Here is a 55,758-nt window from a genome sequence, read left to right as displayed (position 1 = left end):
TCGGTGACGATCGCGACCCTCACGCGGCCAGGCTGGGCGCGCCGCCGGTCCGGTGGGCCACCCGCGGGTGACCAGCGGCCGACGCCGGGATGACCATCCTGCGCCGGTCCTATGATCAAGCACCGCCCCAGCGCGCCCATGACGAGAACGGTTGTCATCATGGTCGCGCCCCCGCCCCGCAGAACCACGATCTGGAGGCCCCCGTGGTCGCTGTCGTCGCTCCCCTCGGTCGGCTCCTGCTGACCGCCGCCGCCTCGGCCGGCATCGTCAAGGCGCTCTCCGACGGCCGCGGCGGCACGGCCCTGCGCCGCAGCGCCGTCGGCACCGCCAAGCTGGGCATCCGCGCCTCGCGCGCCGCCGAGGTGGGCGTCGAGAAGCTGCGGCTGGCCACGGGCGACGTCGTCGCGCAGGCCCACGCCGAGCTCGGCGAGCCCGCACCCGTGCCGCGCACCCCCTCGGCCGGGCACAGCCACGACCACGACCACTGAGCACGCCGTGACGGCCGAGACCGCAGCCACCGGCGGGGCGGGCGGGGCGGGCGACCGCCCCCGGGTCAGGGTGGCCGCCGACGCCGGCGGCCGGGTGCGCCTGCAGGCCGACTGGCTGCGCGGGCACCCGGCCCGCGCGGTGGCCGCCGAGGACGCCCTCGACTCCCTCGACGGCGTGCACCTCGTGCGGGCCCACCCGGTGACCGGCGCCGTCGTCGTCCACTGCGACCGCGACCGGACCACCCTGGAGCAGCTCTGCGACGCCGCGGCCTCCGCGGCCGGGGTCGCCGCCGGGGCGGTCGCCTCCCGCACGCCCCGCTCGGCGGACGTCGGCAACGGCGAGGTGGCGCGCATCATCGTGGGCGGCGTCGCCCTGGCCCTGCTGGGCCTGCGCCGGTACGCCTTCGGCAGGCCCCCGCTGCTCGGGCCGACCTCGCGCACCGTCGCCACCGGCGTCACGATCTTCTCCGGCTACCCCTTCCTCAAGGGCGCGCTGCGCTCCATCGGCTCCGGCCGGGGCCTGGGCACCGACGTCCTCGTCACCGCGGCCACCATCGCCAGCCTGCTGCTGCGCGAGAACGTGGTGGCCCTGACCGTGCTGTGGCTGCTCAACATCGGCGAGTACCTGCAGGACCTCACCCTGCGCCGCACGCGGCGCGCCATCGCCGACCTGCTCACCGGCGCCCAGACCGAGGCGTGGGTGCAGCGCGAGGTCGCGGAGGTCGTGGAGGGGGAGGTGCTGCGCAGCACCGTCGAGGTCAGGGTGCCCCTGGAGGAGCTCCGCGTCGGCGACCTCGTCGTCGCCCACGACCAGTCCACCCTCGCCGTGGACGGCGAGGTGGTCGAGGGCGAGGCCGTGGTCGACCAGGCCGCCCTCACCGGCGAGAACCTGCCCGTGCAGCGCGCGGTCGGGGACGCCGTCCTGGCCGGCAGCGTGGTGCTGCGCGGCCGCCTCGTGGTGCGCGCCACCGCCACCGGCTCCGACACCGCCGTGGGGCGCATCGTCGCCCGCGTCGAGCACGCCCAGGCCGACCGGGCACCCGTGCAGACCGTCGGCGACGCGTTCAGCCGCCGCTTCGTGCCCGCGTCCTTCGCGCTCGCGCTCGGCGTGCTCGTAGTCACCCGCGACGTGCGCCGCGCCATGACCATGCTGCTCATCGCCTGCCCCTGCGCCGTCGGCCTGGCCACGCCGACGGCGATCAGCGCCGCCATCGGCAACGGTGCCCGCCGCGGCATCCTCATGAAGGGCGGCTCCCACCTGGAGGCCGCGGGCCGCGTCGACGCGTTCGTCTTCGACAAGACCGGCACCCTCACCCTCGGCCGCCCCGTGGTCACCAACGTCCTGTCCTTCCGCGAGGACTGGACCCCGGAGCAGGTGCTCACCGAGGCCGCCAACTCCGAGGTGCACTCCAAGCACCCGCTCGCCCAGGCGGTCATCAGGGCGGGCGAGGAGCGCCACCTCGTCATCCCCACCCACGACGAGTGCGAGGCGATCCTCGGCCTCGGCATGCGCGTGCTCGCCAGCGGACGCGTGCTGCTCGTTGGCAGCCCCGGGCTCATGGACCGCGAGGGCGTCGAGGTGGACGAGCGCGCCCGGGACTGGGTGGAGCGGCTGCAGGCCCAGGCCGAGACGCCGCTGCTGCTCGCCGTGGACGGCGTCCTGACCGGCCTGGTGAGCCTGCGCGACCAGGTGCGCCCGGAGGCGCGCGAGGTGCTCGACGCGCTGCGGGCCTCCGGCGTGCGGCGCGTCGTCATGCTCACCGGCGACAACCCCGCCACGGCCGCCGCGGTGGCCGCCGAGCTGGGCATCACCGAGTTCCGCTCCCAGGTCATGCCCGAGGACAAGCAGGACGTCGTGCGCGAGCTGCAGGCGGAGGGGCACGTGGTCGCCGTCGTCGGGGACGGCACCAACGACGCCCCCGCGCTGGCCCTGGCCGACCTCGGCATCGCCATGGGCCTGTCGGGCACCGACGTGGCCGTGGAGACGGCCGACGTCGCGCTGGTCGGTGACGACCTGCGCCGACTGCTGCACCTGCGCGACCTCGGCGACCGCACCCTGCGCCTCATCCGCCAGAACTACGGCGCCTCGATCGCCGTCAACGGCGTCGGGCTGGCGCTCGGCGCCGCGGGCGCGCTGTCACCAGTGCTGGCCGCCGTGGCGCACAACGCCTCGTCGGTGTTCGTGGCGGTGAACTCCGCCCGCCTGGTGCGCTACCGGCTCCCGTCGCCGGCTCAGCGGGACGCGGCGCCCGCGGAGGCGCCCGCGCCCTGACCCGGGGCTGCGGCGTCCCGCTGGTCCTCCGCCAGCTCCACGTGGCGCTGGCGGGGGATCAGCGCGGCCGGGGCGACCGCCGGCACCGCGCCGGTGGTGTGCACCTCCCCGGTGCGCAGCCGGGACGTGCCCAGCAGGCGGGCCACCTCGGCGGGGTCCGTGCCCGCGTCGAGCAGGCGCTGGGCGCGGGTCGCGCGCAGCGCGTGCGAGGTGACCCCCGGCAGGCCCGCAGCGTCGAACAGCGCCCGCAGCCGGCGGGTCGTGGCGGCGGGGTCGGCGGCGGTGCCGCGCGAGGTCGGGAAGACCAGCGCCTGCTCGCCGACGTCGGCGCTGGGCCGCTGGCGGCGCGCGCGCAGCAGCGCGGCGAGGGAGTCGGTGATCGGCACGAACCGCTCGTCGGTGGTGCGGCGCACCTCGGTGGCGCGGCCCGACGCCCGGTCCAGGCGCGCCGCGACCCGCACGCCGGCGGCGCCGGGCGTCACGTCGACGTCGGCCCAGCGCAGCGCCAGCGCCTCCCCGAGGCGGGCGCCGGTGCCCAGCAGCAGGGCCACGAGGTCGGTCAGGCCGTGGCGGACCGCGTCGGCGTCCGCCGCGGCGACCACCAGCAGGTGCGCGGCCTCGGCCACGGTGAGCACGGGAGCGGCGGCCGGGGCCGCGGTGACGGGCAGCTCGACGCCGTGCAGGGGGTCGGCCTCCAGCACGCCCTTGGCCAGCGCCACGTCCACCACGCCCCGCAGGCAGTTGCGGGCGGTCCGGGCCGCGGCGGGGCCCGACCTGTCCGCCACCTCGGCCAGCCAGCGCTCGGCGACGGACGCGGACAGGTGCCGCACCTTGAGCATGCCCAGGCGCGGCACGAGGTGCGCCACCACCGAGCGGCGGTAGAGGTCGCGGGTGCCGGGGCGGGCGCCGGTGGCGGCCAGCACGTCGAGCCAGGTGGCGGCGGTGTCGGCCACGGTGGTCACGCGGTCGTCGGCGGCAGCTGCCGCCGCGGCCTCCGAGCGGGCCCGGCGCGCCAGGTTCTCGGCCAGCGCGGCCTCGGCCTCCCGCTGCGTCGCGCCCGTGGCGCGCACCTGGCGGGCCTCGCCGTCTGCGCCCCGCAGGCGGCAGCGGGCCACCCAGCGGCTGCGCCCCATGCCGTGCGCGATCGCAGCGCGCACCCACCGCCCGGTGAGCGGGTCGAGGGTCTCGACGTGCGTGCTCACCAGGCCTGCGGCCCCTGTCGCCAGGGCGGGTCGTCCCACGTCGCTGACGCTAGACCGCGACCGTCCGCGACGTGCCGGTTTCGCCGAAGCGGGGTTGTGGGCGCGGGCCGCCCGGACCTCGGGCCGCGGCGCGGACCCCGGCGACCTCAGACCTCGACGACGACGCCGAACGGCAGCTCCGCGACCACCGCGTCATTGACGGACAGCACGAGCGCGTGGGCGCCCGCGCTGCTCAGCGGCGCCACCACCGCCACGGCGAAGCACGCGGACACCCGGCCGGAGGCCTCCGACTGCTCCAGCCCCGGACGCACCTCCCAGGCCGAGATGGTGCCGACGTCGCCCTCGGGGGTGCGGGCCGACAGCTCGAGCCACGCGGCGGGCTCGCGGCGGCCCATCCACAGCCGTCCCGCGGCGGCCAGCACCTGCTGCGCCGGCAGCTGCGGGACGGCGATGACGGTGCGGTGCGCGCCGACCGCCGTCAGGGTGCCGTCGGCGTCGACGCGCGCGTAGTCCGCCAGCAGGGCGTAGTCCAGCTCGGCCACCCGCCCATCCTGCCCGGGCGACCAGGGCTGGGCGTGCTCAGGCGCGGGCCACCTCAGACGTGGCGGCGCGAGGAGCCCAGGTTCCCCGGGTCGGCGTCCGGGTCGTCGTCGTCCTCCGGGTCCTCCTGGACGGGCGCGGTGTCGGAGACGTCCTTCGGCGCGGCGCCGGAGGTGTCCGGCGGCGAGGGCAGGTTGGCCGGGTCGCCGTCGGGGTCGAGCTGGGTGTCGTCGGCGTTCTCGCTCATCACCCGAACGTGCCACCGCACCCGGGCAGGGGCATGTGGATCTCCACCGCCTCCGGGGTGGTCCGCGCGCCGCCGTCCGGGCGAGGCGATCTCCTCGCGGTGGCCGACGGCCGCCGGTGCGGCCATCATCGGGCCCGTGGACAACGACCGGCGCTCCTCCCTGCCCCTCGTGCTCTTCGCCGGCCTGGCCGGCGTGTCCGCGTGGCTGCTGCTGCGCGCCCGCCGGTCGTCCGGCGGCACGAGGAGCGCCGAGCGCCCGACCACCCCGATCGGGCGCGTGGGCGAGCCGGGGCCGGAGTGGACCGTCGTCCAGACGGTGGCCATCGCCCGTCCCGCGGGCGAGGTGGCCCAGCACCTGCACGACCACGGCGGCCTGCCCGGGCTGACCGGGGGGCGCGACGGCGCCGTCATGGACCGCCTCGAGTGGGACGTCGAGGGCACCGGCCACTTCGAGGCCGAGGTCCACAGCCTCCCCGGGGCCCACCACACCGAGGTGACCCTGCGGATCGCGCCCGAGTCCGGGGGCGCGCGCAGCACCGCCGAGCACGCCGCGTCGCACCTGCCGCTGGTGGGCGGCCCGTCGCTGCGCTCCCAGGCGTCGCGCTCGCTGGCGCACCTGCAGCGCCTGCTGGAGTCCACCCAGCCGGGCAGCCCCGAGCGCGCGGCCGCGGTGGCCGAGGTCTCGCAGGGCAGCTGACCCCGTCGTCGTCCCCAGGGGACGACGACAGCGCTCAGCTGCGGCGGGAGCCGCGCAGCAGCAGCGCCACGATCGCGCCCAGAGCGGCAGCGACGACGAACTCCTGCGGCAGGCGCCGCGGGCTCTCGCGCTGGATGCGCCCGTGGAACGCGTCGAAGCGCGCGGGGAACGGCGAGCGGCCGAAGAACAGCGTGCTGGGCTTGTCGAGGTCGGGGAACGCGCCACCGGCCATGCCCGCCAGGGCGGACAGCAGCACCGCGGGCCGCTGGCGGTTGCTGGCGCGCGCCACCAGCGCGATGGCCGCCAGTCCCGCGAGCCCGTCGCACACCGCCGTCACGAGGAAGACGGAACGGCGCTCGTCGCCCCAGTGCGGCACGCGGTCGAGCACGAAGTGCGACACCACCCCGGTGGCGAAGGCCCGCGCGGGCCGCTGCGCGAGCGGTCCGGCTCCGAGCACGGCTCCGGCCAGGACGTGGTTGGTGACCAGCACGGGGCACAGCATGCCGCGCGCCGCCCGGGGTGCGTGCGGCCGCTGCGCCGAGCGTGGCGGGTGGGCGCCGCGGAGGTGCGGGCCGGCGCCGCCCGACGGACCATCGGCGGGTGACGAAGCGCGCCGACGGACTCGACGAGGTCTGGGACGACTGGAAGAGCGCCGTGAACATGACGGCGAAGGAGCTGGAGGACTGGCTCGAGACCGACGAGTCGCAGGAGGTCGGGCAGAAGTCGGGTGGTTCCGGGGAGTCCACCGGGCACGCCTCGGGACGGCGGATCGTCGAGATCCTCCGCACCAAGAAGGACGACCTCACCGACGACGACGTCCAGCACATGCGCAAGGTGGTCGGCTACGTCGACCGCCACGCGGCGCAGGGCGGACCCGAGGACGACGTCGAGCACTCGCGCTGGCGCTACTCCCTCATGAACTGGGGCAACGACCCCCTCAAGAAGTGACGTCGCCGTGAGCGCCGCCGTCGCCGTGGAGGTCGAGGAGCTGGAGCTGCTCACCGTCTCCCCGCACGCGCCGGGCTGGACCCGGCGCCGCTCCGGGAAGGGCTTCACGTACCTGGACGGCTCCGGCAAGCGCCTGCCCGCGGCGGACAGCGAGCGCTGCAGGGCGCTCGTCATCCCGCCGGCGTGGAAGGAGGTGTGGATCTGCCCCCAGGCCGAGGGCCACATCCAGGCGGTCGGCACGGACGAGGCCGGCCGGCGCCAGTACCTGTACCACCCGCAGTGGCGGCTCCAGCGCGACCGCGCGAAGTTCGAGCGGGTGCTGCAGGTGGCCGAGCGGCTGCCCGAGGCCCGTGCGCGGGCCGCCGAGGACCTGGCGCTGCCGGGGATGCCGCGCGAGCGGTCGCTGGGGTGCGCGTTCCGGCTGCTGGACCTGGGGTTCTTCCGGATCGGCGGCGAGGGCTACGTGGAGAGCGGCCAGTCCTACGGCCTGGCGACCATCGAGAAGCAGCACGTGCGGCTGGACGGGTCCGCGGTGGTCTTCGACTACACCGCCAAGCACGGCAAGCGGCGCACGCTGCGGCTGGTGGACGCCGAGGTGCACGACGCCGTCGGGGTGATGAAGCGGCGGCGCGGCGGAGGTGACGACCTCCTGGCGTGGAAGGACGCCGCCGGGTGGCACGACGTCACCAGCTCCGACATCAACGAGTACGTCAAGGCGGCCTTCGGCGGGGAGGACGTCTCCGCGAAGGACTTCCGCACCTGGCACGCCACGGTGCTGGCGGCTGTGGCGCTGGCGGTGTCGACGCACGCCGCGGAGTCGCCGACGGCGCGCAAGCGCGCGGTGGCGCGGGCCATGCGGGAGGTCTCGGAGTACCTCGGCAACACCCCGGCAGTGGCACGCGCCTCCTACGTGGACCCGCGCGTGGTGGACCTCTTCGAGGACGGGACGACGATCGAGCCCGCGCTGACCGACCTCGGCGAGGGCGCGGCCTTCGGGGAGCCCGGCACGCACGGGGCCGTCGAGCGGGCCGTGCTCGACCTGCTGCGCAACCCCGGCCAGGCCGCGCGCCGCGCGAAGCGCCGCTGACCCGCTCCTCGGGGTGCCCGGCGGCGCCGGTCCCGCCCGCTGACCGGCACGGGGTGGCCCTGTGCCAGTAGGACTGGCACGGGGCCACCCCGTGCCAGTCACGCAGTGGCGCGGATCCACCCAGCGGCGCCGCTGGTGCGGGCGTCAGGCCCAGCCGAGCTCGTGGAGGCGCTCGTCGCTGATGCCGAAGTGGTGGCCGACCTCGTGCACCACGGTGACGGCGACCTCGTCGACCACCTCCTCGCGCGTCTCGCACGCGCGCAGGGTCGGGCCGCGGAACACGAGGATCCGGTCCGGCAGCGCCCCGGCGTCCCACCCGGAGTCGCGCTCGGTGAGGGGGATGCCCTCGTAGAGGCCGAGGATCTCGTCCTCCCCCTCGGGCGGCTCGTCCTCGACGAGCACCACGACGTTGCTCATCATCCGCGTGAGCTCCTCCGGCAGGGCGTCGAGGCCGTCGGCGACGGCGTCCTCGAACTCCTCCTCGCTCATCTCCACGGGCACCGGCCCACCCTCGCACGCCCCGCCCGGGGCACTCCTGCGAGTCCGTCGTCACGGGACCGTCCCGCCGAGCATGCAGAANNTTCTGCATGCTCGGCGGGACACCGGATCAGCCGAAGGTGCGGTCGTACTCGCTCTGCAGCGCGGAGTCCGCCGGCCCCGACGCCCCGCACACCGCGACGCGACCGGCGGTGGCGGCCACGAGGTAATCCCCGCCCACCTCGAAGGGGAATCCGCCGACCAGCGCCGCCGACGTCCCGTCCTGCTGCGGGGCGTCCACCACCACCCGGTCTCCCGGCTCCCCGCGGTAGGCGCGCTCCACCTCGAGCACCACCCGGTCCCCGTCCACCGACGTCACGCGCCCGGCGAACGCCGTGTCGACCCCGGGCAGGAGGTCCGGGACGGGGAGGCACGAGGCCGTCGCGGGGTCGAAGGGCTCGGCGGTCAGCGCGGTGGTCTCCAGGCCTGGGGCTCGCGAGAGCACCACCGGGACGGCGACGACGGCCGCCGCGGCGACGCCTACCGCCACGGCCATCCCCACCAGCCAGGGACGGCGGCGCCGCGCGGCCCGGCGCCGGCCGTCGGCGTCCCAGGCCTGCGCGGCGGGGGTGGGGCGGGTGCTCGTCACGGCGTCCTCCAGGTGGTCGGTGACCCACGCCCGGTCCGCGGGCGGGAGGGAGGTCGCGGGGTCGGCGCCGCGCAGCGCCGCGCGCAGCTCGTCGTCGTTCACCCCGTCCGCCCTCCTGCCCCCACCTGTCCGGCAACACCGCCGGTCTTTCGGAGCTCGACGGCGAGCTCCTTCTTGGCGCGGTGCAGCCGGATGCTCACGGCGTTGGGGGTGACGCCGAGCACCACGGCCATCTGCGCCGGCGCCAGCTCCTCCCACGCCCACAGCCGCAGCACCTCGGCCGACGCCGGTCTGCTCACCGCGAGCGCCGCGAGCGCCTCGCGGACCGGGCCCGGGTCGGGGCGCCCGTCGTCGTCCTCGTCGCCGCGCAGGCCCACCACGCCGGGCGGGTCGACGACGGCGACGCGCGCCGCCAGCAGCCGCTGCCGCCGGGCCGAGCGCTCGGTGTTGGCCAGGCACCCGCGCGCCACGCCGTACGCCCAGGGCAGGGCCTCCGGGGGTCCTGGCACGTCGTCAAGACGGCGCCACAGCACGAGCAGCACGTCGGACAGGGCGTCGTCGGCCACCGCCGCGCCCGCGCGGCGCGCGAGGTAGCGCCGGACGGGCTCGAGCACCTCGGCCGCGAGCGCCTCGAAGCGAGCGCGCCGGGCCGCCTCGTCCTCGTCAACCCCACCGGCCACGGTGCTCACCCTGGCCCATGTCCGGCACCCCCACCGTCCTTTCACCACCGCGGTCACGGGCAGGAGGGGGATCAGGCGTTCGCGCGCTCCGCGATCTGCGCCAGCTCGGCCTCGGTGGCGGGGAAGCCGGGGAAGCGGGCCATGCGCACCAGGGGGATGGCGCGGAACATCGCCCCGTGCTCGGGGTCGTCGACCATCCCGGCGAACCCGCCGCCCGACCGCTCCAGCACCGACCGCAGCGCGGGCCCGGCCACCGGGTGGTCGAGCCAGGTGCTGATCTCGGCGTCCACGGCCACCGGCGGGGTGAGGTCCTCGCCGGTCACCTGCACCGTCTCGCGCAGCCGGACGTCGCGCGAGGACGCGCCCACCCGCACCTCGAACGCACCGCCCTCGACCACCCAGCGGCGCTGGACGGGGCTCCAGTACGACAGCGCCCGCGCGTCCAGCTCGAACGACACCGCCCGAGACTGCCCCGGCTCCAGCTCGACGCGGGCGAAGGCCTTGAGCTCGGAGTCCGGACGCGCCACCTCGGCGACCGGGTCGGCCACGTAGACCTGCACCACCTCGGCCGCGGCGCGCGATCCGGTGTTGGTCACCGTCAGCGCCACCCGGAGCCCCGCGTCGGCCCCGGAACCCGTGACCTCCACGGACAGGGCGTCGTACGCGGAGGTCGTGTAGGTCAGCCCGTGCCCGAACGGGAACGAGACCGCGGCCCTGCGGGTGTCGTACCAGCGGTAGCCGATGAAGACGCCCTCGCCGTAGCGGACCACGCCGCCCTCGCCGGGGAACCCGGCGCCGAACGCCGGGGTGTCCTCCAGGCGCAGCGGCAGGGTCTCCGCCAGCCGCCCGCTCGGGCTGACGCGCCCCACCAGCAGGTCGGCCACGGCCGAGCCGCCGGCCTGCCCCAGCAGCCACCCCTCCAGCAGCGCGGGCACCCGGTCGGCCCAGGGGTGCAGCCGCACCGCGGAGCCGTTGGACAGCACGACGACGACGCGCTCGGTCACCTCCAGCACGGCGTCGAGCAGCGCGAGCTGCGACGCCGGCAGGTCGAGGTGGGTCCTGTCGAAGCCCTCCGACTCGTAGGAGCCGGGCAGCCCGAGGAAGAGCAGGACGACGTCGGCGCCGCGCGCCGCGGCGACCGCCTCGTCGGCGAGCGCGCCGTCGTCGTCCTGCTCGCCGTCGTCGAGGGAGTACCCGGCGGCGAAGCGCACCTCGCCGGTCCCCTCGAGGTCGTCGCGCAGGGCGGTGAGGGCGTCGTCGAGCTGCGTGGGCACCACCTGGGAGCTGCCCGCGCCCTGGTAGCGCGGCGTGCGCGCCATCTCCCCGACGACGGCGACGACGCCCGCGGCGGCGGCGTCCAGCGGCAGCAGGGGCGCCGCACCGGCCGAGGTGCCGACGGGGTCGTTCTTCAGCAGCACCGCGCTGCGCTGCGCGGCCTCGCGGGCCAGGGCGTGGTGGGCGGCTGCGTCGTAGGGGCGGGGCTCCGCCAGGCCGGGCTGCGCCCTGGCCACCAGCTGCAGCACGCGGCGGGCGGCGGTGCGGACGTCGGCCTCGGACAGGCGGCCCTCGCGCACGGCGGCGAGCACCTTGGCGGTGGACGCCCCGGAGGACGACGGCATCTCCAAGTCGAGCCCGGCGGCCACGCCGAGCGGGCGGTCGTCGACAGCGCCCCAGTCAGAGACCACGAGCCCCTCGAAGCCCCATTCGTTGCGCAGCACGCGGGTGAGCAGCCACGGGTCCTGGCTGGCGTAGACGCCGTTGATGCGGTTGTAGGAGCACATCACGGTCCAGGGCTGGGCGGTGCGGACCACGCGCTCGAAGGCCGTGAGGTACACCTCCCGCAGGGTCCGCTCGTCCACCTCCGCGGAGACGCTCATGCGGTGCGTCTCCTGGTTGTTGGCGGCGAAGTGCTTGAGCGAGGTGCCGACGCCCTGGGACTGCACACCGCGCACGAGGGCGGCGGCGAGGTCTCCGGCGAGCACCGGGTCCTCCGAGAAGTACTCGAAGTTGCGCCCGCACAGCGGGGTGCGCTTCATGTTGACGCCGGGGCCGAGCAGGACGGCGACGCCCTCGGCCCGGCACTCCTCGCCCAGGGCGGTGCCCACGCGCTGCAGCAGGTCGACGTCCCAGGAGGAGGCCAGCCCGGCGGCGGGCGGGAAGCAGGTGGCGGGCACGGAGCCGCCCAGGCCCAGGTGGTCGCCGTCGGTGGGCTGCTTGCGCAGGCCGTGGGGGCCGTCGGTGACCATGACGGCGGGCACGCCGTGCTCGTCCAGGGGCTGCGTGTGCCAGAAGTCGGACCCGTCGAGCAGACGGGCCTGCTCCTCCAGGGAGAGCGCCGCGAGGACCGCCTCGGGGTCCAGGGGGGCCCGCTGGGCGCGGTCGGTGGGTGATCCAGCTCCGTCGGTGGTCATGGGCGGCAGCGTACGGTGAACTCCAACCACCCGGTAGGCATGGATCACCCCGGAGATCACCTGTCACCATGGTGGACGTGACCAGCACCTCCACCGCCGGCCAGGAGCCCCTGCGCGGCTACGCGAAGGGGCGCCTGCGGCGCGAGGAGATCCTCGACACCGCCCGCGCGCTCTTCGGCGAGGTCGGCTACCGCTCGGCCTCCCTGCGCGAGATCGCGGCGCGCTGCGGCATCTCCCACCCCGGCCTGCTGCACCACTTCCCCACCAAGGAGGCGCTGCTGGAGGCGGTGCTGCAGCGGCGCGACGCCGTCTCCGAGGAGCGCTTCGGCGTCATCCGGGCTCGCGGCACGGCGGCCCTGAGGGCGCTGGTGGAGATCGTGGCCGCCAACGCCGCCGAGCCCGGCGAGGTCGAGCTCTACTGCGTGCTCTCGGCGGAGTCCACCGCTCCGGACCACCCCGGGCACCGGTACTTCGCCGACAGGTACACCACCACGCGCGCGAACCTCGAGAGGTCCCTGCGGGAGGCCGCTGAGGACGGCGACCTGCGCGCCGGGGTCGACCCGGCGGTGCACGCGCCCGTCGTCGTCGCCGTGATGGACGGCCTGCAGGTGCAGTGGCTGCTGGACCGCGACAGCTCCGCGCCGACCGACATGCCCGCGGCCCTGCGGGCCCACCTCGACACCCTGCTCACGCACCCGCTCTGACCCGTCCCCGACCGTGATCATGGGCGGTCGGCCACCCGAGGGGCGGTCGACCGGCCATGATCACGGGAGGTGCCTCAGGCGGCGGAGAGGCGGTTCACCTCGTCGGCGGTGAGCACCAGCTCCGAGGCCTCGGCCGACGCGCGCGCCGTCTCCGGACGGCTGGACCCCGGGATCGGGATGACGACGTCGCCGAGGGACAGCTCCCAGGAGAGGGCCACCTGCTGGGGGCTGACCCCGCGCTCCTCGGCGACCTCCTTGAACGCCGCGTGCGAGCCGCCCAGCTCCGCGGCGCCGGAGATGCCGCCGAGCGGGCTCCAGGGCAGGAAGGCGACACCCAGCTCGTTGCACAGCTCCAGCTCCGGCAGCGAGGACCGGAACGCCGGCGAGAACTGGTTCTGCACGCTCACCAGCCGGCCGCCCAGCACGTCGTTGGCCTCCCGGATCTGCGCCGGGTCGGCGTTCGAGATGCCGGCCATCTGGATGACGCCCTCGTCCAGCAGCTCCACCAGGGCGCCCACCGAGTCGGCGTAGGGCACGGACGGGTCCGGGCGGTGGAACTGGTACAGGCCGATCGCGTCCACGCCGAGGCGCTTCGCCGACGCCTTCGCGGCCTCCTTGAGGTGCTCGGGGCGGCCGTCCTGGGTCCAGGAGCCGTCACCGGGGCGCAGGTGGCCTCCCTTGGTGGCCACGAGCACACCGCTGGTGTCGCCGCCCCAGGAGCGCAGGGCCTCGGCGATGAGCTCCTCGTTGTGCCCCACCTCGTTCCCGTGCAGGTGGTAGGCGTCGGCGGTGTCGATGAGCGTGACGCCCGCCTCGAGGGAGGCGTGGATGGTGGCGATCGACCGCTCGCGGTCCGGCCGACCCTCGATGGACATGGGCATGCCGCCGAGGCCGATCTCCGAGACGGTGCGGTCGCCGATCGCGCGGGTCTTCACAGGTGCAGTCCTCCTGGTCAGCAGCGCGCCGGGGTGGCGCGCCCACCCGAGTGCCGTACCCACTCCAGACACCCGCTATGCTCATCCACGTCCTCGACGGTCAACGTCCGCGTGAGACCTAGGACGCTCGACTCGAGGGCTCGCCCTCATCGTCTAGTGGCCTAGGACACCGCCCTTTCACGGCGGCAGCACGGGTTCGAATCCCGTTGGGGGTACAGCAAGACCAGTGTCACCGGGGTGAGAGCCCCGATGGCCCCGTAGCGCAGTTGGTTAGCGCGCCGCCCTGTCACGGCGGAGGTCGCGGGTTCAAGTCCCGTCGGGGTCGCCAGCAAGACCCGAGCAGACGCCAGAGATGGCCTGCCCGGCCAGGTAGCTCAGTTGGTAGAGCGTCCGACTGAAAATCGGAAGGTCAGCGGTTCGACCCCGCTCCTGGCCACCATCTTGCAAGGCCCTGACCAGCAAAAACGCCGGTCGGGGCCGTCCTTGCTTCTCGCATCAGTCACGATGAGCAGACTCAGTGGCACAGGACTGTCACAAGGCCGCAGCAGCGGCGCGCATCGCATCAACGCCCACGTGGGTGTAGGTCGAGCGCATCACCGCTTCGGAGTGCCCGTGCCACGCCGCGGTCGTGGCATCCGGCACTCCCTTGGCACGCATCAGCGTCACCGACGTGTGCCGGGCATCGTGCAGGCGGATGACTGGGACGCCGGCCTCTCTCGCCAGACGAGCGAAGGCGTCGGAGTACCACTCGAGTCGGACCGGTGCGCCCACCTCGTTCTCCGCCACGTACTCCCCGACATGGCCGGGCAGCCCTGCAGCGGCACGCTCGTGGGCTTGCCGCGACCTGGTGTAGCGCAAGGCCTCCAACGCCCACGCCGGCAGCGGGACCGTCCTGACTCCTCGTCGAGTCTTCGGCTTGCTGGAGATCTCCTCTCCCGCCACGTAGACCCGCGTCGAGTCGACGTGGACAAGCCCCGCGTCGAGGTCGACGCGGTCCCACCTCAAGCCGCAGACCTCCCCGCGACGGAGGCCGAGCAGGGACAACGCCCATGCCCCCGCGAGGCGGTCGTCGAGCGCAACGGCGCGGAAGGCTTCGACCTGCTCCGCCGACCAGGCCGCCCCCGCCTTCGCGTCACCTGTGGGGCGCTCGACGTAGGTTGCGACGTTCTTCACCACGATGTCGTCGCGGACCGCCATGTCGAGCGCCTGCTGCACGAGGCCGAGCCCCATGCACACACTGCGGGGGGACATCGGCTTGCCGCCGACACGGGCAGAACCGTTCCGGATGCCGACCTTCCGCAGCTCGCCCGAGAGGAGCCGGTCGCGGACGTCCTCAAGGTGCCGACGATTCAGGTTCCGGACGGGCACCCCGCCGAGCTGCTCGACGTAAGGCGCGAGTGCGAGCCGGTAGCCCGACCGCGTCGAGGGCCGGAGGTTCTGCCGGCCAGCGAGCCACTGGTCGAGGTACTCCCCGACGGTGGTGTCGGTCCGCTCGACGTAGGTACCCCGAGCCGCCTCGACGCGGCGCTCGGCGAGCCATGCGCGGGCCTCGCGCATCGTCTTGTGCGAGCTGCGGCGCTGCCGGCGCTTGCCGGTGGCCGGGTCGAGCCCGACGTCGATGCGGCACCAGTAGCTCACGGTGCCGTCCTTCGCGGTCTTCTTCGTGATCGGTTCGGCGCTCACGAGCGCGGCTCCCCGGTCGCGGGGTCCAGCCACTCGTCGTTGATCTCCTCCGGGGACGGGTCGGGGTACGCCTTGACCAAGAAGGGCGACCCCTGCACCCGGCCGACGTCGGCCAGGATGCCGGCGCCGGTGTCGCGGTCCCACTCCCGCGCGCGGTCGATGCGCTTGCGGTACGTCGACTCACTCGCGCCGGGCTCAAGGTCGCGAAGCGCCTGGATCATCGGCTGACGCTCGCGCCAGGCTGCTGCCATCGTCTCCGCGCGCCGTCGCCACACGGTGTCATCGCGGACGGGTCCGCGACGCTTCCCACGGCTGGCGGCCGGCAGCTCAGCCGGGGCGGCGGTGGGGCGCCCCCAGGCGCCTGCCAGCTCCTCGTCGGTTCCGAACATCGACGGCGACGCTGCCGGCGGCAACGAGGTTCCTGCGTCCAGCGCTTGCCGCACGTCGGAGAGCTGACTCTCCAACTGGCTCAGCAGCGTTGCGGTCAACCGTCCCAGGCCTCCGCTCTCCAGCCGGAGGTCGGTCACCTCACAGCGCCCGCCATGCCCGCGCCCGGTTGCCGTCATCCGCCACACGGTTCCGCTGCGGTCCCTGCGGTAGCCCATGACTCCCCGGTCAAAGCCTGTCGCTTCGTCTCCCATGACCCACAGCCTACGGGCGCCCGCCGACGAGTGAGCCCGCCCGAGACGAAACCTGTCGTTGTGCACCATGATGGTCACCGGTTGTGGTGTAGCTTCATCTCATGACGCCCAACAGTTCCGTCTCGGACTGGCGAGACACCCCCGCGCTCAAGGTCGCCGAGGCTGCCACCGTGCTCCGCATCAGTCGCGCCACGGCCTACCGGCTCGTGCACTCCGGCGAGCTGCCGTCGATCACCGTCGGCAGCAGCACCCGCGTTCTGACCGCCGAGCTGCGCCGCATGCTCGGCGAGACCCCCGAGCTGAGCGCCGCATCGTGAAGCCGCAGCCCCTGCCCCAGGTCGCCCGGGGGCGCTGGGTTGAGCAGGTCCGCGAAGTCGACAAGGCCGCGGTCCGCGCCGAGATCGCTGACCTCGTCGAGCGCACCGGGCGCACGCCCACCGCTGCGCTGGTCCACGTGTTCCAGGCCTCCCGCGGTGCCGTCATCGACCAGATCCTCCGCAACGGCAACGCGGGCAACCGCGACTCCGCCCGTCTCCGCGCCTCCGGTGCTCTGCTGCGCGAGCTGCGCGCATCGGTGCGGGCCGGCTGACGATGTCTCCCCACGCTGACGGCGAGCGTCAGCCCACCCCCTTCGCTGACGGCGCCGAGGACGTCTACCAGTCGGGCCTCGGTAGCCCGTTCCCCCTCCCCCCGCGGTGCAAGGCCGAGCCTCCCCGGGGCATCACGGGCGCAGCCGGCGTCGACCTGTCCTGGCCGGACATCCTGGCGACCATCGAGGACAACCCCACGGCCAACCTCGGCATGCGCGTCGCCGACGACGTCGTCGGCATCGATGTCGATGGCTACGCCGGCAAGCAGGGCGCGCAGACCGTCAGGCGAGCAGAGGGCGTGCTGGAGCCGCTGCCCCGGACGTTCACGTCCACCTCTCGCAACGATGGCGTCTCCGGCATCCGGTGGTTCCGGGTGCCGCCCGGCACCGTGCTCGTCGGGCAGCTCTCCACCGCCGGGTTCGGTTCCCACGTCGAGGTAATCCAGCACGGTCACCGCTACGCCGTCGTGGCGCCGTCGATCCACCCCGAGGGCCGGACCTACTACTGGACCGGTCCCGACGGCGTCAGCCTGCCGCCCGGGGTCGTGCCCAGCCGTGACGACCTCCCGGGGCTGCCTGTCGCGTGGGTCGAGGCACTGAGCGTCGATGCGAACCGCGCTGACCTCAGCTCGGAGGTGCTGGCAGCGCCGGACGGCTGGCCCACGGCCGCCCACACCCACCCCTACGTCACCAAGCTGCTGGCCGGCATCGCGGAGGACCCGCCTCGCGGTGAGTGGCACTCTTGGACGTTCTCGCGTGAGTGCAAGCTCGCCGCCGCCAAGCGCCTCGGGCTCATCACCGACGTCGACCTGGCCGCCGGACAGCGCGAGGTCGTGGCCCGGCTCTTCGAGGCACTGCCCACCCGTGGCAGCAGCGAGAACCCGGAGCGCGAAGCGGGCCGCTGCTGGCGCGACGCCGTCGAGCGCACCGCCCGCATGACCGAGGACCAGGCCCGTGACTCCCTGGGGCTCCGACCGATGCCTGACGAGCCGGCGTGGGAAGACTCCGGCGTCCCCCTCGACGAGCGGGACACCCCCCACGACCCCGCGTCCATCAGGAACGCGGACACGCTGACCGAGCAGCAGGACGACACGACGGAGTCGCCGTCGTGGGGCCGCATCGACCTCACGGCCTACCTCGACGGCACCCACAAGCCGCAGGAACCCGAGCTGCTGCGCCGCACTGACGGCCGGGCACTGCTGTACGCCGGCCGGGTCCACTCCTTCCACGGCGAGTCTGAGAGCGGCAAGTCCTGGGCCGCACTCGTGGGTGCCCGCGACGTCCTCGCTGATGGCCGGCGAGTCGTGATGCTCGACTACGAGTCCGACGCGGGGACGGTCGTGGGCCGCCTGCTGGGCCTCGGCGTCAAGCGCGCCGATATCGCTGAGCGCTTCGACTACCGCCGCCCCGAGGTGGGGCCGAACACCAGCCGCGCCGAGCAGGAAGCCTGGTTCGAGCTGCTCCGCCAGCCCGCCGATCTGGTGATCCTCGACGGGGTCACCGAGGCGCTGGCCACCATCGCAGCCACCAGCACCGACAACGACGAGGTGACCCGCTGGGTCCGCGAGGTCGCCCGCCGCCTCGCCCAGCGCACCGGCGGCGCCGTCGTGATGGTCGACCACGTCACCAAGAACGCCGACACCCGCGGACGGTTCGCCATCGGCGGGCAGGCCAAGATGTCCGCCCTCGACGGCGCGGCCTACGTGGTGGAGGTCGTCAGCCCCCTCGGCGTCGGCATGCGCGGCTCACTCGCGCTGCGCGTCGCGAAGGACCGCGGCGGACGTGTTCGGCCCTACTCAGGCACCTGGCGCAAGAGTGACCGCACCCAGGAGACCGCGGTGCTCACCATCGACTCCACCAACCCCGGCCGCATCGTCGCCACGCTCGACCCGCCGCGCACCGACCTCGCGCAGCCGGCTGAGAGCGGCGGCGACACCTTCCGCCCGACGACGCTGATGCAGCGCGTCTCCCAGGCAGCCCAGAACAGCCCCGAGCCGCTCAGCCGCAACTCGCTGGCGAACCGCGCGGGGGGCAACAGGAGCGCTGCGCTCAAGGCGGTCGAGCTGCTGGAGGCCGAGGGCTACCTCGTCGCGGACGGGCCGGCGCGCAACGGGGGCGGCAACACCCTGCGCTCAGCCAAGCCCTACGCGGGCGACGCGGCAGCGAAGACGTTCTCCGTCGACCAGAACGGGTCGACCTCCACCCACCCCCAGGACCCAACCCGTACCAGTTCCCGGTCTAGGGACCGGGGACCGGGAACGGGTACGGAGAACGGGTCCAACCCGTACTCCGGAACAGGTGAGAACGGGTCGGGAACGGGTCCTACCCCCTCCGCGTCGAGGGCTGCTCTCCTCCCCGCGCTGTCTGGTGTCGACCTGACCGACGCCCTCGGCGAGCCGTGCTCGTCCTGCTCCCAAGGCAGCAGCCATCGCGCTGACTGCTCGACCGCCGCGTCCGCGGCCTGACCCAGAGGAAGAGCCCATGACCGCACCCCGCCGTCGCTTCACCCCGGCAGCCGCCGCACTGCTGGACGGCGCCGTCGTGCAGTGGGAGGACGTCGTCGGGAACCCCGACGGCACCGTGGCTAGCCGCGTGCCCCGGCAGGGCCGGATGACGCTGCCGCCGTCGCTGGTGAGCGGGGGCTGCCCCGGCTGCGGCTCGACCGCCCCGGGCACCGAGGCCCCGGACTTCGACCACGTCAACGGCTGCACGATCGCCGAGGAGCTGGCCGGCGAGACGGTGACCGACCTCGCCGCGCTGCACCGCCTCCGCGACGCCGGGCTGCCCGCCCGCACCGAGCGCGCCACCACCGGCGCGGAAGCCGACTGCTGGCAGGCCCGCGGCGTCACGGCCACCACCGACCGCGTCGTGGTCGAGCTGGCCCTCGACGGCACCCGGACCCGCTGGTGGCCGCGGGTGCAGCGCTGACGCCCGATGGTGCCCCACCGCCGCCGCGATCTTCGGGAGGCTGGTGCGTGAGGCACCCGGCCGGTGCCCAGATCAACGAACGGACGGAACACGATGCTCACCCACCCCCTGACCGGCGACCCGGTCACCCTTCTGACCCGTGACGGCGCTGCCCGCTGCGACGAGTGCTCCGGCGGCAGCTACGCCGGGGCGCCCCCGGCCCGCGCGTCGCTGCTGCCGCTTGACCACGAGGTCGGCACCTGCCTCGCCCTCGACGAGGAGCTGGCTCTGCTCGACTCCGACCTCGCCACCGCGGCCACCGCTGTCGCGGAGCTGCACCAGCGCGACCCCCGCCCGGCCGGCACCTCGTGGGTTGTCATCGACCAGCGCCCAGTCGCCAGCGTCGAGGCCGCCCAGCTCGTAGCCCTGGGGCACATCGTCGACCTGGACGGGCTGGTCACGATCCGCGTCGCCGACGGCGCCCGGACCCGGACGTTCCTCACCGCGACCGGCGTGGCGGTGGCCTGGTGAGCGTCGACACGACCGCCGCGGAGCCCCAGGCACCCGACGTCGAGGACGCCCCCGGCGCTGAGGAGACCCCCGACGAGCCCACTGGGCGGCGTGCGCAGCGCCTCCGTGCCCAGGAGGCCGTGGCCCGCGCCGAGGCCGCTGAGTCCCGCCTCGCCGCAGCCCAGACCCGCGAGGTCCACCGGCTTGCCGCCACCGCCCTCGCTGCCCCCGGCGACGTCCTGACCCCCGAGCTGGGCGGCGTGACCCTCGACGAGCTGCTCGACCAGGACGGCGTCGTCGACCCTGACCTCGTCGCTGAGGCCGCGGCCGCCGTCGCTGCACAGCGCCCTGGCCTCGCCGTGGCCCGCCCCGCGAAGACCGGGGCGGACTTCGACGGCGGGGCCAGAGCCCCCTTGCCCCGAGTGGGCGGCTGGGCCTCGCTGTTCAGGGGCGACCGGTGACTGCCCCGACGTGCCCACGGTGCCAGGGGGCGGTGTGGGTGGCCCCCCGGCAGGGGCTCCTCTCGCGTCACGCGCCGTCGTGTCTCGTCGGTCGCGACGAGGACGTGATGACGATCGTCGATCGCGATCGCGCTGCGATCAGGTCGAACCTCGACGGCGGACAGCACGACGGCTACAGCGAGACGTGGTCGTTCTCGCGCGCTGTGTCGTTCGGCGAGCGAGAGCTTCTGCTCGCGGCTGGCGCGTCGGAGCAGCAGGTGCGCGACTCGACCACCGACGTCGTCTTCCTCAGCCCGAGCGTTCGAGCGAGACGGTTCTCCCAGGTCCGCGCCTCGACGCTGCCTGGCATGCCGACCTCTGACCCGGGCGCCGTCTCATGAACACCCTGGCCAGTGCCCCCTCGACCCGTCCAAGGAGAGACCTACGGAGCGAGCCGCCCGATGCGCGAACACCTGAGTAGAAGTCGACACAGGGCCCCCTACGGCCCAGAGAGGCCGCGATGACCGACACCGCCCCCACGCCCGCGCCCGCGCCGGCCACCCTCGGCGAGCACGGCGCCGCCCTGTGGGACCGGCTGCTGACCCACCTGACGTTCGACGTGCACGAGCTGGTCATCCTCGCCACCGCCTGCGCCATGGCCGACAAGATCGCCGCGCTCGACGCCGCGGTCGCTGAGGACGGCTACATGGTCACCAGCGCCCGCGGTGCCCGCCGCGTGCACCCCGCCATCGCCGAGTCTCGGCAGCTCGCGCTCGCGCAGGCCCGCATCTTCGTGGCGCTCAGGGTCCCCCAGGGCTACTCCACCAGCCAGACCCCCTCTGGCCCGCTGCGGCAGGCGCAGCGTCGAGGCATGCGCGGCGTCCAGCAGCTTCCTCGGAGCGCGTGATGCCGTCCCTGCGCCCCCCTGCCGCTGCCCCGGTCACCGAGCCACCCCGGTGCCTGCGCGTCCGCGACGCGGCCGTGTGGTCCCTGGTGTCGGGCGACGAGCTGGCCGCCCACCGCTACCGAGCCGCTGCGACCCTCTGGCGCGCCGCCGCCCACGACACGGGGCTGACGAACGCCGAGGTCTGGGCGGCTCTCCCCGCCGGTCGCTTCCTCGCGCGGCCCGACCGCCGGGGGCTGGAGTACATGCTCTGGGGCATCGGCTGCACCCTCGACGACGTGCCCACCCTGGCCGCTGAGGCCCGCACCGAGTTCCCGCACCTGTTCGACCCGGTGTGGTCGCCGACCGGTGCGACGGACGGCGGCGACTGGCACCTGCGCGACCTGCGCGCCCGCCGCGGGGAGCTGGGCCCGGCGTAGTCGGTGCTGGCTGGTGGATCAGCAGCGCTCGGCAGTCAAGTGCCGGGGGTAGCCGCTGGAGTGATCCGCTTGCCCTTCGCATCGCGAGGGACCTCGGCACCGCTCTCGGCTGCGCCGAACGCGAAGAACGCCATCAAGAGGGCAGCGATGACCCCCAGGGTTGTCCGCCACCACGAGGGATCGCTGAACAACCACCAGACAGCACCGGCCAGCAGCGCAGTCATGACAAGTGCCCCGACCATCGGGCCGGTGTCCCGACTTGGCGCGTAGACGCTGTCTTCCAGCTCAAGCTTCCGGATGATGCGCGCCTGCATGAGCTCGTGCGCGCGCCCGGCGGGCAACTTCTCCAGTAGCTCGACGTCCTCCCGGAACCGGGCTCGCCGCGCGTTCGGCGCGTTCAGGAAGCGTTGGAACGCCAGCAGCAGCGGTGCAGCCGTCGCAAGCCACTTCGTGAGATCCACCAGCCACTCGGGCATGGGCGGACTCTAGCCGGAGGACTGCGATCAGCCGGTCAGCCACGCCGGTGCCGAGGACGACGTAGTCCCACCGCTGGACGGCCCATGCCAAGCAACATCGACATCAGCAGCACCGCCTCGCCGCGTGGGCCGTCAGGGAGCCCGGGGGATGTGCTGCACCTGGCCCCGGGAGGGGTACCCGCGTGGCCCGTGACGGAGGGCGCGGAGGACACCGATCCTTCGCACCCTTTGGAGACCCACCGTGGCCCTGAACCGCACCTCCGGCGCACCGCTGCTCGCCCCCGAGCAGGTCGCCGAGCTCGTCGTCCGACCTCTCGTCGCCGAGTCCGTCGCCCTTCGCACCGCGACCTTTCGCCAGACCGACCGCTCCGAGTACCGCATCCCGGTGATGAGCGCGCTGCCCGGCGGCGGCTGGGTCGATGAGGCCTCGCCCATCGACCTCACCGACGCGTCCTTCACGTCCGTCGTCGTGCGGCCGACCAAGGTCGCCGCGATCTCCGTCGTGTCCTCCGAGGAGGTCGACGACGCCGAGATCGACCCGCTCAACGCCCTGGGCGACGGGCTCGTGGCGAAGCTGGCCCAGAACCTCGACGGTGCCTGGTTCGGCGACCTCCCGGCCCCGGCGCAAGCTGGTCTGCAGGCCCTGGCCGCCGCGAACGGCTCCGAGGTGCAGACCGTCTCGGCCGGTAGCAACTTCACCAGCCTCGACCCGTTCGCTGAGGCCGCGTCGAAGATCGAGCAGGCGGGCGGGCAGGTCACGAGCTTCGTGGCTGGTCCGACTACGGCGCTGTCACTGGCGAAGATCAAGGCGGCGACCGGCTCGCAGGTGCCGCTGCTCGCGCCCAACTCCGACGCCGCTCAGCCGACCCGGCGCACCATCGAGGGCAGGCCGCTGTACGTCTCCGCCGCGGTGCCGGCAGGCGTCGTGTGGGCACTGGATGGCTCGACCAGCTTCGTGGTGCTCCGCAAGGGCGCCACCCTGGACGTGGACCGCTCCGCGTTCTTCAGCACCGACCAGGTGGCCCTGCGGCTCACCTGCCGCGTCGGGTTTGGGTACGCGGCTCCGTCGCGGATCGTGCGGATCGCCACCTCCTGAGACCCCGTGCAGCGTGTCCGCGGCCCGTCCTCCGCCCGATCCGCGCTGCACGGTCGGTTGCCCTCGCCAGGCGACCACCCGATGCCCCTTCGGTCACCTCCCGGAGGGGCATCGGCGTCTTCACGGCCCCTGATGACGATCCGGTGGCGGAGGAGCCGGCCGCCGTCATCCCGGGCTGTCAGAGGTCGTCCCTACTCTCCGCGACGTGGACTTCACCGAGGGCTACCCCCTGTCCGAGTCGTGGCTCCAGCGTTTGACCATCCTCGACTGGCTGTACGACCAGGCGGAAGGCAAGCCGATGGTCGATGTCCGCTACGGCCAGCTCGCCGAGCAGGAGCCGAGCTACGGCGTCGAGACGCTGGCCGGCTACCTCACTGACTTCGAGAACCGCGGCTGGGTGAGACCTCTTCGAGTACTCGGCTTCTCGGGCACGTCCTGTTCCCTCACCCAGCGCGGCATCGACTTCATCGACGAGCTACGCAGCCGGCGTGGTGACATCGTCGGCCGGCGCCGCGCGGCTCGCGACGCGGTGCTGCGGTGGCTGTACGACAGCAACGCTCGGGGGGACAGCCACCCGATCATCAGCTGGATTCACCAGACCGGCTACGGCTACTACTACGGCCTGGGCTTCTCGCAGCAGGAGATCGAGGATGCGACTCGCTGGCTGGCGGAGAAGGGCTTCCTCCGTGGCCAGGGCTCTTGGGGCGGGGGGATCCCGCGTCCCAGCATCACCGCCGCTGGTGAGGACGTGGTGGAGTCCAAGCGTTCGGTCAACGACGTCTCCCCGAGCCTCCCCGGCGATGACGTGCCCTCGCCGAGCACGGTGACCAACTACAACATCACCGGCGGCAACATCAACATCGCGGACCACAGTCCCGGGGCTCAGCAGTCCATCTCCATCAGCACGGAGACGCGCCAGCAGGTCCTGGGCGTCGCGCAGGCGCTCGACGACGCGCGGGGCATCCTCGGGCTTGACTCGGCGCAGACGCAGGTCGCCGCGCAGGTCTCTGCGGACCTCCGCGCCGAGGCCTCCGCACCGCAGCCGGATCGCGGGCGGCTGCGCGAGCTGCTCGCCAAGGTCTCCGAGGTCGCCGTGTCGGGGACCGGTACGGCCATCGGTTCAGCCGTGGTCGCCCTGGCGGAGCAGGCGATCGCCGCCATCGGGTGAAGGCGTGACAGTGGCACGCGAGTGTCACGTCTCGTCCCGTCTCTACCCGTCTCGCGACGGCGCACAACCACCTCTGCAAGCCACCCGAGCAGCAGGAACAGAGGCAGGGAGAGCCGTCATGAGACGGGTAGAGACGCCTGACGTCTTTCTGAAAATCGGAAGGTCAGCGGTTCGACCCCGCTCCTGGCCACCAGCACCTCGAGGCCCTGACCCGGCGGAAGCCGCCGGTCAGGGCCTTCTCCGTCACCGGCCCCCTCCGGCGCGCGGCCGCCGGTGATCGGTGCGAGCGTGGGCCAGCCGGCAGCCGGGGAGCCCTCCGCCCGGCGCCGACGAGAGGACGCGCGAGGCCACGTGGGGAACCTGCTCGACCCCCAGCAGCTGCTGGGCTCCTTCGGGGCGGTGGGCCTGTTCGCGGTGCTCTTCGCCGAGACCGGGCTGCTCGTCGGGTTCTTCCTCCCGGGCGACTCGCTGCTCTTCAGCGCGGGCATCCTCGCCGCCACGCCGGTCACCAGCGCCACCCACCTCCCCCTGACGACGGCGCTGGTGGCCGCGGCCGCGGGGGCCCTGCTGGGCGCCCAGACCGGGTACCTCATCGGCCGCCGCGCGGGACCGCCGCTGCTGCACCGGCCCGACCGGCCCCGGCTCCACGCCGGCGTGCTGCGCGCCCAGGGGGTGCTCGACCGCTACGGGCACCGCAAGGCCATCGTGCTGGCCCGCTTCATCCCGGTCGTCCGGACGCTCATGAACCCGCTGGCCGGCGCGGTCGGCGTGCCCGCGGCCCGCTTCACCACCTGGCAGGTGGTCGGCGGGCTGGTCTGGTCGCTCGGCGTGACCCTGCTCGGGTACCTGCTCGGCACGCGCATCCCCGGGATCGAGCGCTACGTGCTGCCGATCATCGTCGTCGTCGTGGTGGTCTCCCTGGTCCCGGTGGCGCTGGAGCTGCTGAAGGCCCGCAGGGGGCCGTCCCAGCGGTAGGCGCCGCGGCGCTCCCCGCTGTCGGCGGGCGGCGGCAGGATGTGCGGCATGAGCGCAGCGCCGCCCCCTCGTGCGGACAGCCACGACCTCATCCGCGTGGTGGGGGCCCGGGAGAACAACCTCCGGGACGTCACCGTCGAGCTGCCCAAGCGGCGCCTCACGGTGTTCACGGGCGTCTCGGGCTCGGGCAAGAGCTCGCTGGTGTTCGCGACCATCGCCGCGGAGAGCCAGCGGCTCATCAACGAGACCTACCCGGCGTTCCTGCAGGGGTTCATGCCGAGCCAGGCCCGGCCCGACGTCGACGTCCTCGAGGGCCTGACGACGGCGATCATCGTCGACCAGGAGCGCATGGGCACCAACCCGCGCTCCACCCTCGGCACCGCCACGGACGTCAACGCGCTGCTGCGCATCCTCTTCAGCCGGCTGGGGACGCCGCACATCGGCTCCCCGCAGGCGTTCTCCTTCAACACGGCCACGGCGAGCGGCAGGGGTGCCGTGACGGTGGAGAAGGCCGACGGCAAGAGCGTCGAGCGCAAGAGCTTCCACGTGCAGGGCGGCATGTGCGTGCGCTGCGAGGGGCGCGGCACCGTCAGCGGCTTCGACCTGGACGCGCTGTTCGACAGGGACAAGACCATCGACGAGGGCGCGCTGACCATCCCGGGCTACACGATGGACGGCTGGTACGGCCGCATCTTCCGGGCCGTCGGCCTCTTCCCCACGGACGCACCCGTCCGCGACTTCACCCCCGAGCAGCTGCACGCGCTGCTGCACTCCGAGCCGACCAAGGTGAAGGTCGAGGGGATCAACCTGACCTTCACCGGGCTCATCCCCTCCATCCAGAAGTCGTTCCTGTCCAAGGACGTCGAGGGCATGCAGCCGCACGTGCGCGCCTTCGTGGAGCGCGCGGTCACGTTCACCCCCTGCCCGGACTGCGGCGGCACCCGCCTCAACGAGCTGGCCCGCTCCTCGAAGGTGGCCGGCCTGTCCATCGCCGACGTCTGCGCGATGCAGGTCAGCGACGTCGCCGCCTGGGTGCGCGAGCTGCGCACCCACCCGGCCTCCCGGACCGTGGCGCCGCTGCTGGACGGCCTGCAGGACACCCTGGACGCGTTCACGCGCATCGGGCTGGGCTACCTCAGCCTCGACAGGTCCTCCGGGACGCTGTCGGGCGGCGAGGCGCAGCGCGTCAAGCTCATCCGGCACCTGGGCTCGGCGCTCACCGACGTGACGTACGTCTTCGACGAGCCGACGGTGGGGCTGCACCCGCACGACGTCGGGCGCATGAACGAGCTGCTGCTGCAGCTGCGCGACAAGGGCAACACGGTGCTCGTGGTGGAGCACAAGCCCGAGGTGATCGCCGTGGCCGACCACGTGGTCGACCTCGGCCCCCGGGCCGGCAGCGCCGGCGGCCAGGTGGTCTTCGAGGGCACCGTGGAGCAGCTGCGGGCCAGCGGGACCCTCACCGGCCGCCACCTCGACGACCGCGCCACCCTCAAGGCGACCACGAGGACGCCGACGGGCGCCGTCGAGGTCCGCGGTGCGAGCACCCACAACCTGCGCGGGGTCGACGTCGACGTCCCCCTCGGCGTGCTGTGCGTGGTCACGGGCGTGGCGGGCTCGGGCAAGAGCTCGCTCGTGCACGGGTCGCTGTCCTCGCACGAGGGCGTCGTCACCGTCGACCAGGGCGCCATCCGCGGCTCGCGGCGCTCCAACCCCGCCACGTACACCGGCCTGCTGGAGCCCGTGCGCAAGGCCTTCGCCAAGGCCAACGGCGTCAAGCCCGCCCTGTTCAGCCCCAACTCCGAGGGCGCCTGCCCCGCCTGCAGCGGCGCCGGGGTGATCTTCACCGACCTCCCGACGTCGGGCACGGTCTCGACGCCGTGCGAGGAGTGCGAGGGACGGCGCTTCCAGGCCCCCGTGCTGGAGATGCTGCTGGGGGGACCCCGACAGGACGGCGGGCGCGACATCGCTGAGGTGCTGTCCATGCCGGTGGCCGACGCGCTGGCGTTCTTCTCCGCGGGGGCCTCGCGGGTGCCCGCGGCCGCGGCCGTGCTGGAGCGCCTGGTGGACGTGGGCCTGGGCTACCTCACGCTCGGCCAGCCGCTGACCACGCTGTCCGGCGGCGAGCGCCAGCGCCTCAAGCTGGCGGTGCACATGGGCGAGAAGGGCAGCACGTACGTCCTCGACGAGCCCACCACCGGCCTGCACCTGGCCGACGTCGCCCAGCTGCTGGGGCTGCTCGACAGGCTCGTCGACTCCGGCCGCTCCGTGGTGGTCATCGAGCACCACCAGGCCGTCATGGCCCACGCCGACTGGATCATCGACCTGGGCCCGGGCGCCGGGCACGACGGCGGGCGCGTGGTGTTCGAGGGGACGCCGGCGCAGCTGGTGGCCGCCCGGTCCACGCTGACCGGGCAGCACCTGGCTGACTACGTGGGCGCCTGAGCGCCCGGTCAGGCGGTGGCGTCGTCCTCGGAGGCCCGCGGGGAGGGCAGGGAGGCCTCGGCCGGGGCGACCTGCTCCAGCAGCGCCATGACCTCGGCGGAGCGGTAGCGGCGGTGCCCGCCGAGGGTGCGGATCGAGGTGAGCTTGCCGGCCTTGGCCCAGCGCGTCACGGTCTTGGGGTCCACCCGGAACAGGGCGGCGACCTCGGACGGCGTGAGCAGCGCCTGCGCTGCGGGGGCTGCCGCCACCGTGGCGGGAGCGGCGGTCGCGGCGGCGTCGGTGGCGAGACCCTCGGGGGAAGAGGTCTGGATCGTCGTCATGGCGTCTCCTGTCGCCGACCGGCACCGCTGCAGGGGGTGCACCGCGGACGGCGTAGGAGGATCGTCCGACATGTCCGGCCCGTACCGCCATAGCCCGTTAGGGCCATCGCGGGGTGGGCGGGGGGCTACCGCGGGATGACCGGCGCAGACCCGCCCGAACCAGTCACCGGTGGCCCCCAGAAACCCCCGGGAGGACCCGCAGGGGACGCCCAGGGACTGTTCGGGCAGGTCGGGACAGGTCCGGCACGCCCCGGGAGCGGCGCGACGGGGTCGCGCACGAGGTCGGGGATGAGCCGTCCGGGGGTCCGGCGTGCCGCGCTGGCGCCGTCGGATGCGGCCTGACCCGTTCGAACCTGTATCGTGGCCACATCGAGAGCCGGTAGCTCCGGGGCCGCCCCATGGGCCTGCCCCGGCACGACGCATAAGGGGGTCGACGCCATGGGGCGCGGCCGTCAGAAGGCCAAGCAGACGAAGGTCGCTCGGGAGCTGAAGTACTCCAGCCCGAACACCGACCTCTCCGCTCTGCAGCGAGAGCTCGGGGGCGCCGCACCGCCCGTCTGGGCGAACCGGGAGCCGTCGTCCGACAACGACGACGGTGACGAGTACGACCCGTACGACGACTGGGCTCCCCGCCCGCGCTGAGGACCCTCCTCAGGTCCGCCTGAGGACAGGCCCGCAGCGCGGTGCCAGACCCCTCCGCTCACGCGGGGTGGTCTCCGACCAGACGCGCACCGCCACCGTCCACTCCCTTGGAGCCCCGGACGGTGGCGGTCGCTTCTGCGTCCGCACCTGAGACCGCGCCGGCCACCCACGCCCGGACGCCGGCGGTCCGCAGCACCTCCACCGCCTGGTCAGCAGCCTCAGGGGCCAGCAGCGCGAGCATGCCGACGCCCTGGTTCCAGGTCACCTCGGCGTCCTCGCGGCTGACGCCTCCGAGGTCCGCCAGCACCCGGAAGACCGGTTGCGGGGTCCACGTCGACCTGTCCACCTCCGCGTCGAGGTGGGTGGGGAGCACGCGCGCGAGGTTGGCCGCGAGGCCCCCGCCGGTCACGTGCGAGAACGCGTGGAGCTGCTCGCTCAGGGCGTCCGCCAGGGCCAGGCACGGCCTCGTGTAGAGGGCGGTCGGCTCCAGCAGCTCCTCGCCGACGGTGCGCCCCAGCTCCTCCACGTGGCGCTCGTAGCCCCACCCGGCGTCGGCCAGCAGGCGGCGCACCAGGGAGTAGCCGTTGGAGTGGAGCCCGGAGCTGGCCATGGCCAGCACCACGTCTCCCGCGCGCACCCGGTCGGGACCGAGCAGCGCGTGCGCGTCGACCACGCCGGTGGCGGCACCGGCCACGTCGTACTCGTCGGGCCCCAGGAGACCGGGGTGCTCCGCGGTCTCACCGCCCACGAGCGCCGCGCCGACCTCCTCGCAGGCCCGCGCGACGCCCCCGACCACGGCGGCGATGCGCTCGGGGACCACACGGCCGCAGGCGATGTAGTCCGTCATGAACAGCGGGCGGGCGCCGCAGACCACGAGGTCGTCGACCACCATCGCCACGAGGTCCTGGCCGACGGTGCCGTGCAGGTCCAGGGCCTGCGCCACGGCCACCTTGGTGCCCACGCCGTCGGTGCTCGTGGCCAGCAGCGGGCGGCGGTAGCCGAGCAGCGCACTGGCGTCGAACAGCCCCGCGAAGCCGCCGGCCCCGCCGAGCACCTGCGCCCCGTGGGTGCGCGCCACCGCCTCCTTCATGAGGACGACGGCGCGGTCACCGGCCTCGACGTCCACGCCCGCCGCGGCGTACGCGCCCGGCGCGGGAGCGGAGGGCGGCGTCGCCGTCGAGGAGGGGGCGGACGGGGTGGAGGTGCTCATGGCGGGGTCAGGCTCCAAGGCGGGCTCGTGGGGGCGGCGGGACAGCGGGACGGCGGGCACGGGGCGCTCACTGCTGAGCGGCGGGCTCCACGCGTCCGAGGTCACCGCGGTCGATGGCGACGCCGAGGGGCACGCCCTCTCCGGGCGCGGCGGGCTCACCCTGCGCGGGTTCGTCGTGCACGGGCCCGGCCGCTGCTCCACGAGCGACCGGACGTCCCTCGTCGGGGACGCCGGCGGGGTAGCTGCCGGTGAAGCAGGCGGTGCAGAGGCGCTCGCGCGGCTGGCCGCTGGCCGCGACCATCCCGTCGAGGGAGATGTGTCCGAGGCTGTCGGCGCCCAGGCTGTGCCGGACCTCCTCCACCCCGAGGCCGGAGGCGATGAGCTCGGCGCGGGTGGCGAAGTCGATGCCGTAGAAGCACGGCCACTGCACGGGCGGGGACGAGATGCGCACGTGCACCTCGGCCGCGCCCGCCTCGCGCAGCATGCGGACCAGGGCGCGCTGGGTGTTGCCGCGCACGATCGAGTCGTCGATGACCACGAGGCGCTTGCCGGCGATGACGTCGCGCAGCGGGTTGAGCTTGAGGCGGATGCCCAGCTGGCGGATGGTCTGGTTGGGCTGGATGAACGTGCGCCCGACGTAGGCGTTCTTCACCAGGCCCTGCCCGTAGGGGATCCCGGAGGCCTGCGCGTAGCCGATGGCCGCGGGGGTGCCGGACTCCGGGGTCGGGATGACGAGGTCGGCCTCGACGGGGTGCTCCGCCGCCAGGCGCCGCCCCATCTCGACCCGGGCCTCGTGGACGCCGCGGCCGGCGATGGAGGTGTCGGGGCGGGCCAGGTAGACGTACTCGAACACGCACCCGCGAGGGGTTGCCTCGGCGAAGCGGGAGAAGCGCAGGCCGTCGGCGTCGACGGCCACCAGCTCGCCCGGCTCCACCTCGCGGACGAAGGAGGCGCCCACGATGTCGAGGGCGGCGGTCTCGCTGGCCACCACCCACCCGCGCTCCAGGCGGCCGAGCACCAGCGGGCGGACGCCGTGCGGGTCACGGGCGGCGTAGAGCGTGGTCTCGTCCATGAAGACGAGCGAGAAGGCGCCCTTGAGCTGCGGCAGCACTTCCAGCGCGGTCGCCTCGAGGGTGCGGTCGGGGTCTCCTGCCAGCAGCGCCGTCACGAGGGCGGTGTCGGTGGTGTTGCCGCGGGCGACCTCACCGGCCTCCGGCTCGCCGCGCGCCTCGGCGCGCTCGGCCACGAGGCGGCGCAGGTGCGAGGTGTTGGTGAGGTTGCCGTTGTGGGCGAGGGCCACGGTGCCGGCGGCGGTGGCGCCGAGCGTGGGCTGCGCGTTCTCCCAGCGGCTGGCGCCGGTGGTGGAGTAGCGCGTGTGGCCGATGGCCACGGACCCCTTCAGCGCCTCCAGCGAGGCCTCGTCGAAGACCTGGGAGACGAGCCCCATGTCCTTGTAGACGAGGATCTGCTCGCCACTGCTCGTGGCGATGCCGGCGCTCTCTTGGCCGCGGTGCTGCAGCGCGTAGAGGCCGAAGTAGGTGAGCCGCGCGACGTCTTCTCCGGGGGCCCAGACGCCGAAGACGCCGCAGGCGTCCTGCGGCCCCTTCTCGCCGGGGAGGACGTCGTGGCTGAGTCGACCGTCGGGGCGAGCCACGCGACCATGCTCCCACAGAGCGGACGCTGCTCGCGCCGCCGCGAGCCTCAGTCCCGCCGACGGCCCTGCCCGCGCGGGGCCGCGCCGCCCTGCGGAGGGGCCTGGCGACTCCCCCGGTCGCGGTCCTCCTGGCGCCGCTGCTGGCGCTCGAGCACCGCACCCGCCACGACCGCGGCCAGACCGCCGACCAGGGCTCCGAGCAGGCCGAGCGCCACCACGAGGTAGCCCAGGGTGGAGGCGTAGCCGTACTCGGTGGCCGGCTCGCTGAAGGTGAGCCCGAGGGCCACGACGGCGCCGAGGAGCGCGCCGCCCACCAGGAACACGCCGTAGCGGGGGCTGCGGTTCACCCGGACGCGGCGCGGCGGCTCGGGGCGCTGGAGCCGCTCGGGGTGCTGCTCGGGCTGGTCGGGCTGGTCGGCGCTCACGCGGCACCCGCCGGGACCAGGGGGAGCAGGTCCGACAGGTCGGCCCGAGAACCGCTGGCGCGCACCCGGCCGGCGTCGACGGCCTCGGCCCAGCGCAGGTCTCCGGTGGCCAGCGACAGCCAGGTGGCGGCGTCGGTCTCGACCACGTTGGGCGGTGTGCCGCGCGTGTGGCGCGGGCCCTCGACGCACTGCACCACGCCGAACGGCGCCACGCGCACCTCCACGCTGTGGCCGGGGGCGCGCTCGGCGAGGTCCTCGAGGGTGGACCGGACGGCGGTGGCCGTCGTCGTCCTGTCGGCGGCGGAGGGGTCGGACCGCCAGCGGCTCAGCGCCTCGCGGCCGGCCGCGGGATCGGTGCGTCGACGGGCTGGCACGCCTCCCACTGTCTCACCGCTCACCGACCCCCTCACCCCCTCCCACCGTGATCATGGACGGTCGGCCACCCCTCCCACCGTGATCATGGGCGTCCGCCACCCTCACCACGTCCGCTGACGGATCTACGGCTCCATCCCCAGCAGCTCCCCGAACGCCAGCTCCAGCTCCAGCGACCGCCCCAGCACCGCACCCTTGCGCGCCGGCAGCACCCGCCACCCGAACTCCCGCTCCAGCCGGAGCCGGCGCGCATCGTCGGCATCCCGCTGCTCCTGCGTGGAGTGGAACTCCTCCCCGTCGTACTCACCAGCCTTGCGCAACCCCTCCCACCCCAGCTCCAACCGCATCGCACCCGGCCGATGCTCCGGCACCCAGACCTGCACGTCAGGACGCGGGAAGCCCGCATCCAGCAGCCGCAGCCGGAACCACGACTCCCCGTAGGACTCTGCGCCACCGTCCATGTGCACGATGAGGTAGCGCGCCTGCCCTACGCCGCGGTCGCCCTTGAACTCCTCGATGCGCACCCGCAGCACCTCGGGGTCGACCAGTCCGAGCCGGTCCATGCGGTCCAGCACTGCCAGCGCCATCGGCGGGGACAGGTAGCGGGCGCAGTCCAGCGCCGTGCGCTCGGGGGGTGGTGACCAGCACCCCGCCGACCTCCATGACGTCGTGCGCGGCCAGCGGCGCCTCGAAGATCGACGCCCCGCGCCACTTCGGGGTGCGGTTGCTGGCCGGCACCAGGCCCTGCAGAGGCACCGGGGAGGTGTCCAGCGCCGGTCCGCGCGGGTCGACCCCGTGGACCACGGCGGCCGTGGCCCGGCAGCGGACGACGTGGGGCGGCAGCGCGAGGGACGACGCCTGGGCCACGGCGAGCGGGTCGCCGACGAGCCGCGCGTCCAGGTAGACCCCCCACAACGGCTGGACGACGGCGCCGCCGGCGAGCAGGGCCGCCAGCTGGTGCCGCGTCCGGCCCACCTCCGCCAGCGTCGACCGGGTGAAGGGAGGGAGGACGTCAGCCAGGACGGGAAGCCGCACCACCGCTGCAGCGTGGCGCCACCGGGCCCACCCCTGCCCGCGGCAGCGTCGAGCCTGTGGACGACCTGCCGCGCGGAGGCGACGACGCGGCCGACTGCCCATGATCACGGACGGTCTGGTGGCCGACTGCCCATGATCACGGACGGTCTGGTGGCCGTTCGTCCATGATCACGGACGGGGAGGGGGGGTCAGGAGCCGAAGACCTCGGGGAGGGTCCGGGTGTGCACGGCGCGCAGCTCCGACAGCGGCACCGTGAAGAGCGGGGCGTCGGCGGAGACGTCGAGCACCGCCTCCTCGCCGGCCGCCTCCACGCCGTCGGTCACGCCGATGCGCAGGTGCGCGATCCCGCGGGCGCTGCACATGTCGGTGAAGCGCACCTCCTCCTCGCGGGGGACGGCGACGACGACGCGACCGGCCGACTCGCTGAACAGCGCGGTGGCTGCGTCGACGCCGTCGCGCTCGCACAGCTCGCCCAGCCACACGCGGGCACCGACGCCGCGGCGCAGGCAGCCCTCGACCAGGGCCTGCGAGAGGCCGCCCTCGGACAGGTCGTGCGCGGCGTCCACCAGGCCGTCGCGCGAGGAGTTGACCAGCACCGAGGCGAGCACCTTCTCGTGCTCGAGGTCCACAGCCGGCGGCAGACCGCCGAGGTGGCCGTGCACCTCCCAGGCCCACTCCGAGCCCGACAGCTCCTCGCGGGTGGTGCCCAGCAGGTAGATCTGCTGGCCGGACTCGGCCCAGCCCGACGGGGTGCGGCGGGCGACGTCGTCGAGGACGCCCAGCACGCCCACCACCGGCGTCGGGTGGATCGGCTCGTGGCCGGTCTGGTTGTAGAAGCTGACGTTGCCCCCGGTCACCGGCACGCCGAGCTCGACGCAGGCGTCGGCGAGCCCCGTGACGGCCTCGGAGAACTGCCACATGACGCCCGGGTCCTCCGGGGAGCCGAAGTTGAGGCAGTCGGTGACGGCCAGCGGCACCGCACCGGCGGTGGCGACGTTGCGGTAGGACTCCGCGAGCGCCAGCTGCGCGCCGACCCGCGGGTCGAGGTGGGCGAAGCGGCCGTTGGCGTCCAGCGACACCGCCACGCCGAGGCCGCTCTCCTCGTCCACGCGCACCACGCCGGCGTCGTCGGGCATGGCCAGGGCGGTGTTGCCGAGCACGTACCGGTCGTACTGGTCGGTGATCCAGGCGCGGCTGCAGAGGTTGGCGGAGCCGGCCAGCTGCAGCACCTGCCCGCGCAGCTCCTCACCGGAGGTCGGGCGCTCCAGCGCCTCGGCCGGGTCGGCCTGGAGCACGTCCATGTCGGCCGGGCGGGCCCACGGGCGGACGTAGACGGGGCCCTCGTGGGCGACGGTGCGCGGCGGCACGTCGACCACGGTCTCGCCGTTCCAGGTGATCTGCAGCCGGCCGGTGCCGGTCACCTCGCCGATGACGGTGGCCTCCACCTCCCACTTGGAGGTGATGGCCAGGAACGCGTCGAGGTGGTGCGGCTCCACCACGGCCATCATCCGCTCCTGCGACTCGCTCATCAGCACCTCCTCCGGGCGCAGCGAGGAGTCGCGCAGCGGCACCGCGTCGAGGCGGACGGCCATGCCGCCGTCCCCGGCAGAGGCGAGCTCGGAGGTGGCGCAGGACAGGCCGGCGCCGCCGAGGTCCTGGATGCCGGCGACCACACCGGCGTGGAAGAGCTCCAGGCAGCACTCGATGAGCAGCTTCTCGGCGAACGGGTCGCCCACCTGCACGGCGGGCCGCTTCGACGGACCGCCCTCGTCGAAGGTCTCCGAGGCGAGAACGGACACGCCGCCGATGCCGTCTCCGCCGGTGCGGGAGCCGAACAGCACCACGAGGTTGCCCTCGCCGGTGGCGTTGGCCAGGTGGATGTCCTCGTGGCGCATGGTGCCCACGCACAGCGCGTTCACCAGGGGGTTGCCCTGGTAGACCGGGTCGAAGATGACCTCGCCGCCGACGTTGGGCAGGCCCAGGCAGTTGCCGTACCCGCCGACACCGGCGACGACGCCGGGCACCACGCGGGCGGTGTCGGGGTGGTCGAGCGCGCCGAAGCGCAGGGAGTCCATGACGGCGACGGGCCGGGCGCCCATGGCCAGGATGTCGCGCACGATGCCGCCGACGCCGGTCGCCGCGCCCTGGTGGGGCTCGACGTAGCTGGGGTGGTTGTGGCTCTCCACCTTGAAGGTGACCGCCCAGCCGTCGCCGATGTCGACGACGCCGGCGTTCTCGCCGATGCCCACCAGCAGCTTCTCGCGCATCGCGTCGGTGGTCTTGACCCCGAACTGGCGCAGGTGCGTCTTGGAGGACTTGTAGGAGCAGTGCTCGCTCCACATGACCGAGTACATGGCCAGCTCGCACGCGGTGGGGCGGCGGCCGAGGATCGTGCAGATCCGCTCGTACTCGTCGTCCTTGAGCCCGAGCTCGCCGTAGGGCAGCTCGTGGTCGGGCGTCGCTGCGGCGTGGTCCACGGTGTCGAGCAGGCTCACGTGCCCAGAGCGTAGTGACCTGCGTGGACGCGTCAGAACACCGCAGGTCAGGACGACGACGAGGCCGCTGTCGAGCGCTCCGCCCGCTGCGCGACCCGCGCCAGCAGCGCCGGTAGTCCCGGTGCGGCCAGCTCCCACGCCGCCTGCGCCGTCGGTGCGCTGCACTGCCCCGCCCGGACGACGAGCGCCGTGGACCCGTCGACGGCGAAGCCCCCGACCTGCCACTGCGGCAGCGGCCTCGTGCCCGGACCGCCCCCGCTGTGGGGCACTTCCCAGGGCCGCACGACCGCCGTCACCTCCGGCCCGCCGTCGGCTCCCGGCTGCTCGGGCAGGACGACGGCCTCCCGGCACGTCGCCTCCGCGGCGACGGCGCCGTCGACCCACGCCTGCGCCCCGCCGCCCTCGCCGTCGGGCCAGCGCAGCACGTCGAGGGTGGCGTACTGGGGCGAGGTGCCCTGCCACCACTGCTCCGCGCGGTGCTCGACGGTGACCGGCCCCGACGGCGCCGGCATGGCCGCAGCCGACGACGCCGGGTCGGCACCGCACCGCGCGCGCAGGAGGCTCAGCTCCCACAGGTCGTCTCTGAGCTCCCACCGGGGACGCAGCCCGGCGTCGGCCGACAGGCCGGGGAGCGCGCCGTCGAGGTCGTCCGTGGTCAGCAGGGGACCGGGCGGCAGCGGGTCCGGCGCCTGCGAGGTGCCCGCCGGGGGCGTGCGGGCCGTCACGCCCCCGGCGCACCCGGTCAGCAGGAGGACGACCACGAGCGCCGCCGCGCCGCCGCGCGCGGCTGGGGCGGCGCCGGGGCTCACGAGCGCTCCAGCGCTGCGGTGTCGGCGCGGACGACGTTCGCCACCACCCGCCTCGTCAGCGCCGCCGCCGACGTGGCGGCGGCGTCTGCCTGGGCCTCGGTGGCGCCTGCGGCCAGGCGCACGCGCACCCGCACGGCGGTCGGACCACCGGTGGTGGCGACCTGCACGCGCCACGCACCGTCGTCGTCGGCGGTGACGGCTGCGCTGGACCACGTGCCCGGCAGCGCGCCCGCGGCGGCGGTGTGCGCCCGCGGGCAGTCGGCCGCGTCGGTGCTGACGGCGTCGGCCCACGCGTACCCCGCGGGCGATCCGGGCGCAGCCACCGCGTCGGGTGACCAGCGCAGGACGTCGACGTCGACGAGGAGGGCAGGCGGGCCGTCCTGCCGAGCGGTCCCCTCGGGCACCCAGAGGCCACCCACCTCGGACGGCTGCTCGGCGGTCCCGAGCGGCAGCCACGTCCCCGGGTCGCACCACGAGAGGAGCCACCCGCCGCCGACGGCCGCCTCACCGACGCCCTCCCACGCACCGCTGTCGGGGAAGGCGGCGGCCACGTCGCCGGCGCTGTCCAGCAGCACCTCCGGCGGCGGGCCGACGGTGTGCAGCGGAGGGACGGCCTCCCGCACGGCGTCGTCGTCGAAGGGCGCGAGCGCAGTGTCGTCGACACCGCTGAGGCGCACGGCGTCGTCGGCGTCCTGCACCCGGGCAGCCGTCACCTCCAGCAGCGCCGCCACGGAGGCGCCCGCGGCCCCAGCTGACGCACCCGCCTCGGTGAGCTCGACCTGCAGGGCCGTCGCCCCGACCGCCACGAGCGCCACCGCGCTCCACCGGACGCCGGGCCCGTCCCCCGGAGCCAGGTCCGCGCCGCTGCCCGTCCACGACCGGGCGACCACCACCACGTCAGCGCCGCCACCGGCGGACGCTCCGCCGCTCTCCGCCGTCCCCAGGGGGTCGACGACGACGGCGCCCTCGCAGCGCTCGGCCTCGGCGGCGACGTCTGCCACCCATGCGGATGCGGCCTGCCCGCTGTCGTCCCAGCGCAGGGCCTCGGTGGTGGCGAACTGGCTGGGCCCTTCCAGGCTCACGACACCGCGGGCCCAGGCCTGCGTCACCTCCCCGCTGGGGGCGGTCCCGGCGGCAGCGGTCGGCCCTCCGTCGTCGCCGAACGGTCCGCGCTCGCACTGGCGGCGCAGCCACGCGGACTGCATGTCGACCATCGCCTGGTGCCAGCGGTCCGCTGCGGAACCGCCGGGGAGCGCCTCGTCGAGATCGGCGGCCTGCAGCAGCCGGCGACGCGACGCCAGGGGAGGTGGGGAGGCCCACCGGGCGGTGTCGTGCAGTGCCGAGTGCGCGACGCCGCCGACCGTCGCCACCCCCGCGGCCCCTGGGTCGACGACCGCGGTGGACGGGCCGCAAGCGGCCAGCGCCGGGGACAGCACGGCGGCGGCACCGAGCGCGAAGGCCCTCGCGAGGATCACGTGCGCAAGACGCGGCGGAAGAACACCCCGTTGCAGGCGGGTGCCAGCAGCGCCGCCGTCAGCGGGCGGGCTCGGTGGAGCCCTCTCCACCCAGCAGCACGCCGTCGCGGCGCAGTGCGGCCAGGCCGCGCGCGGCGCTGCTGCGCACCGTCGCCTGGGCCATGCCGAGCAGGTCGGCGATCTCCGCGTCGGGCAGCTGCTCGTAGTAGCGCAGCACCAGCACCGCCCGGTGCCGCGGCGGCAGGCGGCGCAGCGCGCTGAGCAGCGCGTCGCGGTCGCCACGGTGGCCGGCGCCGTCGTCGACGCCCCCGGCCACCGGCTCGGGCAGCTCCTCGGGCTCGGTCGTCCGCTCGCGGCGCGTGGAGGCCCGCCGCCAGAAGCTCATCGCCTGGTTGACGAGCATCCGGTTGACGTACGCGGCCGGGTCGGACGCAGCGCTCACCTTCTCCCAGCTGACCAGGGCCTTGGCCAGCACCTCCTGCACGAGGTCCTCCGCGTCCGCCTCGGAGCGCACCAGGCCCCGGGCCATGGACAGCAGCGGGCCGCTGCGGGCGGCCACGAGGTCCTCGAAGCCCCGCGCCTCGGAGGTGCGGGGCCGGTGGAACAGGGAGACGACGCTCACGGCGCCCCCGCGGAGGGCAGCGGAGCGGAGAAGGAGGCCGCACCGCCGGTGGCGCGCTGGACGGCGGTGCGCACGGCGGGGACGAGCGCGTCGTAGGCGGCCTGCGCGCTGGGCGCGTCGGAGGTCACCTGCAGCTGGACCACCTCGCTGCCGACGGCGACGAGCACCTGCAGCGTCGGCGACCCCTGGCCGGACGTCGACGCCAGCACGAGCGCCTGCCCGCCGTCGGGCGTCACGGCGCTCGCGTCGAGCTCGGTGGTCGGCTCGGTGCCCTCCGGGCCCGGACCGGTGCAGCCGGCCGCCGCCTGCCGGACCCGGTCGAGGGCGTACGTCGCGGCAGCGGGCTCGGGGACGACGGCGACGCGCTCCACCACGCCCGGCGGCTCCGCCGCGGACGCCGAGGGTGCGGCGACCAGGTCGACCCGCCACAGCTGCGGCGCCTCCACGGAGCCAGCGTCCCCGTCGACGCACGCGCCCAGCGTCAGACCGGGGGTGGACTCCGGGGCCGGCGCGGACTCCTGGACCGGCACCGAGAAGGCGCCGGACAGGTCGGCGGCGGTGAGCATCGACGCCTCGCTGAGCGTCGGCACGTCGGCCGCTGCCGAGTTGGCCGTGGTGCCGGTGGCGCGGTCCTGCAGCGCGGTGGGGCCCGAGGCGCTGGCGGCGGGTGCCGCAGCACCCCCGGATCCACCCGAGTCCCCGCTCTCGGCGCTGGAGCCCGCTCCGCCACCCGCCGAGCTGCTCTGCGCACCGCCCAGCGACAGGTCGAGCCCGGGCAGCACGAGGCTGCCGACGAAGACCGCCACCGCCGCGGCTGCCGCGGCGCCCCCCAGCACCGTCGCCCGGCGGCGCCGCTGCAGCTGGGCCGCCCGGCGCTCGACCGCCGACAGCAGCGCGGACGGCCGCGGCGGCCGCTGCCCGGCAGCGCCGCCCGCCGTCGCCGTCGTCCTGCTCCCCGGAGTGGACGGGGTGTCCGTGCCGTCGAGGGCGGCGCGGAAGGCGCGCGCGACGTCCTCGGGGCCCTCGTCGGGGTCCCCTCCGGTGCGCCCGGTCAGGTCGGTCGGTCGGTCCACTCGACTAGGACGCCCCCACTCGGCCCGCTGTGGCAGTGCGGTGCGTCACCACCCGAGCGGCCGACGGCTCAGGCGCTCGCGAGCGCCTGGAGCACGGAGGTGAAGAAGCCCAGGCCGTCGGTGCCGTTCCCGCTGGCGCCGCCGCCCTGCTCGGTCGGCCCGTAGCCAGGCTCGGTGGCGTGCTCGGGGTGCGGCATGAGGCCCACGACGCGCCCGGAGGCGTCGCGGACGCCGGCGATGTCGCGCTGGGAGCCGTTGGGGTTGCCGCCGAGGTAGCGGAAGACGACGCGGCCCTCGCCCTCGAGCTCGTCGAGGGTGCGCTGGTCGGCGTTGTAGCCGCCCTCGCCGTTCTTGAGCGGGATGACGATCTCCTGGCCGTCCTCGAACGACGAGGTCCAGGCGGTGGAGGCGTCCTCGACGCGCAGGCGCTGGTCGCGGCAGACGAAGGTGCGCACGTCGTTGCGGACGAGCGCGCCGGGCAGCAGCCCGGCCTCGCACAGCACCTGGAAGCCGTTGCAGATGCCCAGCACGGGCATGCCGCCGCGGGCCGCCTCGACGACGGTCCCCATGACGGGCGCGATGCTGGCGATGGCGCCGGCGCGCAGGTAGTCGCCGTAGGAGAAGCCGCCCGGCAGGACGACGGCGTCGACCCCGCGCAGGTCGGCGTCGGCGTGCCACAGCGCCACGGCCTCCCCGCCGCCGCGGACCACGGCGCGCGCGGCGTCGCGGTCGTCCAGGGAGCCGGGGAAGGTGACGACGCCGATCTTCACGCCGACGCCCCGGCCGTCACCTCGGCGTCGGCGTCGACGACGGCCACGACGTCCTCGATGACGGGGTTGGCGAGGAGCTGCTCGGCGGCCCGGCGGGCCTGCGCGAGGACCTCGTCCGTCACCGGCCCCTCGACCACCAGCTCGAACCGCTTGCCCTGCCGCACGTCCACGAACCCGGTCAGGCCGAGGCGCGGCAGCGCCGCTGCCACCGCCTTCCCCTGGGGGTCGAGGATCTCGGGCTTCGGCATCACCTGGACCAGCACGCGTCCCACGGGTGAGCAGCCTAGAGGGTCGCGGCGGGTGCTCCGTCGGTCCACGATGCAGCCATGCGCATCTCGCACCTCGGACACGCCTGCCTGCTCGTGGAGGCGGCCGGCAGCCGCGTGCTCGTCGACCCGGGCACCTTCTCCACCGGCTGGGAGGAGCTGGGCGACCTCGACGCCGTGGTCGTCACCCACCAGCACCCCGACCACGTGGACGTCGAGAAGCTGCCGGCGCTGCTGGAGGGGAACGACGGGGTGCTGCTGCGCGCGGAGCCGGAGACCGCGGCGTCCCTGACCGACTCCCGGCTGGGCCAGGACGGCGACGTGGACCTGGCCGCGTTCCACCCGGGCGAGGTGCTGCAGCTGGGGGCGCTGACGGTGCGCGCCGTCGGCGGGCAGCACGCGGTGATCCACCCGGAGGTGCCCCGCGTGGGCAACACGGGCCTGGTGGTCAGCGCGCCCGGTGAGCCGGTGCTGTTCGTGCCGGGCGACGCCTACGACACGACCCCCGAGGGCGTGGACGTGCTGGCCCTGCCGCTCAACGCCCCGTGGGCCACCTCGGCGATGACGGTCGGCTTCCTGCGCGCGGTCGCCCCGGCGGTGGCGGCGGTGCCGGTGCACGACGCGCTGCTGTCGGCGGTCGGCCGCAAGGGCTACCTGGCCAACATCGGCCGGCTGTGCGGCGACGTGGACATCAGGGACGACGGCGGCCGCGGCGTCCACGAGTTCTGACCAGCCTCGGTGATCATGGGCGATCGGCCACCTGGGTGGCCGATCGCCCATGACCACGGTCAGGAGCGCTGTGCGGAGGAGGAGCCGAGCGGGTCGGCGATGTCCTCCAGCGACTGGTTCTCCGCGTCCACGCCGATGACCGCCTCGACGCCGCCGGCGGCGATCATCAGCGCGGCGCCCAGGTAGTAGCCGAACGCCACCATCGAGACCTGCTCGGTCTCGACCAGGCGGCCGAACAGGACCGGGCCGATGATCCCGCCGATGCCGGTGCCCACCGCGAAGTAGAAGGCGATCGCCATCGCCCGGGTCTCCATGGGGAAGATCTCGCTGACCGTGAGGTAGGCCGAACTCGCACCGGCCGAGGCGAAGAAGAAGACCACCGTCCAGCACGCCGTGAGGCCCCACGCCGACAGGGCCCCGGACTGGAACAGCAGCGCCGTCCCGACCAGCAGCACGCCCGACCCGACGTAGGACAGTGTGATCATCTTGCGGCGCCCGACGGTGTCGAAGAAGCGCCCCAGCAGCAGCGGACCGAGGAAGCTGCCCAGCGCCAGCGGGATGATGTAGAGCCCGGTCTTGGCGCTGTCGACGTCGAAGAACGTCCCGAGCACGAGACCCTGCGTGAAGTAGACGGCGTTGTAGAGGAACGCCTGCCCGATGAACAGGCTCAGGCCCAGCACCGAGCGCTTGCGGTACGTCCCGAAGACGGCGCGCACCACCTCGCCGATGCGCACCGGCGGCCGCTCGGTGATCTCCAGCGAGCGGTCGGGGTCGACCGCGGGCAGCCGGCCCTCCTCCCGCTCCACGGTCTCCTCGACGCCGCTGACCACGCCCTCCGCCTCGTCGTGGCGGCCGTGCAGACTGAGCCACCTCGGGCTCTCGGGCACGTGCCGGCGGACCAGCAGGACGACGAGCCCCAGCAGCGCGCCCGCGCCGAACGCGAGCCGCCACCCCAGCGACGCGGGGAGGATCCCCTCGTCGAGCAGCACCAGCGTCAGCGCCGCACCGGCCGCCCCGCCGATCCAGTACGAGCCGTTGACGAGCAGGTCGATCCGGCCGCGCAGGCGGGCCGGCATGAGCTCGTCGATGGCCGAGTTGATCGCGGCGTACTCCCCACCGATGCCCGCTCCGGCGAGGAAGCGCCACAGGAAGAACATCCACGCCTCGGTGGCGGTGGCCGTGAGCGCCGTGGCGCCGAGGTAGACCAGCAGCGTGACCATGAACAGCTTCTTGCGGCCGTAGCGCTCGGTGAGGACGCCGAAGAAGAGCGCCCCGAGGCAGGCGCCTGCCACGTAGACGGCCGCGGCCACGCCGATGTCGCCGGCGGTCAGCGAGATGCCGCTGCCCGGCTCGGTGAGCCTGTCGGACAGCGCCCCGACGAGGGTCACCTCCAGGCCGTCGAGGATCCACACCGTGCCGAGGCCGACGAGGATGCGCACGTGCCAGGGAGACCACGGCAGCCGGTCGAGGCGCGCGGGGAGGTCGGAGCGGAAGGTGCGCCCCCGAGAGGGCGCCGACGACGTCGTCACGGCGCCGACTGTGGACCCGCTGGGAGGTCTCCGCACGCCGAGGTCCGCAGCGCGCACGCCGCAGCTCAGAGGCCGTAGGCCTCCAGGAGGCGCAGCCAGACCTCGCTGATCGTCGGGTAGCTCGGCACCGCGTGCCACAGGCGCTCCAGCGGCACCTCCCCGACCACCGCGACGGTGGCCGAGTGCAGCAGCTCGGCGGTGTCCGGCCCGACGAACGTCACGCCGACCACCACCCGCCGGTCCTCGTCGACCACCATGCGCGCCCACCCGGTGTACCCGTCGGCGTGCAGGGCGGAGCCGGCGACGGCGATGTCGAGGTCCACGACGCGCGTGCGCAGCCCCGCCTCGCCGGCGGCCGCGGCGGTGAGGCCCACCGACGTCACCTCGGGGTCGGTGAAGGTCACCTGCGTGACGGCGCGCTGCTGGGCGGTGGTGGCGTGGGCGCCCCAGGCGCCGTCGTGCACCCGCTCGCCCTTCGCGCGGGCGGCGATGACGTCTCCGACGGCCCGGGCGACGTACTTGCCCATGTGCGTCAGCGGCGCGTCACCGGTGACGTCGCCGGCGCCGTACAGCCACGGCTCGGGCCCCTGGTCCAGGCCCGTGGCCGCGCCGGTGGTGTCCACCGCGAGCGCGGCATCGGTGGGCAGGCCGACGCTGTCGAGCCCCACGTCGCCCACCGCCGGCCGCCGGCCGGTGGCCACCAGCAGCTCGTCGGCGGTCAGCTCGGTGCCGTCGGCCAGCACGAGCGTCACCGGCCCGTCCTCGCCCTGACGGCCCACCGAGGCGGCCTTCGCGTGGAGCCGCACGTCGACGCCGTCCTCGCGCACCGCGTCGGCCACCAGCTCGCCGGCCCTCGCCTCGTTCTTGCTGAGCAGCGTCGAGGACGCCACGAGGGTCACCCGAGAGCCGAGCCGCGCGAACGCCTGCGCCAGCTCGCAGCCCACCACGCCGGCGCCCAGCACCAAGAGGCTGCCCGGCACCCGCGCCGCGCTGGTGGCCTCCCGGCTGCCCCAGTGAGGGGTGCTGCCGAGGCCGTCGACCGGCGGCAGGGACGGCGTGGAGCCGGTGGCGACGACGACGGCGCGGCGCGCGGCGATCGTCGTCGTCGAGCCGTCGGGGGCGGTGACCTCCACGCGCTTCTCGCCCGCCAGGCGCCCGTGCCCGCGCACCACGGTGATGTCCGCCCCGACGGCCCACTCCACCTGGCCGCCGTCGTCCCACCCGGAGGTGAAGGAGTCGCGCCGGGCCAGCACGGCCGCCGCGTCGACGGAGCCGGTCACGGCCTCGCGCGCGCCCGGCAGGCGGCGGGCGGCGGCGAGCGCCTGCGTCGGGCGGATGAGCGCCTTGGAGGGCATGCACGCCCAGTACGAGCACTCCCCGCCCAGCAGCTCGGTCTCGACGATGACCGCGCTCAGGCCGCCGCGCACGGCGCGCGCGGCGACGTTCTCCCCGACCGGGCCGCCGCCGATGACGACGACGTCGGTCTCGGTGACGTCGGCGGCCGCCGTCGTCCGCTCGTCGGAGGGGTGCAGGTCGTGGGTGTGAGAGGGCGTGGGCACGCGCCCACGCTGCCCGATGGTCGCCGTCAGTGCCAGCGGCGCCCGGTGAGCCGCTCGTACGCCTCGACGTAGCGGGCGCGGGTGCGCTCGACCACGTCGTCGGGCAGCGCCGGCGGCGGCTCGGCCGAGGTGCGCGACCACCCGGAGGCGGGCGAGGTGAGCCAGTCGCGCACGTACTGCTTGTCGAAGCTCGGCTGGGCCCGCCCGGGCTGCCAGCCGTCGGCCGGCCAGAAGCGGGAGGAGTCGGGGGTGAGGAGCTCGTCGCCGAGGACGAGGGAGGCGGGGTCGGCGGGGTCGCCGTCGGGGTCGAGGCCGAACTCGACCTTGGTGTCGGCCAGCAGCACGCCGCGCTCGGCGGCCACCGCGGCACCGCGGGCGTACAGCTCCACGGTGACGTCGCGCAGCTGCGCCCCGCGCTCGGCGCCGACCAGCGCGGCGACCCCGGCCTCGTTGACCGGCTCGTCGTGCAGGCCGACGGCGGCCTTGGTGGTGGGGGTGAACAGGGGGGCGCGCAGCTGGTCGCCGTCCTGGAGGCCGGGGGGCAGCTCCACGCCGGCGAGGGACCCGGTGGCCAGGTACTCGGCGAGCCCGGACCCCGTGAGGTAGCCGCGGGCGATGCACTCCACCGGGAGCATGTCGAGGCGCCGCGCCACCGTCGCGCGGCCCGCGAACTGCGCCGGGACCCCGTGCTCGGGACCGGCGCCCACCACGTGGTGGCGGACCAGGCCCCAGTCCTCCAGCTGCTCGAACCACCACAGGCTCATCGCCGTGAGCAGCGCGCCCTTGTCGGGGATCGGCGTGGCGAGCACGTGGTCGTAGGCGCTGATGCGGTCGCTGGCCACGAGGAGCAGCAGCGACGGGTCCTCGGTGGACGTGTAGAGCTGGCGCACCTTGCCGGCGTGCAGCGGGCGCCACCCCGGCACCTCGGGCTGCTGGTCGGGTGCGGCGTCGCCGGGGAGCGTGGTCACCCGTCAAACCCTGTCAGGGGCGTCCCGCGCAGCGGCGCGGGGGTGGGCAGCCCGCGGGCGAGGTCGGCCGCCCAGCGGACGGCCAGGTCCGCCTGGTCCGCGCTGAGCAGCGGCACGGACGCGGCGGTCCCGTGCGTGCCGACGGCGGTGGCCGCCACCGAGAACGTCCACCGCTGCTCCACCAGGAGCACCGCCTGGTTCACCGTCACCTCGCGGACGGGCGCGGCGTCGCCCGGGCTCCCGAGCAGCAGCTGCCACGTCCTCAGGGCCACGGCGTGCTGCTCCCCGGACGGGCTGGTGGTGGTCCGCACCCGGCAGACCGGCGCGTCGGGGCCGCCGGGCACGGTGACGGCCCCGGGCACGGCGCACGGGTCGGTGACCTCCGGCGTGGACAGCGGCGTGGTGATCCGCCAGGTGACGCTGGAGGTCGGGGCGCTGCCCAGCGCCAGGCCCACCACCTGCGTCCCGGCGGCCGCGGCGACGGGCACGGCCGTCCCCGGGTCGTCCCCGGTCCCGTCGTCCTGGACGGGCCGGGCCGTGCGCTGCGCGTCGAGCAGCCGGGGCGAGCCGTCCCCCAGGCGCTGGGCGGTGGTCCGCTCCGTGCGCGTGGTGGCGGTCGACCAGTCGAGGTCGGGGAGCCGGGGAGCCGCGCCCGCCAGGGCGCTGGCCATGAGGCGCTGCTGGAAGGCGAGGTCCTCCGGGAGCAGCGCGAGGGCGTCCACCTGCCGCCGGTCGTGGTCGGCCGCCGCGCGCTGCTGGGCCTGCCAGGCGCTCAGCCGCTGGGCCTGCAGCTCCGCGGCGAGCAGCTGCTCGCGCTGCTGCTCGTGGCGCACCAGGGACAGGGCCACGAGGACGACGACCGCGGCGGCGCCCGCGGCGAGCAGCAGCCGCCGACGACCTCGCGGCCCGGCCGGGCGGCCGCGAGGGGTGACCGGGGTGACCGCCGCGCCCGTGTCGTCGTCCAGGGCGACGGTCCAGCGGTCGTCGTCGAGGTCGACCAGCCCGCTCAGCGGGTCGTCCTCGCCGGAGGCGGCCCGCGGCCGCGCCGGCCGGTGCTTCACGACCCGCCGGCCGAGGCGAGGAGCGCCGCGGCGGCGGCGCCCAGCGCAGGCCCGTCCAGCACCAGCGGAGCGCCCCCGGTGCTCCACGCGGCCACCGAGGCGGCGCGCCCCTCGCTGACCAGCACCACCTCGCGCACCTGCACCTGCGAGGCGCCCGCACCCGAGGTGCCCTCCCTCAGCGCGGTGCCGCGCACCCCGGACGCCATCACCCGGCAGTCCAGCGCCGGGTCGCCGCCCTGGTCGTAGCCCCACTGGCTGATGCGCACGGACGGCACCAGGCACGGCGTGCCGCCGCTGGCGGCGGGCAGACCCGTCACCAGCCGGTACCCGATCCTCTGCGCCCCCGGCTCACCCGAGGTCCCGGGCCACGCCCCCACGGCCTGCAGGTCGAGCGGCTCGTCCGCGTGAGCGGCGCGGGGGCCGAGGTCGGCCGGCGCCCACACCAGGCCCCCGGAGGCTCCCGCCGGCCAGGGCGTGGGAGCGGCGCCGGGGACGTGCAGCGGCGTGCTCGTCGCGCCGGTGACGGCGTCGGTGACCGCCCTGTTGGCCCACCTCACCTGCTGGACCCGCTGCTCGAGGGCGTTGGCGGCGGCCCTGCCCTCGCTGAGCCGCTGCTCCTCGGCGGCGGCCTGCGCCTGGGCGCGCTGCTCCTCCAGGGCTGAGCGGTGCTGCCACGCCCCGGCGGCGCCGAGGACGGCCACCACCAGCACCGCGAGGAGCGCCGCCGCAGGCCGGCTGGCCCGGCGGCGGGGGGCCCGGGGCGGTCCGGGGGCGTCGTCGGCCGCTGAGAGGTCGACGAGCTCGACCTCGCCTGCGCTGGCGGCCACAGCGCATCATCACCCCGCAGCGGCCCGTCCGGCCACCTGGTCCGTCAGCGGGCGGTGAGGGCTCCCCCGGCCGCCGCGGCGGCGATGTCCGTGCGCCACTGCCCGCCCTCGAGCGAGACCGCGGCGAGGCGGTCGTAGGCGGCGCTGCGCGCGGCGGCGAGGTCGTCCCCGGACCCGACCACCGACAGCACCCGGCCGCCCGCGGAGACGAGCTGGCCGTCGGCGTCGAGGGCGGTGCCCGCGTGGAGCACGTACGCAGCGTCCCCGGGCGACCCCGCGCCGGCTCCGGTCAGCACCCCGCCGGTCTTCGCCGACGCCGGGTACCCGGGGGCGGCGAGGACGACGACGACGGTGGCGCCGCGCGACCAGCGCAGCGGCCCGACGTCGGCGAGGTGGTCCGCCAGGCGCCCCGCGGCGCACGCCTGCAGCAGCGCGCCCAGCGGCGTCCGCAGCCGCGCGAGCACCACCTGGGTCTCGGGGTCACCGAAGCGGGCGTTGAACTCCACCACCCGCACGCCGCGGGAGGTCAGCGCGAGGCCGCAGTAGAGGACGCCGGCGAAGGGGGTGCCGCGGCGGCGCATCTCGTCGATGACGGGCTGCGCGACGCGCTCGACCACCTCGTCCACCAGGCCGTCCGGCGCCCACGGCAGCGGCGAGTAGGCGCCCATGCCACCGGTGTTGGGGCCCTCGTCGCCGTCGAGGGCGCGCTTGAAGTCCTGGGCGGGGGCCAGCGGCACCACCGAGGTGCCGTCGGAGAGCACGAAGAGGGAGACCTCGGGGCCGTCGAGGAAGTCCTCGACCACCACCTGGGCGCCCGCGCGGGACAGGCAGGCCGCGGCGTGCTCGAGGGCGTCGGCGCGGGACGACGTCACCACGACGCCCTTGCCAGCGGCCAGGCCGTCGTCCTTCACCACGTAGGGCGCCCCGAAGAGGTCCAGCGCCTCGGCGACCTCCTCGACCGCAGTGCAGACGCGGGCCATGGCGGTGGGCACGCCGGCGGCGGCCATCACCTGCTTGGCGAAGGCCTTGCTGCCCTCGAGCTCGGCGGCGTCGGCGGAGGGGCCGAAGCAGGCGATCCCCGCGGCGCGCACGGCGTCGGCGACACCGGCCACGAGGGGCGCCTCGGGACCGACGACGACGAGGTCGGCGCCGAGCTCCTGGGCCAGCGCGGTCACGGCGTCGCCGTCGCACGGGTCCACCGGGAGGCAGCCGAGCACGCCCGGCTCGGCGGCCGGGCCGGGGCCGCCGGGGGCCACCCAGACGGCGGTGACGGCGTCGTCGGTGGCCAGAGAGCGGGCGAGCGCGTGCTCGCGGGCGCCGGAGCCGATGACGAGGACCTTCACGCGCCGAACACCTCTCCGAGGGCTGCGTCGAGCTGCTGCAGGCCCCAGAGGGCCTCGTCGTCGCTCATCGTGCAGGGGGGCACGACGTGGGTGCGGTTGCCGTTGACGAACGGCAGCAGCCCGCGCGACAGGCACGCCTTCGTGAACGCCGCCATGGGCGCGTTCGCGGCGCCGGTGGCGCCGGCGGGCACCACGGGCTCGCGGGTCTCGTGGCTCTTCACCAGCTCCACGGCCCAGAAGACGCCGGTGCCGCGGACCTCGCCGACGACGTCGTGGCGCTCGGCGATCTCCCGCAGCGCCGGACCGATGACGTCCTCCCCGAGGCGGCGGGCGTTCTCGACCACGCCCTCCTCCTCCATGGCGCGGATGGTGGCGACGGACGCGGCGCACGCCAGGGGGTGCCCGGAGTAGGTGAGCCCGCCGGGGAAGGCGCGCTCGTCGAAGGTGGCGGCGACCTCGTCGGACAGCACCACGGCGCCGAGCGGCACGTAGCCGGAGTTGACGCCCTTGGCGATGGTCACGAGGTCGGGGTCGATGCGCTCGCCGTCCCCGTGGACGTCGTAGCCGAACCACGTGCCCGTGCGCCCGAACCCGGCCATCACCTCGTCGAGGACGAGCATGATGCCGTGGCGGCGGGTGATCTCGCGGACGCCCGCCAGGTAGCCCGGCGGCGGCACCATGATCCCCGCGGTGCCCGGCACCGACTCGAGCACGAGGGCGGCGATGGTGCTCGGGCCCTCGAGGGCGATGACCTGCTCGAGGTGCTCCAGCGCGCGCTGGCACTCCTCGGCCTCGGTGCTGGAGTGGAACACCGACCGGTACAGGTACGGGCCGAAGAAGTGCACGACGCCCTCGGCCCCGGAGTCGTTGGCCCAGCGGCGCGGGTCACCGGTGAGGTGGATCGCCGTCTGGGTGTTGCCGTGGTAGCTGCGGTAGCGGGCCAGCACCTTGCGGCGACCGGTGTGCTGGCGGGCCGCGCGGACGGCGTTCTCGTTGGCCTCGGCGCCGCCGGTGGTGAAGAAGACCTTGTTCAGGCGGCTCCCCGGCAGGTGCGAGGTGATGAGGCGCGCGGCCTCGCCACGCACGCCGACCGCGTGCTGCGGCGCGACGGTGGCCAGCGTCGCGGCCTGCTCGCCGATGGCGGTGACGACCTTCGGGTGGCTGTGCCCGATGTTGGTGAAGACCAGCTGGCTGGAGAAGTCGAGCAGGGGCCTGCCCTCGGCGTCGTACACCCAGGAGCCCTCGGCCCCGGTGACCACCATCGGCGTGATGAGCTTCTGGGCCGACCAGGAGTGGAAGACGTGCGCGCTGTCGAGCTCGCGGGCGCGGGCGACGGCGGCGGCGTCCACCGGCCGCGACGCCGGCACCACGCCCGCCGCCGAGGTGCGGTCAGCGCTCGTCGTCGTGGCGCTCGTCGTCGTCGGGGTGGTGACGGCGGTGCTCGGCACGGGTCTCAGCCCTCCAGCAGGTCGGTGCGGACGACGATCTGGTCGCGGTCGGGGCCCACCCCGACGGCGCTGATGCGAACCCCCGAGAGCTCCTCCAGCGCCAGCACGTAGTCCTGGGCGGCCTTCGGCAGGTCCGAGAACTCGCGGGCGCCGCTGATGTCCTCGGTCCAGCCCTCGAACTCCTCGTAGACCGGCTTGGCGTGGTGGAAGTCGGTCTGGGTGAGCGGGATCTCGGTGTGCTTGACGCCGTCGACGTCGTAGGCGGTGCACACCGGGATGCGCTCGTAGCCGGTCAGCACGTCGAGCTTGGTGAGCACGAGGTCGGTCAGGCCGTTGACGCGGGACGCGTAGCGGGCGATGAGCGCGTCGTACCAGCCGGTGCGGCGCGGGCGGCCGGTGGTGGTGCCGAACTCGCCGCCGGCGCGGCGCAGGCCCGCGCCGACCTCGTCGAGGAGCTCGGTGGGGAACGGCCCCTCGCCCACGCGCGTGATGTACGCCTTCCCCACCCCGACGATCCGGTCCACCCGGTTCGGCGGGATGCCCGAGCCCGTGCACGCGCCGCCCGCCGTGGCGTTGGAGGAGGTCACGAACGGGTAGGTGCCGTGGTCGATGTCGAGCATCGTCGCCTGGCCGCCCTCGAAGAGCACCGTCTGGCCGGCGTCGAGCATGCGGGTCAGCTCCAGGCCGGTGTCGCGCACCATGGGGCGCAGCCGGTCGGCGTAGGACAGCAGCTCCTCCACGACCTCGTCGACGGTGATCGCGCGGCGGTTGAAGACCTTGACCAGCAGCTGGTTGCGGGTCTCCAGGGCGCCCTCGACCTTCTGGGCGAGGATCTTCTCGTCGAAGAGGTCCTGCACGCGCAGGCCGATCCGGTTGACCTTGTCCGCGTACGCCGGGCCGATGCCGCGGCCCGTCGTCCCGATGCGGCGCACCCCGAGGAACCGCTCGGTGACCCTGTCGACCGTGCGGTGGTACGGCGCGATGAGGTGGGCGCTCGCCGAGACCAGGAGCTTGGAGCAGTCGACACCGCGCGCGGTGAGGCCCTCGATCTCCTCGAAGAGCACCGACGGGTCGATGACCACGCCGTTGCCGATGACCGGGGTCACGCCGGGCGTGAGGATGCCGGAGGGGAGGAGGTGCAGGGCGTACTTCTCGTCACCGACGACGACGGTGTGGCCGGCGTTGTTGCCGCCGTTGAACTTGACCACGGCCTCGACGCGGGAGCCGAGGACGTCGGTGGCCTTGCCCTTGCCCTCGTCTCCCCACTGGGCCCCGACGAGCACGATCGCGGGCATGAGCGGACCCTCCTGCGGGTCTCGGGGTCATTACCTCCCGAGGCTAGCGGGTCCGGCGGTCCCGGCCCGAATCCGTGCCCGTGCTCGTACGGGGGTGCTCCGGCGCGGGTGCTCGGGTGCGGCGCACGGCCCCCGGGTGCTGCGACCCTGGCCCGGTGAGCAGCCACGAGCCCGACCAGCCACCGGTGGAGGTCGTCAGCGCGGCCCTGGCGGTGGTGAACGCCAGCGCCGGCTCGGCGCGCACGCCCGCCGCGCGCGACGCCCTGGCGGTGCTGGAGGCCTCGCTGCCGCCCGGCGGCCTCGAGGTGGCCCGCACCGGCGGCCCCGACGACCTGCGCCGGGCCCTGGCGGGGCTGGACGGGCGCCGCCTGGTGGTGCTCGGCGGTGACGGGTCCGTGCACGCGGCCATCAGCGCGCTGCACTCCCTCGGCGGGCTGGAGCGGGTGCGCGGGGTGGGCCCGATCGGCCTGGTGCCCCTCGGCACCGGCAACGACCTCGCCCGCAGCCTGGGCCTGCAGGTGGGCGCCGCCTCGCTGGCGGCGCGCACCGCGGTGGAGGGGCGCCCCTCGCCGGTGGAGCTCGTGGTGTCCCTCGACGAGCACGGCCGGGAGGACGGCGTGGTGGTCAACGCCGTGCACGCCGGCATCGGGGTCTCGGCGTCCAAGCGCGCGAAGACGGCGAAGAGGGCGCTGCGGGCGCTGGCCTACCCGGCGGGCGCGCTCGCGGCGGGGGTGGCCGCCCGGCCCTGGCACCTGCGGGTGGTGGTGGACGGCGAGGTGGTGCACGACGGGAGCTCCGGCGTGCTGCTCGTGGCGGTCAACCTCGGCAGCACCGTGGGCGGCGGTGCGCGCCTGTCCCCGCTGGCCACCCCCCACGACGGGCTGGTGGACGTGGTGGTCTCGGGAGCCACGGGACCGCTGGCGCGCGCGGGGTTCGCGGCGGCGATGGTCCGCGGCCAGCACGTGGAGCGGCGCGACACCGCCACGGTCCGCGGGGCCGACGTGGTGGTCGAGGCGGTGGACGGGCGCGCGTTCGAGGTGAACGCCGACGGCGACCTCTCGCAGGCCCGCACCCGCTGGCGCTGGCGCTGCGCCGGGGACGCGTGGCAGGTGCTCGTGCCCCGCTGAGCGGCCGGCCCCGCGTCAGGCGAGGCGCTCGGCCAGCTCGCGGCCGAGGTCCCGCCCGGAGCGCCAGGCCTGCTCCACGCGCGGCCTGCCGCTGGACGTGGCGGCCCAGGCGTCGCCGCAGACGCCCAGCAGGCCACCGGCGACGGCCGTGAGGAGGTGCGGAGCGTCGTGCACCTGGGACGGCGACGCGAAGGACCACCGGTGGGCGGCGGCCGCGCGGGGCTCCGGCACGTCGCCGGGGGCCGCGCCCAGGAGGTGGGGCAGCCGCTCCAGCACGGGCCGGACCAGGGAGTCGGGGTCTCCGAGGGCGCCCCGCGCCGCGTCGGCGGTGGTGTGGGCGACGAGCACCGGGGCGCCGTCCCCGCGGCGGGAGCCGTCGTCGGCGAGGAGGGAGACCAGGTCGTCGTCGGCCACGAAGCCGGCGTCCAGCGCCGGCCACCAGGCCTCGTCCCACGCGGCGTAGACGGTGATGACGGCGTCCCACGGTCGCGACAGCACGCGCCGGGCCGACGCCAGGCCGGGTGAGGCCTCGACGTCGAGCAGCCGGCCCGCCTGCGGGTCGGGCATGGCGAGGACCACCGCGTCGGCCGGCCGGCCGTCCAGCGCGGGCATCCCGTCGGCCACGCCCACCGACCTGACCGCGTGGCCGGAGGTCACCTCCAGCCCCGCGGCGAGCCGCTCGACCAGGGAGCGCAGCCCGCCGGGGGCGCTCCAGCGCTGCGGGCCGGCCTTGGTGCCGCGGGGCCCGTCGGGGCCGAGCAGGCTGAAGGTGTCGGTCCAGGGGTGCGCCAGGCCGTCGGTGCTCCAGCCCGCGGCGAGGGCGGCGAAGTCGGGGTCGGAGACGGTGAAGTAGGCGGCCCCGGTGTCGACGAGGTGCTGGGAGCCGTCGGCGAGCTCCACCCTGCGCAGGCCGAGCCGCCCCCCGGGCCGGCGGCCGCGGTCGAGGACCCGGACGTCGAAGCCGGCCCCCACCAGGGCCTGCGCGCAGGCGACGCCGGAGATCCCGGTACCGACGACGTCGACCCGGGGCGAGCCGCCGGCGGCGGGTGCGTCCGCCGGGCTCACGAGGTCCCCGGGGTGAGGTCGCCGCCCAGGCGGTCGGCCGCGTCGGGGTCGCAGGCGCTGAGGAACTGCGTGCAGCGGTCCGCCTCGTCGTCCTCGCCGATGGCGCGGGCGGCGCGCCCCAGGACGGCCAGCGACCGCAGGAACCCGCGGTTGGGCTCGTGGTGCCACGGCACGGGGCCGGCGCCGCGCCACCCGGCCCGGCGCAGGGCGTCCAGCCCGCGGTGGTAGCCGGTGCGTGCGTAGGCGTAGGCCTCCACCAGCTGGCCCGCCGCGTACGCGCGCGTGGCCAGCACCGACCAGGCGAGGCTGGCAGCCGGGTGCGCGGCGGCGACGTCGGCGGGGTCGACCTCGTCGCGCAGCAGCGCCGCCGCGGCGGCCTCCGGCCCGTCGTCGGGCAGCAGCGTGGGGGGCGGACCCGGCACGGTGCCGCCGTGGCTCCCGGCGGCGCCCGGGGTCGGCAGGGACATCGGGGAGGACATGCCAGCATCCTGCCGCCGCCCGGCCCGACCGGCAGGCCGGGGCCGCGCAGGCGAGGGTCGGACGAGGCGCTGCAGCCGCGTGCACCGGCGTGCACCGGCGTGCACCGGCGTGCACCGTGTGCGCTCCGGTGGGCTACCGTCGCTGTCCGTGATCGAGGGCGGTGTCACGGGCACGACGCTGAGCGTCCGCGCAGACGGTGACCTGGACCTGGCCGAGCGCGCGCGCTTCCCGGAGCTCACCGCCCTGGCCGGCGGTCCGGGCGTGGACGAGGTCGTCGTGGACCTGTGCTCGGTGGCCTTCGTGGACTCCGCCGGCGCCGCCTTCCTCATCGCGCTGGCGGAGACGGCCAAGCGCTCGGGGGCGCGCGCCGTCCTGCGGGGCGCGGACGAGCGGGTCGGCTTCGTGCTGGAGCTGTGCGGCGCCCTGGACTGCTACGAGGTCGACGTCGAGCACCGCTGCGCCCCGTCGTCGAGCCCGGGACCGTGGCGCAGCCCGACGACCTGAGAGCCCGCTGGGCGGGGCCCGTCCGCCGTCCGGGCGCTGGTGGGAGGTGCTCCGGGCGGGCCGCTGCCGTCCGGGGCCACCCACCCCGTATCGTCCGGGGAGCCGTGCGCGCTCCAGACAGCGGGTGCAGCGGTCGCCGCGGACGGGGAGCGGTGTGGCGTGAGTGGAGGTGAGGTGCGGGTGGCAGGTCACGAGCAGGTGCAGGACGGGGGCGAGCCCGGGTCCGTCCACGTCATCCTCGGCAGTCGCAAGACGCGCGTGGTGCTGACCGGAGAGGTCGACGCCGAGCTCGGCCAGGACCTCCTGGAGGCCTCGGCCGACGCGGAGGCCTCGGGCCTGCCGGTGGAGGTCGACGTCCGCAACGTCACGTTCATGGACTCCACGGGCGTGGCGTTCCTCGCGCGGCTGGCCTCCCGCAGCCCGGCGAAGCTCGTACTCATCCGTCCGCCCGACCTCGTCCGCTTCCTCATCCAGGTGACGAGCATCAGCCAGGTCCTGCGCGTGGTCGAGGACGACCCCGGCATCGACCACACCCTCCCGGACGGCAGCGACGACGGCAGCGACGGCCCCGGCGGCGGCCTCGTCGCCTGACGCTCGCCTCCCCCGCCGCACCGGCGCGCGTCAGCGGTCCCGCGCAGCCCGGCGCACGGGTCCGCCCACCACGACGAAGGCCCCCCGGCTGCTGCCGGGGGGCCTTCGTGCTCGAGGGGTCGCTCAGCCGTTCAGCGAGGTGCCCGCGGAGCGCAGGTGCTCGCAGGCCTCCTTGACGCGCGCGGCCATCCCGGCCTCGGCGATCTTGCCCCAGGCGCGCGGGTCGTACTGCTTCTTGTTGCCGACCTCGCCGTCGACCTTCAGCACGCCGTCGTAGTTCTTCAGCATGAAGTCGGCCACGGGACGCGTGTACGCGTACTGCGTGTCGGTGTCGATGTTCATCTTCACGACGCCGAAGTCGACGGCCTGGCCGATCTCCTCGGCCGTGGAGCCGGAGCCGCCGTGGAAGACGAGCGCGAAGGGCTTGTCGCCGCCGCCGAACTCCTGGGAGACGGCGTCCTGGGCGGCCTTGAG

The 55,758-nt window shown here is 75.0% G+C and carries 61 protein-coding genes, 3 tRNA genes and 1 pseudogene (2 of these 65 running past the window's edge); 28 read left to right on the top strand and 37 right to left on the bottom strand.

The genetic code is table 11. From position 1 onward, the window contains the following. Positions 1–23 carry the beginning of a glycosyltransferase family 1 protein gene (locus FHN55_RS05185; protein WP_139711161.1) on the bottom strand. It extends 1,096 nt beyond the left edge of the window, so 23 of the gene's 1,119 nt are visible here — the first part of the coding sequence; the start codon lies at positions 21–23; its stop codon lies beyond the left edge, outside the window. A gap of 180 nt (positions 24–203) precedes the next feature. On the opposite strand from FHN55_RS05185, the gene FHN55_RS05180 reads away from it, so the two are divergent. Further along, on the top strand, positions 204–488 hold the full coding sequence (locus FHN55_RS05180) for a DUF1490 family protein (RefSeq protein ID WP_180357651.1): 285 nt from the start codon (positions 204–206) through the stop codon (positions 486–488). A 7-nt stretch (positions 489–495) separates the two neighbouring features. Beyond that, complete coding sequence (locus FHN55_RS05175) at positions 496–2,760, top strand: cation-translocating P-type ATPase (RefSeq protein WP_139711159.1); 2,265 nt, start codon at positions 496–498, stop codon at positions 2,758–2,760. On the opposite strand, the gene xerC is transcribed toward FHN55_RS05175, so the two are convergent. The 3 genes from xerC to FHN55_RS05160 all read right to left on the bottom strand — a co-directional run bounded on the left by xerC (position 2,721) and on the right by FHN55_RS05160 (position 4,749). Next, positions 2,721–4,001, bottom strand: a complete 1,281-nt coding sequence (gene xerC, locus FHN55_RS05170) for a tyrosine recombinase XerC (protein ID WP_139711158.1) — start codon at positions 3,999–4,001, stop codon at positions 2,721–2,723. The genes FHN55_RS05175 and xerC overlap by 40 nt on opposite strands. A gap of 107 nt (positions 4,002–4,108) precedes the next feature. Next, positions 4,109–4,504: a DUF6941 family protein gene (locus FHN55_RS05165; protein ID WP_139711157.1), complete on the bottom strand. Its 396-nt coding sequence runs from the start codon at positions 4,502–4,504 to the stop codon at positions 4,109–4,111. A 53-nt stretch (positions 4,505–4,557) separates the two neighbouring features. Beyond that, a complete protein-coding gene (locus tag FHN55_RS05160) occupies positions 4,558–4,749 on the bottom strand; it encodes a hypothetical protein (RefSeq protein ID WP_139711156.1) in 192 nt (63 codons plus the stop codon). A 136-nt stretch (positions 4,750–4,885) separates the two neighbouring features. Between FHN55_RS05160 and FHN55_RS05155 the strand changes: the two genes are divergently transcribed. Further along, complete coding sequence (locus FHN55_RS05155) at positions 4,886–5,446, top strand: hypothetical protein (RefSeq protein WP_139711155.1); 561 nt, start codon at positions 4,886–4,888, stop codon at positions 5,444–5,446. A gap of 34 nt (positions 5,447–5,480) precedes the next feature. Here FHN55_RS05155 and FHN55_RS05150 read toward each other — a convergent pair whose 3' ends face one another. Then, positions 5,481–5,936: a hypothetical protein gene (locus FHN55_RS05150; RefSeq protein WP_139711154.1), complete on the bottom strand. Its 456-nt coding sequence runs from the start codon at positions 5,934–5,936 to the stop codon at positions 5,481–5,483. Positions 5,937–6,046: 110 nt separating this feature from the next. On the opposite strand from FHN55_RS05150, the gene FHN55_RS05145 reads away from it, so the two are divergent. After that, entirely contained in the window at positions 6,047–6,394 is a 348-nt protein-coding gene (locus tag FHN55_RS05145) for a DUF3140 domain-containing protein (protein WP_139711153.1), read from the top strand. 7 nt (positions 6,395–6,401) lie between these two features. Next, the gene (locus FHN55_RS05140) at positions 6,402–7,481 is read left to right on the top strand and encodes a DNA topoisomerase IB (RefSeq protein ID WP_257570705.1); all 1,080 of its coding nucleotides are present in this window, start codon (positions 6,402–6,404) and stop codon (positions 7,479–7,481) included. 144 nt (positions 7,482–7,625) lie between these two features. Here the strand turns inward: FHN55_RS05140 and FHN55_RS05135 are convergent, their stop codons facing one another. The 4 genes from FHN55_RS05135 to FHN55_RS05120 form a co-directional block, all read right to left on the bottom strand. Beyond that, the gene (locus FHN55_RS05135) at positions 7,626–7,970 is read right to left on the bottom strand and encodes a metallopeptidase family protein (RefSeq protein ID WP_139711222.1); all 345 of its coding nucleotides are present in this window, start codon (positions 7,968–7,970) and stop codon (positions 7,626–7,628) included. Positions 7,971–8,088: 118 nt separating this feature from the next. Beyond that, complete coding sequence (locus FHN55_RS05130) at positions 8,089–8,709, bottom strand: hypothetical protein (protein WP_139711152.1); 621 nt, start codon at positions 8,707–8,709, stop codon at positions 8,089–8,091. Beyond that, a complete protein-coding gene (locus FHN55_RS05125; protein ID WP_139711151.1) occupies positions 8,706–9,287 on the bottom strand; it encodes an RNA polymerase sigma factor in 582 nt (193 codons plus the stop codon). Before FHN55_RS05125 ends, FHN55_RS05130 begins: the two co-directional genes overlap by 4 nt. Positions 9,288–9,358: 71 nt before the next feature. Next, positions 9,359–11,698: a glycoside hydrolase family 3 C-terminal domain-containing protein gene (locus FHN55_RS05120; protein ID WP_139711150.1), complete on the bottom strand. Its 2,340-nt coding sequence runs from the start codon at positions 11,696–11,698 to the stop codon at positions 9,359–9,361. 77 nt (positions 11,699–11,775) lie between these two features. On the opposite strand from FHN55_RS05120, the gene FHN55_RS05115 reads away from it, so the two are divergent. Then, positions 11,776–12,402 (top strand): TetR/AcrR family transcriptional regulator, encoded by a 627-nt coding sequence (locus tag FHN55_RS05115; RefSeq protein WP_257570704.1) that lies wholly within the window; start codon positions 11,776–11,778, stop codon positions 12,400–12,402. A gap of 74 nt (positions 12,403–12,476) precedes the next feature. On the opposite strand, the gene FHN55_RS05110 is transcribed toward FHN55_RS05115, so the two are convergent. Further along, the gene (locus FHN55_RS05110) at positions 12,477–13,337 is read right to left on the bottom strand and encodes an aldo/keto reductase (protein ID WP_139711148.1); all 861 of its coding nucleotides are present in this window, start codon (positions 13,335–13,337) and stop codon (positions 12,477–12,479) included. Between the two features lie 142 nt (positions 13,338–13,479). Here FHN55_RS05110 and FHN55_RS05105 point away from each other — a divergent pair. The 3 genes from FHN55_RS05105 (at position 13,480) to FHN55_RS05095 (ending at position 13,776) form a co-directional block, all read left to right on the top strand. Next, positions 13,480–13,552 (top strand) — tRNA-Glu (locus FHN55_RS05105). A gap of 36 nt (positions 13,553–13,588) precedes the next feature. After that, positions 13,589–13,665: transfer RNA gene (locus FHN55_RS05100), tRNA-Asp, on the top strand. Between the two features lie 35 nt (positions 13,666–13,700). Further along, positions 13,701–13,776: transfer RNA gene (locus tag FHN55_RS05095), tRNA-Phe, on the top strand. Between the two features lie 92 nt (positions 13,777–13,868). On the opposite strand, the gene FHN55_RS05090 is transcribed toward FHN55_RS05095, so the two are convergent. Continuing rightward, on the bottom strand, positions 13,869–15,020 hold the full coding sequence (locus FHN55_RS05090) for a tyrosine-type recombinase/integrase (RefSeq protein WP_180357650.1): 1,152 nt from the start codon (positions 15,018–15,020) through the stop codon (positions 13,869–13,871). Continuing rightward, positions 15,017–15,661, bottom strand: a complete 645-nt coding sequence (locus tag FHN55_RS22545) for a hypothetical protein (protein WP_180357649.1) — start codon at positions 15,659–15,661, stop codon at positions 15,017–15,019. Before FHN55_RS22545 ends, FHN55_RS05090 begins: the two co-directional genes overlap by 4 nt. Positions 15,662–15,762: 101 nt before the next feature. Here FHN55_RS22545 and FHN55_RS05085 point away from each other — a divergent pair, with 101 nt between their 5' ends. The 9 genes from FHN55_RS05085 (at position 15,763) to FHN55_RS05045 (ending at position 21,430) form a co-directional block, all read left to right on the top strand. After that, positions 15,763–15,978 carry a helix-turn-helix domain-containing protein gene (locus tag FHN55_RS05085; RefSeq protein ID WP_139711146.1) on the top strand — a complete coding sequence of 72 codons (216 nt, stop codon included), beginning with the start codon at positions 15,763–15,765 and terminating at the stop codon, positions 15,976–15,978. Continuing rightward, positions 15,975–16,250 (top strand): hypothetical protein, encoded by a 276-nt coding sequence (locus tag FHN55_RS05080; RefSeq protein ID WP_139711145.1) that lies wholly within the window; start codon positions 15,975–15,977, stop codon positions 16,248–16,250. The genes FHN55_RS05085 and FHN55_RS05080 overlap by 4 nt, the downstream gene beginning before the upstream one ends. Before the next feature lie 2 nt (positions 16,251–16,252). Then, complete coding sequence (locus FHN55_RS05075) at positions 16,253–18,715, top strand: bifunctional DNA primase/polymerase (RefSeq protein WP_139711144.1); 2,463 nt, start codon at positions 16,253–16,255, stop codon at positions 18,713–18,715. A gap of 16 nt (positions 18,716–18,731) precedes the next feature. After that, on the top strand, positions 18,732–19,178 hold the full coding sequence (locus FHN55_RS05070; protein ID WP_139711143.1) for a hypothetical protein: 447 nt from the start codon (positions 18,732–18,734) through the stop codon (positions 19,176–19,178). Between the two features lie 93 nt (positions 19,179–19,271). Next, a complete protein-coding gene (locus FHN55_RS05065; RefSeq protein WP_139711142.1) occupies positions 19,272–19,688 on the top strand; it encodes a hypothetical protein in 417 nt (138 codons plus the stop codon). Continuing rightward, entirely contained in the window at positions 19,685–20,128 is a 444-nt protein-coding gene (locus tag FHN55_RS05060) for a hypothetical protein (protein WP_139711141.1), read from the top strand. The genes FHN55_RS05065 and FHN55_RS05060 overlap by 4 nt, the downstream gene beginning before the upstream one ends. Positions 20,129–20,235: 107 nt before the next feature. Beyond that, on the top strand, positions 20,236–20,508 hold the full coding sequence (locus tag FHN55_RS05055; RefSeq protein ID WP_139711140.1) for a hypothetical protein: 273 nt from the start codon (positions 20,236–20,238) through the stop codon (positions 20,506–20,508). A gap of 119 nt (positions 20,509–20,627) precedes the next feature. Further along, positions 20,628–21,014 (top strand): hypothetical protein, encoded by a 387-nt coding sequence (locus FHN55_RS05050; RefSeq protein ID WP_139711139.1) that lies wholly within the window; start codon positions 20,628–20,630, stop codon positions 21,012–21,014. Continuing rightward, the gene (locus FHN55_RS05045) at positions 21,014–21,430 is read left to right on the top strand and encodes a hypothetical protein (protein ID WP_139711138.1); all 417 of its coding nucleotides are present in this window, start codon (positions 21,014–21,016) and stop codon (positions 21,428–21,430) included. Before FHN55_RS05050 ends, FHN55_RS05045 begins: the two co-directional genes overlap by 1 nt. 35 nt (positions 21,431–21,465) lie before the next feature. On the opposite strand, the gene FHN55_RS05040 is transcribed toward FHN55_RS05045, so the two are convergent. Further along, positions 21,466–21,906 (bottom strand): hypothetical protein, encoded by a 441-nt coding sequence (locus tag FHN55_RS05040; protein ID WP_139711137.1) that lies wholly within the window; start codon positions 21,904–21,906, stop codon positions 21,466–21,468. Positions 21,907–22,147: 241 nt separating this feature from the next. On the opposite strand from FHN55_RS05040, the gene FHN55_RS05035 reads away from it, so the two are divergent. The 4 genes from FHN55_RS05035 to FHN55_RS05020 all read left to right on the top strand — a co-directional run bounded on the left by FHN55_RS05035 (position 22,148) and on the right by FHN55_RS05020 (position 27,590). Beyond that, entirely contained in the window at positions 22,148–23,002 is an 855-nt protein-coding gene (locus FHN55_RS05035; RefSeq protein WP_180357648.1) for a phage major capsid protein, read from the top strand. Positions 23,003–23,207: 205 nt separating this feature from the next. Then, on the top strand, positions 23,208–24,170 hold the full coding sequence (locus FHN55_RS05030) for a hypothetical protein (RefSeq protein ID WP_139711135.1): 963 nt from the start codon (positions 23,208–23,210) through the stop codon (positions 24,168–24,170). 351 nt (positions 24,171–24,521) lie between these two features. After that, positions 24,522–25,145 (top strand): DedA family protein, encoded by a 624-nt coding sequence (locus FHN55_RS05025; protein ID WP_180357647.1) that lies wholly within the window; start codon positions 24,522–24,524, stop codon positions 25,143–25,145. A 48-nt stretch (positions 25,146–25,193) separates the two neighbouring features. Next, entirely contained in the window at positions 25,194–27,590 is a 2,397-nt protein-coding gene (locus FHN55_RS05020) for an excinuclease ABC subunit UvrA (RefSeq protein ID WP_257570702.1), read from the top strand. A gap of 8 nt (positions 27,591–27,598) precedes the next feature. Here FHN55_RS05020 and FHN55_RS05015 read toward each other — a convergent pair whose 3' ends face one another. Further along, entirely contained in the window at positions 27,599–27,838 is a 240-nt protein-coding gene (locus FHN55_RS05015; RefSeq protein WP_257570716.1) for a BldC family transcriptional regulator, read from the bottom strand. 510 nt (positions 27,839–28,348) lie between these two features. On the opposite strand from FHN55_RS05015, the gene FHN55_RS05010 reads away from it, so the two are divergent. Then, positions 28,349–28,552, top strand: a complete 204-nt coding sequence (locus FHN55_RS05010) for a DUF3073 domain-containing protein (protein ID WP_139711132.1) — start codon at positions 28,349–28,351, stop codon at positions 28,550–28,552. Between the two features lie 58 nt (positions 28,553–28,610). Here FHN55_RS05010 and purM read toward each other — a convergent pair whose 3' ends face one another. From purM to FHN55_RS04985, 5 genes and pseudogenes are all read right to left on the bottom strand, one after another. Then, complete coding sequence (gene purM, locus FHN55_RS05005; protein ID WP_139711131.1) at positions 28,611–29,762, bottom strand: phosphoribosylformylglycinamidine cyclo-ligase; 1,152 nt, start codon at positions 29,760–29,762, stop codon at positions 28,611–28,613. 67 nt (positions 29,763–29,829) lie between these two features. Then, positions 29,830–31,416: an amidophosphoribosyltransferase gene (gene purF / locus FHN55_RS05000; RefSeq protein WP_139711130.1), complete on the bottom strand. Its 1,587-nt coding sequence runs from the start codon at positions 31,414–31,416 to the stop codon at positions 29,830–29,832. Between the two features lie 47 nt (positions 31,417–31,463). Further along, positions 31,464–31,841: a hypothetical protein gene (locus FHN55_RS04995; protein ID WP_139711129.1), complete on the bottom strand. Its 378-nt coding sequence runs from the start codon at positions 31,839–31,841 to the stop codon at positions 31,464–31,466. Next, positions 31,838–32,137 (bottom strand): annotated as a pseudogene (locus tag FHN55_RS23575) (sterol carrier family protein); the annotation flags it as partial. The pseudogene FHN55_RS23575 and the gene FHN55_RS04995, both read right to left, overlap by 4 nt. A gap of 201 nt (positions 32,138–32,338) precedes the next feature. Beyond that, the gene (locus FHN55_RS04985; protein ID WP_180357646.1) at positions 32,339–32,800 is read right to left on the bottom strand and encodes a hypothetical protein; all 462 of its coding nucleotides are present in this window, start codon (positions 32,798–32,800) and stop codon (positions 32,339–32,341) included. A 47-nt stretch (positions 32,801–32,847) separates the two neighbouring features. Here FHN55_RS04985 and FHN55_RS04980 point away from each other — a divergent pair, with 47 nt between their 5' ends. Continuing rightward, positions 32,848–33,117 carry a hypothetical protein gene (locus FHN55_RS04980; RefSeq protein ID WP_139711126.1) on the top strand — a complete coding sequence of 90 codons (270 nt, stop codon included), beginning with the start codon at positions 32,848–32,850 and terminating at the stop codon, positions 33,115–33,117. Positions 33,118–33,436: 319 nt separating this feature from the next. On the opposite strand, the gene purL is transcribed toward FHN55_RS04980, so the two are convergent. From purL to purS, 7 genes are all read right to left on the bottom strand, one after another. Then, entirely contained in the window at positions 33,437–35,743 is a 2,307-nt protein-coding gene (purL, locus tag FHN55_RS04975) for a phosphoribosylformylglycinamidine synthase subunit PurL (RefSeq protein ID WP_218974354.1), read from the bottom strand. A 47-nt stretch (positions 35,744–35,790) separates the two neighbouring features. Then, positions 35,791–36,552 carry a hypothetical protein gene (locus FHN55_RS04970; RefSeq protein ID WP_180357645.1) on the bottom strand — a complete coding sequence of 254 codons (762 nt, stop codon included), beginning with the start codon at positions 36,550–36,552 and terminating at the stop codon, positions 35,791–35,793. After that, positions 36,549–38,027, bottom strand: coding sequence for a hypothetical protein (locus FHN55_RS22540; RefSeq protein ID WP_180357644.1), 1,479 nt, complete (start codon positions 38,025–38,027; stop codon positions 36,549–36,551). Before FHN55_RS22540 ends, FHN55_RS04970 begins: the two co-directional genes overlap by 4 nt. Before the next feature lie 58 nt (positions 38,028–38,085). Next, positions 38,086–38,649: an RNA polymerase sigma factor gene (locus FHN55_RS04965; protein WP_218974353.1), complete on the bottom strand. Its 564-nt coding sequence runs from the start codon at positions 38,647–38,649 to the stop codon at positions 38,086–38,088. After that, positions 38,646–39,722: a hypothetical protein gene (locus FHN55_RS04960; protein ID WP_139711124.1), complete on the bottom strand. Its 1,077-nt coding sequence runs from the start codon at positions 39,720–39,722 to the stop codon at positions 38,646–38,648. The genes FHN55_RS04965 and FHN55_RS04960 overlap by 4 nt, the downstream gene beginning before the upstream one ends. 68 nt (positions 39,723–39,790) lie before the next feature. Next, a complete protein-coding gene (purQ, locus tag FHN55_RS04955; protein ID WP_139711123.1) occupies positions 39,791–40,492 on the bottom strand; it encodes a phosphoribosylformylglycinamidine synthase subunit PurQ in 702 nt (233 codons plus the stop codon). Further along, a complete protein-coding gene (gene purS, locus FHN55_RS04950; RefSeq protein ID WP_139711122.1) occupies positions 40,489–40,764 on the bottom strand; it encodes a phosphoribosylformylglycinamidine synthase subunit PurS in 276 nt (91 codons plus the stop codon). Before purS ends, purQ begins: the two co-directional genes overlap by 4 nt. A gap of 54 nt (positions 40,765–40,818) precedes the next feature. Here purS and FHN55_RS04945 point away from each other — a divergent pair, with 54 nt between their 5' ends. Continuing rightward, positions 40,819–41,487 (top strand): MBL fold metallo-hydrolase, encoded by a 669-nt coding sequence (locus FHN55_RS04945; protein WP_139711121.1) that lies wholly within the window; start codon positions 40,819–40,821, stop codon positions 41,485–41,487. A gap of 59 nt (positions 41,488–41,546) precedes the next feature. Here the strand turns inward: FHN55_RS04945 and FHN55_RS04940 are convergent, their stop codons facing one another. The 8 genes from FHN55_RS04940 to FHN55_RS04905 form a co-directional block, all read right to left on the bottom strand. After that, on the bottom strand, positions 41,547–43,016 hold the full coding sequence (locus FHN55_RS04940) for an MFS transporter (RefSeq protein ID WP_139711120.1): 1,470 nt from the start codon (positions 43,014–43,016) through the stop codon (positions 41,547–41,549). A gap of 65 nt (positions 43,017–43,081) precedes the next feature. After that, a complete protein-coding gene (locus FHN55_RS04935; RefSeq protein WP_139711218.1) occupies positions 43,082–44,548 on the bottom strand; it encodes an NAD(P)/FAD-dependent oxidoreductase in 1,467 nt (488 codons plus the stop codon). A gap of 53 nt (positions 44,549–44,601) precedes the next feature. Continuing rightward, complete coding sequence (locus FHN55_RS04930; RefSeq protein WP_139711119.1) at positions 44,602–45,543, bottom strand: phosphoribosylaminoimidazolesuccinocarboxamide synthase; 942 nt, start codon at positions 45,541–45,543, stop codon at positions 44,602–44,604. Next, complete coding sequence (locus tag FHN55_RS04925; RefSeq protein ID WP_139711118.1) at positions 45,540–46,604, bottom strand: hypothetical protein; 1,065 nt, start codon at positions 46,602–46,604, stop codon at positions 45,540–45,542. The genes FHN55_RS04930 and FHN55_RS04925 overlap by 4 nt, the downstream gene beginning before the upstream one ends. Then, positions 46,601–47,431 (bottom strand): hypothetical protein, encoded by an 831-nt coding sequence (locus FHN55_RS04920; RefSeq protein ID WP_139711117.1) that lies wholly within the window; start codon positions 47,429–47,431, stop codon positions 46,601–46,603. The genes FHN55_RS04925 and FHN55_RS04920 overlap by 4 nt, the downstream gene beginning before the upstream one ends. Positions 47,432–47,475: 44 nt before the next feature. After that, a complete protein-coding gene (gene purD / locus FHN55_RS04915) occupies positions 47,476–48,774 on the bottom strand; it encodes a phosphoribosylamine--glycine ligase (protein ID WP_139711116.1) in 1,299 nt (432 codons plus the stop codon). Further along, entirely contained in the window at positions 48,771–50,141 is a 1,371-nt protein-coding gene (locus FHN55_RS04910) for an aspartate aminotransferase family protein (protein ID WP_180357659.1), read from the bottom strand. Before FHN55_RS04910 ends, purD begins: the two co-directional genes overlap by 4 nt. 86 nt (positions 50,142–50,227) lie before the next feature. Further along, entirely contained in the window at positions 50,228–51,517 is a 1,290-nt protein-coding gene (locus FHN55_RS04905) for an adenylosuccinate synthase (protein ID WP_139711115.1), read from the bottom strand. Positions 51,518–51,672: 155 nt separating this feature from the next. Here FHN55_RS04905 and FHN55_RS04900 point away from each other — a divergent pair, with 155 nt between their 5' ends. Then, entirely contained in the window at positions 51,673–52,644 is a 972-nt protein-coding gene (locus FHN55_RS04900) for a diacylglycerol kinase family protein (RefSeq protein WP_180357643.1), read from the top strand. Positions 52,645–52,659: 15 nt separating this feature from the next. Here the strand turns inward: FHN55_RS04900 and FHN55_RS04895 are convergent, their stop codons facing one another. Beyond that, entirely contained in the window at positions 52,660–53,709 is a 1,050-nt protein-coding gene (locus FHN55_RS04895) for an NAD(P)/FAD-dependent oxidoreductase (RefSeq protein WP_139711113.1), read from the bottom strand. Further along, on the bottom strand, positions 53,706–54,188 hold the full coding sequence (locus FHN55_RS04890; protein ID WP_257570701.1) for a DUF3151 domain-containing protein: 483 nt from the start codon (positions 54,186–54,188) through the stop codon (positions 53,706–53,708). The genes FHN55_RS04895 and FHN55_RS04890 overlap by 4 nt, the downstream gene beginning before the upstream one ends. A 148-nt stretch (positions 54,189–54,336) precedes the next feature. Between FHN55_RS04890 and FHN55_RS04885 the strand changes: the two genes are divergently transcribed. Together FHN55_RS04885 and FHN55_RS04880 are read left to right on the top strand one after the other, a co-directional pair. Next, positions 54,337–54,693: an STAS domain-containing protein gene (locus FHN55_RS04885; RefSeq protein WP_139711112.1), complete on the top strand. Its 357-nt coding sequence runs from the start codon at positions 54,337–54,339 to the stop codon at positions 54,691–54,693. Positions 54,694–54,852: 159 nt separating this feature from the next. Beyond that, positions 54,853–55,284 (top strand): STAS domain-containing protein, encoded by a 432-nt coding sequence (locus tag FHN55_RS04880; protein WP_139711111.1) that lies wholly within the window; start codon positions 54,853–54,855, stop codon positions 55,282–55,284. 123 nt (positions 55,285–55,407) lie between these two features. On the opposite strand, the gene fbaA is transcribed toward FHN55_RS04880, so the two are convergent. Beyond that, positions 55,408–55,758: the 3' portion of a class II fructose-bisphosphate aldolase gene (gene fbaA, locus FHN55_RS04875; RefSeq protein ID WP_139711110.1), read on the bottom strand. It continues 678 nt past the right edge of the window; only the last 351 of its 1,029 coding nucleotides appear in the window; the start codon falls outside the window, past its right edge; the stop codon is at positions 55,408–55,410.

The organism is Streptomyces sp. NP160 (assembly GCF_006335115.1).
GTDB lineage: Bacteria > Actinomycetota > Actinomycetes > Actinomycetales > Quadrisphaeraceae > Quadrisphaera.
This window is presented reverse-complemented; position numbering and strand designations above follow the sequence as displayed.

Coding starts and splice junctions, on each gene's coding strand:
- FHN55_RS04945 (WP_139711121.1), top strand. CDS start 40,819: ATGCGCATCTCGCACCTCGGACACGCCTGCCTGCTCGTGGAGGCGGCC.
- FHN55_RS05055 (WP_139711140.1), top strand. CDS start 20,236: ATGACGATCGTCGATCGCGATCGCGCTGCGATCAGGTCGAACCTCGAC.
- FHN55_RS05085 (WP_139711146.1), top strand. CDS start 15,763: ATGACGCCCAACAGTTCCGTCTCGGACTGGCGAGACACCCCCGCGCTC.
- FHN55_RS04890 (WP_257570701.1), bottom strand. CDS start 54,188: ATGTCCTCCCCGATGTCCCTGCCGACCCCGGGCGCCGCCGGGAGCCAC.
- FHN55_RS05070 (WP_139711143.1), top strand. CDS start 18,732: ATGACCGCACCCCGCCGTCGCTTCACCCCGGCAGCCGCCGCACTGCTG.
- FHN55_RS22545 (WP_180357649.1), bottom strand. CDS start 15,661: ATGGGAGACGAAGCGACAGGCTTTGACCGGGGAGTCATGGGCTACCGC.
- FHN55_RS05045 (WP_139711138.1), top strand. CDS start 21,014: ATGCCGTCCCTGCGCCCCCCTGCCGCTGCCCCGGTCACCGAGCCACCC.
- FHN55_RS04905 (WP_139711115.1), bottom strand. CDS start 51,517: ATGCCCGCGATCGTGCTCGTCGGGGCCCAGTGGGGAGACGAGGGCAAG.
- FHN55_RS04985 (WP_180357646.1), bottom strand. CDS start 32,800: ATGGCGCTGGCAGTGCTGGACCGCATGGACCGGCTCGGACTGGTCGAC.
- purM (WP_139711131.1), bottom strand. CDS start 29,762: ATGAGCACCTCCACCCCGTCCGCCCCCTCCTCGACGGCGACGCCGCCC.
- FHN55_RS05120 (WP_139711150.1), bottom strand. CDS start 11,698: ATGACCACCGACGGAGCTGGATCACCCACCGACCGCGCCCAGCGGGCC.
- FHN55_RS05020 (WP_257570702.1), top strand. CDS start 25,194: ATGAGCGCAGCGCCGCCCCCTCGTGCGGACAGCCACGACCTCATCCGC.
- FHN55_RS05135 (WP_139711222.1), bottom strand. CDS start 7,970: ATGAGCGAGGAGGAGTTCGAGGACGCCGTCGCCGACGGCCTCGACGCC.
- FHN55_RS05050 (WP_139711139.1), top strand. CDS start 20,628: ATGACCGACACCGCCCCCACGCCCGCGCCCGCGCCGGCCACCCTCGGC.
- FHN55_RS05040 (WP_139711137.1), bottom strand. CDS start 21,906: ATGCCCGAGTGGCTGGTGGATCTCACGAAGTGGCTTGCGACGGCTGCA.
- FHN55_RS05010 (WP_139711132.1), top strand. CDS start 28,349: ATGGGGCGCGGCCGTCAGAAGGCCAAGCAGACGAAGGTCGCTCGGGAG.
- FHN55_RS05075 (WP_139711144.1), top strand. CDS start 16,253: ATGTCTCCCCACGCTGACGGCGAGCGTCAGCCCACCCCCTTCGCTGAC.
- FHN55_RS05065 (WP_139711142.1), top strand. CDS start 19,272: ATGCTCACCCACCCCCTGACCGGCGACCCGGTCACCCTTCTGACCCGT.
- FHN55_RS05160 (WP_139711156.1), bottom strand. CDS start 4,749: ATGAGCGAGAACGCCGACGACACCCAGCTCGACCCCGACGGCGACCCG.